Origin of the sequence: Flavobacterium cheonanense, from assembly GCF_039539185.1 — a bacterium.
Lineage (GTDB): Bacteria > Bacteroidota > Bacteroidia > Flavobacteriales > Flavobacteriaceae > Flavobacterium > Flavobacterium cheonanense.
On record NZ_BAABCT010000003.1, the window covers coordinates 57,672 to 115,342 of the forward strand.

60 protein-coding genes (2 of these 60 cut by a window edge) are annotated in these 57,671 nt (G+C 30.6%); 23 read left to right on the forward strand and 37 right to left on the reverse strand.

What is annotated here, in order from left to right:
• The 3 genes from ABD766_RS07140 to ABD766_RS07150 all read left to right on the forward strand — a co-directional run.
• On the forward strand, positions 1-129 hold the 3' portion of the coding sequence (locus ABD766_RS07140) for a type II toxin-antitoxin system RelE/ParE family toxin (RefSeq protein WP_344816031.1). 177 nt of this gene lie to the left of the window's left edge; the window shows 129 of its 306 coding nt (coding positions 178-306); its start codon lies off the left edge, out of view; it ends in the stop codon at positions 127-129.
• Between the two features lie 198 nt (positions 130-327).
• Entirely contained in the window at positions 328-1,764 is a 1,437-nt protein-coding gene (locus tag ABD766_RS07145; RefSeq protein WP_344816032.1) for a DUF4365 domain-containing protein, read from the forward strand.
• 296 nt (positions 1,765-2,060) lie between these two features.
• Positions 2,061-2,798, forward strand: a complete 738-nt coding sequence (locus tag ABD766_RS07150) for a LamG domain-containing protein (RefSeq protein ID WP_344816033.1) — start codon at positions 2,061-2,063, stop codon at positions 2,796-2,798.
• A 132-nt stretch (positions 2,799-2,930) separates the two neighbouring features.
• On the opposite strand, the gene ABD766_RS07155 is transcribed toward ABD766_RS07150, so the two are convergent.
• Together ABD766_RS07155 and ABD766_RS07160 are read right to left on the reverse strand one after the other, a co-directional pair.
• Positions 2,931-3,452 (reverse strand): CIA30 family protein, encoded by a 522-nt coding sequence (locus tag ABD766_RS07155; RefSeq protein WP_344816034.1) that lies wholly within the window; start codon positions 3,450-3,452, stop codon positions 2,931-2,933.
• 106 nt (positions 3,453-3,558) lie between these two features.
• The gene (locus ABD766_RS07160; RefSeq protein ID WP_344816035.1) at positions 3,559-5,451 is read right to left on the reverse strand and encodes an alpha-amylase family protein; all 1,893 of its coding nucleotides are present in this window, start codon (positions 5,449-5,451) and stop codon (positions 3,559-3,561) included.
• Positions 5,452-5,667: 216 nt separating this feature from the next.
• Between ABD766_RS07160 and ABD766_RS07165 the strand changes: the two genes are divergently transcribed.
• The 6 genes from ABD766_RS07165 (at position 5,668) to hemN (ending at position 13,778) form a co-directional block, all read left to right on the forward strand.
• A complete protein-coding gene (locus tag ABD766_RS07165) occupies positions 5,668-6,798 on the forward strand; it encodes an aspartate aminotransferase family protein (protein WP_425556574.1) in 1,131 nt (376 codons plus the stop codon).
• Between the two features lie 159 nt (positions 6,799-6,957).
• Positions 6,958-8,352 (forward strand): tetratricopeptide repeat protein, encoded by a 1,395-nt coding sequence (locus ABD766_RS07170; protein WP_344816037.1) that lies wholly within the window; start codon positions 6,958-6,960, stop codon positions 8,350-8,352.
• 2 nt (positions 8,353-8,354) lie between these two features.
• Positions 8,355-8,861: an energy transducer TonB gene (locus ABD766_RS07175; protein ID WP_344816038.1), complete on the forward strand. Its 507-nt coding sequence runs from the start codon at positions 8,355-8,357 to the stop codon at positions 8,859-8,861.
• Positions 8,845-9,591, forward strand: a complete 747-nt coding sequence (locus ABD766_RS07180) for a shikimate dehydrogenase family protein (RefSeq protein ID WP_344816039.1) — start codon at positions 8,845-8,847, stop codon at positions 9,589-9,591. Before ABD766_RS07175 ends, ABD766_RS07180 begins: the two co-directional genes overlap by 17 nt.
• A gap of 138 nt (positions 9,592-9,729) precedes the next feature.
• Positions 9,730-11,895, forward strand: a complete 2,166-nt coding sequence (locus ABD766_RS07185; RefSeq protein ID WP_344816040.1) for a DUF349 domain-containing protein — start codon at positions 9,730-9,732, stop codon at positions 11,893-11,895.
• 518 nt (positions 11,896-12,413) lie between these two features.
• Positions 12,414-13,778, forward strand: coding sequence for an oxygen-independent coproporphyrinogen III oxidase (gene hemN / locus ABD766_RS07190; RefSeq protein WP_344816041.1), 1,365 nt, complete (start codon positions 12,414-12,416; stop codon positions 13,776-13,778).
• Positions 13,779-13,890: 112 nt separating this feature from the next.
• On the opposite strand, the gene ABD766_RS07195 is transcribed toward hemN, so the two are convergent.
• The 9 genes from ABD766_RS07195 to ABD766_RS07235 form a co-directional block, all read right to left on the reverse strand.
• A complete protein-coding gene (locus tag ABD766_RS07195; protein ID WP_298302603.1) occupies positions 13,891-14,121 on the reverse strand; it encodes an HP1242/YdcH family protein in 231 nt (76 codons plus the stop codon).
• Between the two features lie 20 nt (positions 14,122-14,141).
• Positions 14,142-14,846 (reverse strand): sulfite exporter TauE/SafE family protein, encoded by a 705-nt coding sequence (locus ABD766_RS07200; RefSeq protein WP_344816042.1) that lies wholly within the window; start codon positions 14,844-14,846, stop codon positions 14,142-14,144.
• 8 nt (positions 14,847-14,854) lie between these two features.
• Positions 14,855-15,301 (reverse strand): FixH family protein, encoded by a 447-nt coding sequence (locus tag ABD766_RS07205; protein ID WP_344816043.1) that lies wholly within the window; start codon positions 15,299-15,301, stop codon positions 14,855-14,857.
• Between the two features lie 34 nt (positions 15,302-15,335).
• Positions 15,336-16,757 (reverse strand): cytochrome c oxidase accessory protein CcoG, encoded by a 1,422-nt coding sequence (gene ccoG, locus ABD766_RS07210; RefSeq protein ID WP_344816044.1) that lies wholly within the window; start codon positions 16,755-16,757, stop codon positions 15,336-15,338.
• An 80-nt stretch (positions 16,758-16,837) separates the two neighbouring features.
• The gene (locus ABD766_RS07215) at positions 16,838-17,785 is read right to left on the reverse strand and encodes a cbb3-type cytochrome c oxidase N-terminal domain-containing protein (RefSeq protein WP_344816045.1); all 948 of its coding nucleotides are present in this window, start codon (positions 17,783-17,785) and stop codon (positions 16,838-16,840) included.
• 28 nt (positions 17,786-17,813) lie between these two features.
• Positions 17,814-17,981 carry a CcoQ/FixQ family Cbb3-type cytochrome c oxidase assembly chaperone gene (locus tag ABD766_RS07220; protein ID WP_298302616.1) on the reverse strand — a complete coding sequence of 56 codons (168 nt, stop codon included), beginning with the start codon at positions 17,979-17,981 and terminating at the stop codon, positions 17,814-17,816.
• A gap of 2 nt (positions 17,982-17,983) precedes the next feature.
• The gene (ccoN, locus tag ABD766_RS07225) at positions 17,984-20,167 is read right to left on the reverse strand and encodes a cytochrome-c oxidase, cbb3-type subunit I (RefSeq protein WP_344816046.1); all 2,184 of its coding nucleotides are present in this window, start codon (positions 20,165-20,167) and stop codon (positions 17,984-17,986) included.
• 2 nt (positions 20,168-20,169) lie between these two features.
• Entirely contained in the window at positions 20,170-20,364 is a 195-nt protein-coding gene (ccoS, locus tag ABD766_RS07230) for a cbb3-type cytochrome oxidase assembly protein CcoS (protein ID WP_298302622.1), read from the reverse strand.
• A gap of 117 nt (positions 20,365-20,481) precedes the next feature.
• Positions 20,482-22,857, reverse strand: coding sequence for a heavy metal translocating P-type ATPase metal-binding domain-containing protein (locus ABD766_RS07235; RefSeq protein ID WP_344816047.1), 2,376 nt, complete (start codon positions 22,855-22,857; stop codon positions 20,482-20,484).
• A 106-nt stretch (positions 22,858-22,963) separates the two neighbouring features.
• Here ABD766_RS07235 and ABD766_RS07240 point away from each other — a divergent pair, with 106 nt between their 5' ends.
• Positions 22,964-23,647, forward strand: a complete 684-nt coding sequence (locus ABD766_RS07240) for a Crp/Fnr family transcriptional regulator (RefSeq protein WP_344816048.1) — start codon at positions 22,964-22,966, stop codon at positions 23,645-23,647.
• Between the two features lie 56 nt (positions 23,648-23,703).
• Here the strand turns inward: ABD766_RS07240 and ABD766_RS07245 are convergent, their stop codons facing one another.
• From ABD766_RS07245 to ABD766_RS07280, 8 genes are all read right to left on the reverse strand, one after another.
• A complete protein-coding gene (locus tag ABD766_RS07245; RefSeq protein WP_344816049.1) occupies positions 23,704-24,042 on the reverse strand; it encodes an antibiotic biosynthesis monooxygenase family protein in 339 nt (112 codons plus the stop codon).
• Between the two features lies 1 nt (position 24,043).
• On the reverse strand, positions 24,044-25,492 hold the full coding sequence (locus ABD766_RS07250; protein WP_344816050.1) for an APC family permease: 1,449 nt from the start codon (positions 25,490-25,492) through the stop codon (positions 24,044-24,046).
• 67 nt (positions 25,493-25,559) lie between these two features.
• Positions 25,560-26,333, reverse strand: a complete 774-nt coding sequence (gene mazG / locus ABD766_RS07255) for a nucleoside triphosphate pyrophosphohydrolase (protein WP_344816051.1) — start codon at positions 26,331-26,333, stop codon at positions 25,560-25,562.
• A 79-nt stretch (positions 26,334-26,412) separates the two neighbouring features.
• Positions 26,413-26,901 carry a DUF5606 family protein gene (locus tag ABD766_RS07260; protein WP_344816052.1) on the reverse strand — a complete coding sequence of 163 codons (489 nt, stop codon included), beginning with the start codon at positions 26,899-26,901 and terminating at the stop codon, positions 26,413-26,415.
• A 132-nt stretch (positions 26,902-27,033) separates the two neighbouring features.
• Positions 27,034-27,621 (reverse strand): peptide deformylase, encoded by a 588-nt coding sequence (def, locus tag ABD766_RS07265; protein WP_344816053.1) that lies wholly within the window; start codon positions 27,619-27,621, stop codon positions 27,034-27,036.
• A 73-nt stretch (positions 27,622-27,694) separates the two neighbouring features.
• Positions 27,695-29,206: a malate:quinone oxidoreductase gene (locus ABD766_RS07270; RefSeq protein WP_344816054.1), complete on the reverse strand. Its 1,512-nt coding sequence runs from the start codon at positions 29,204-29,206 to the stop codon at positions 27,695-27,697.
• Positions 29,207-29,280: 74 nt separating this feature from the next.
• Positions 29,281-29,700 (reverse strand): Holliday junction resolvase RuvX, encoded by a 420-nt coding sequence (ruvX, locus tag ABD766_RS07275; RefSeq protein WP_344816055.1) that lies wholly within the window; start codon positions 29,698-29,700, stop codon positions 29,281-29,283.
• Between the two features lie 119 nt (positions 29,701-29,819).
• Positions 29,820-30,398 carry an META domain-containing protein gene (locus ABD766_RS07280; RefSeq protein WP_344816056.1) on the reverse strand — a complete coding sequence of 193 codons (579 nt, stop codon included), beginning with the start codon at positions 30,396-30,398 and terminating at the stop codon, positions 29,820-29,822.
• Between the two features lie 123 nt (positions 30,399-30,521).
• On the opposite strand from ABD766_RS07280, the gene ABD766_RS07285 reads away from it, so the two are divergent.
• Both ABD766_RS07285 and ABD766_RS07290 read left to right on the forward strand, forming a co-directional pair.
• Positions 30,522-31,409: a hypothetical protein gene (locus tag ABD766_RS07285; RefSeq protein ID WP_344816057.1), complete on the forward strand. Its 888-nt coding sequence runs from the start codon at positions 30,522-30,524 to the stop codon at positions 31,407-31,409.
• 65 nt (positions 31,410-31,474) lie between these two features.
• Positions 31,475-32,290, forward strand: a complete 816-nt coding sequence (locus tag ABD766_RS07290; RefSeq protein WP_344816058.1) for a 2,3,4,5-tetrahydropyridine-2,6-dicarboxylate N-succinyltransferase — start codon at positions 31,475-31,477, stop codon at positions 32,288-32,290.
• A gap of 45 nt (positions 32,291-32,335) precedes the next feature.
• On the opposite strand, the gene ABD766_RS07295 is transcribed toward ABD766_RS07290, so the two are convergent.
• Positions 32,336-33,091 (reverse strand): lipopolysaccharide kinase InaA family protein, encoded by a 756-nt coding sequence (locus tag ABD766_RS07295; protein ID WP_344816061.1) that lies wholly within the window; start codon positions 33,089-33,091, stop codon positions 32,336-32,338.
• Positions 33,092-33,189: 98 nt separating this feature from the next.
• Between ABD766_RS07295 and ABD766_RS07300 the strand changes: the two genes are divergently transcribed.
• Positions 33,190-34,248: a glycosyltransferase family 9 protein gene (locus ABD766_RS07300; RefSeq protein WP_344816062.1), complete on the forward strand. Its 1,059-nt coding sequence runs from the start codon at positions 33,190-33,192 to the stop codon at positions 34,246-34,248.
• Here ABD766_RS07300 and ABD766_RS07305 read toward each other — a convergent pair whose 3' ends face one another.
• The 3 genes from ABD766_RS07305 to ABD766_RS07315 form a co-directional block, all read right to left on the reverse strand.
• Positions 34,249-35,193, reverse strand: coding sequence for an NAD-dependent epimerase/dehydratase family protein (locus ABD766_RS07305; RefSeq protein ID WP_344816063.1), 945 nt, complete (start codon positions 35,191-35,193; stop codon positions 34,249-34,251). It abuts the gene before it with no gap.
• Between the two features lie 12 nt (positions 35,194-35,205).
• Complete coding sequence (locus ABD766_RS07310) at positions 35,206-36,015, reverse strand: glycosyltransferase family 2 protein (RefSeq protein ID WP_344816064.1); 810 nt, start codon at positions 36,013-36,015, stop codon at positions 35,206-35,208.
• A 98-nt stretch (positions 36,016-36,113) separates the two neighbouring features.
• Complete coding sequence (locus ABD766_RS07315) at positions 36,114-36,791, reverse strand: glycosyltransferase (protein ID WP_344816065.1); 678 nt, start codon at positions 36,789-36,791, stop codon at positions 36,114-36,116.
• A 57-nt stretch (positions 36,792-36,848) separates the two neighbouring features.
• Here ABD766_RS07315 and ABD766_RS07320 point away from each other — a divergent pair, with 57 nt between their 5' ends.
• A complete protein-coding gene (locus ABD766_RS07320; RefSeq protein ID WP_344816066.1) occupies positions 36,849-37,586 on the forward strand; it encodes a glycosyltransferase family 2 protein in 738 nt (245 codons plus the stop codon).
• Between the two features lie 3 nt (positions 37,587-37,589).
• On the opposite strand, the gene ABD766_RS07325 is transcribed toward ABD766_RS07320, so the two are convergent.
• Complete coding sequence (locus ABD766_RS07325) at positions 37,590-38,303, reverse strand: polysaccharide deacetylase family protein (protein ID WP_344816067.1); 714 nt, start codon at positions 38,301-38,303, stop codon at positions 37,590-37,592.
• Positions 38,304-38,369: 66 nt separating this feature from the next.
• Between ABD766_RS07325 and ABD766_RS07330 the strand changes: the two genes are divergently transcribed.
• Genes ABD766_RS07330 through ABD766_RS07345 form a run of 4 tightly spaced genes read left to right on the forward strand, consistent with a single transcriptional unit; the run spans position 38,370 to position 42,226 of the window.
• Positions 38,370-39,137 carry a glycosyltransferase family 2 protein gene (locus ABD766_RS07330; RefSeq protein WP_344816068.1) on the forward strand — a complete coding sequence of 256 codons (768 nt, stop codon included), beginning with the start codon at positions 38,370-38,372 and terminating at the stop codon, positions 39,135-39,137.
• A gap of 14 nt (positions 39,138-39,151) precedes the next feature.
• Positions 39,152-40,072 (forward strand): glycosyltransferase family 2 protein, encoded by a 921-nt coding sequence (locus tag ABD766_RS07335; RefSeq protein WP_344816069.1) that lies wholly within the window; start codon positions 39,152-39,154, stop codon positions 40,070-40,072.
• Positions 40,069-41,019 (forward strand): WaaS/CpsH family glycosyltransferase, encoded by a 951-nt coding sequence (locus ABD766_RS07340; protein WP_344816070.1) that lies wholly within the window; start codon positions 40,069-40,071, stop codon positions 41,017-41,019. The genes ABD766_RS07335 and ABD766_RS07340 overlap by 4 nt, the downstream gene beginning before the upstream one ends.
• A 10-nt stretch (positions 41,020-41,029) precedes the next feature.
• Complete coding sequence (locus tag ABD766_RS07345; RefSeq protein WP_344816071.1) at positions 41,030-42,226, forward strand: glycosyltransferase family 4 protein; 1,197 nt, start codon at positions 41,030-41,032, stop codon at positions 42,224-42,226.
• Here the strand turns inward: ABD766_RS07345 and ABD766_RS07350 are convergent.
• The 6 genes from ABD766_RS07350 to ABD766_RS07375 are packed head-to-tail and all read right to left on the reverse strand — an operon-like array spanning position 42,223 to position 47,860.
• Positions 42,223-43,065: a glycosyltransferase family 2 protein gene (locus ABD766_RS07350; protein ID WP_344816072.1), complete on the reverse strand. Its 843-nt coding sequence runs from the start codon at positions 43,063-43,065 to the stop codon at positions 42,223-42,225. The two genes, ABD766_RS07345 and ABD766_RS07350, sit on opposite strands and share 4 nt — an antisense overlap.
• A 7-nt stretch (positions 43,066-43,072) precedes the next feature.
• On the reverse strand, positions 43,073-44,002 hold the full coding sequence (locus ABD766_RS07355) for a GDP-L-fucose synthase family protein (RefSeq protein ID WP_344816073.1): 930 nt from the start codon (positions 44,000-44,002) through the stop codon (positions 43,073-43,075).
• Positions 44,003-44,008: 6 nt separating this feature from the next.
• Positions 44,009-45,100, reverse strand: a complete 1,092-nt coding sequence (gene gmd / locus ABD766_RS07360; protein WP_344816074.1) for a GDP-mannose 4,6-dehydratase — start codon at positions 45,098-45,100, stop codon at positions 44,009-44,011.
• Positions 45,101-45,112: 12 nt separating this feature from the next.
• Entirely contained in the window at positions 45,113-46,276 is a 1,164-nt protein-coding gene (locus ABD766_RS07365) for a DegT/DnrJ/EryC1/StrS family aminotransferase (RefSeq protein WP_344816075.1), read from the reverse strand.
• Positions 46,277-46,278: 2 nt separating this feature from the next.
• Positions 46,279-47,079: a glycosyltransferase family 2 protein gene (locus ABD766_RS07370; protein ID WP_344816076.1), complete on the reverse strand. Its 801-nt coding sequence runs from the start codon at positions 47,077-47,079 to the stop codon at positions 46,279-46,281.
• Positions 47,072-47,860 carry an NAD-dependent epimerase/dehydratase family protein gene (locus tag ABD766_RS07375; RefSeq protein ID WP_344816077.1) on the reverse strand — a complete coding sequence of 263 codons (789 nt, stop codon included), beginning with the start codon at positions 47,858-47,860 and terminating at the stop codon, positions 47,072-47,074. Before ABD766_RS07375 ends, ABD766_RS07370 begins: the two co-directional genes overlap by 8 nt.
• 171 nt (positions 47,861-48,031) lie before the next feature.
• Here ABD766_RS07375 and ABD766_RS07380 point away from each other — a divergent pair, with 171 nt between their 5' ends.
• The 5 genes from ABD766_RS07380 (at position 48,032) to ABD766_RS07400 (ending at position 52,261) form a co-directional block, all read left to right on the forward strand.
• Complete coding sequence (locus ABD766_RS07380) at positions 48,032-48,601, forward strand: L-threonylcarbamoyladenylate synthase (protein WP_344816078.1); 570 nt, start codon at positions 48,032-48,034, stop codon at positions 48,599-48,601.
• 55 nt (positions 48,602-48,656) lie between these two features.
• Entirely contained in the window at positions 48,657-50,084 is a 1,428-nt protein-coding gene (locus ABD766_RS07385; protein WP_344816079.1) for a CCA tRNA nucleotidyltransferase, read from the forward strand.
• Between the two features lie 68 nt (positions 50,085-50,152).
• Complete coding sequence (locus ABD766_RS07390) at positions 50,153-51,172, forward strand: COX15/CtaA family protein (protein ID WP_344816080.1); 1,020 nt, start codon at positions 50,153-50,155, stop codon at positions 51,170-51,172.
• Between the two features lie 42 nt (positions 51,173-51,214).
• Positions 51,215-51,985: a CDP-alcohol phosphatidyltransferase family protein gene (locus ABD766_RS07395; protein ID WP_344816081.1), complete on the forward strand. Its 771-nt coding sequence runs from the start codon at positions 51,215-51,217 to the stop codon at positions 51,983-51,985.
• Positions 51,986-52,078: 93 nt separating this feature from the next.
• Positions 52,079-52,261 (forward strand): CsbD family protein, encoded by a 183-nt coding sequence (locus ABD766_RS07400; RefSeq protein ID WP_298302715.1) that lies wholly within the window; start codon positions 52,079-52,081, stop codon positions 52,259-52,261.
• Positions 52,262-52,312: 51 nt separating this feature from the next.
• On the opposite strand, the gene ABD766_RS07405 is transcribed toward ABD766_RS07400, so the two are convergent.
• The 7 genes from ABD766_RS07405 to ABD766_RS07435 all read right to left on the reverse strand — a co-directional run.
• Positions 52,313-53,068 (reverse strand): LytR/AlgR family response regulator transcription factor, encoded by a 756-nt coding sequence (locus ABD766_RS07405; protein ID WP_344816082.1) that lies wholly within the window; start codon positions 53,066-53,068, stop codon positions 52,313-52,315.
• Between the two features lie 4 nt (positions 53,069-53,072).
• Positions 53,073-53,729, reverse strand: coding sequence for a DUF2306 domain-containing protein (locus ABD766_RS07410; protein ID WP_344816083.1), 657 nt, complete (start codon positions 53,727-53,729; stop codon positions 53,073-53,075).
• On the reverse strand, positions 53,729-54,043 hold the full coding sequence (locus tag ABD766_RS07415; protein ID WP_344816084.1) for a 2TM domain-containing protein: 315 nt from the start codon (positions 54,041-54,043) through the stop codon (positions 53,729-53,731). Before ABD766_RS07415 ends, ABD766_RS07410 begins: the two co-directional genes overlap by 1 nt.
• A 2-nt stretch (positions 54,044-54,045) precedes the next feature.
• Positions 54,046-54,348, reverse strand: a complete 303-nt coding sequence (locus ABD766_RS07420) for a 2TM domain-containing protein (protein WP_344816085.1) — start codon at positions 54,346-54,348, stop codon at positions 54,046-54,048.
• Between the two features lie 2 nt (positions 54,349-54,350).
• Entirely contained in the window at positions 54,351-55,697 is a 1,347-nt protein-coding gene (locus ABD766_RS07425; RefSeq protein ID WP_344816086.1) for a 2TM domain-containing protein, read from the reverse strand.
• 24 nt (positions 55,698-55,721) lie between these two features.
• Positions 55,722-56,348, reverse strand: coding sequence for a hypothetical protein (locus tag ABD766_RS07430; protein ID WP_344816087.1), 627 nt, complete (start codon positions 56,346-56,348; stop codon positions 55,722-55,724).
• Positions 56,349-56,491: 143 nt separating this feature from the next.
• Positions 56,492-57,671: the 3' portion of a TonB-dependent receptor gene (locus ABD766_RS07435; protein WP_344816088.1), read on the reverse strand. The gene runs 965 nt beyond the window's last position; the window shows 1,180 of its 2,145 coding nt (coding positions 966-2,145); the start codon falls outside the window, past its right edge — the gene reads right to left on this strand; its stop codon occupies positions 56,492-56,494.

Consider the following 57,671-nt stretch of genomic DNA (forward strand, 5'->3'; position numbering starts at 1 on the left):
AAAAAAGATGTTCGAAGAGCTGTTATTTTGAAATTAAATACTTTATACTACAGAGTCAATGAAAATAATGTTGAAATTCTTTCATTTTTTTCAAATAGACAAAATCCTAAGAAAATAAAATTAAAATAAACCGTTGTATAACAGTCAGTTTTGCACTATTTCTGGGTTTGTTCCTGCTATTTAGCTCTTCGTGGAAAATAATCTGGTCACTTCAATTCTGTCTTTCAAAGAAATTCAGTAGATTTGTTTGGTCAGTGTTCGCAACAGCAACAGACGCAAAGCTGCCGGGATGTTAGGAGCAATTTTAAGGAAAATCATATAACCTACATGCATCATTTTCAGACAGAACGAAAAGCTATTTATGAGGTTGGATCAATCTTCACAAAATTTAATTGGATTTTCAAAGAACAGCAAACTGTTGATTTAGGTATTGATGCCTATGTGGAAACTCCTATTGATAATAATGGACAAGTTAAAATGTTTGCTTTGCAAATAAAGGGAGGACACAAAAACTTTCATAGAAAACAAAACTCTCTCACATTCTATTTTACGGAAAAACATTATACTTACTGGAAAGCAATATCTGAAACCTTTCCTGTGCTTATTGTTATCCAAGATGCTGAAAACAATGTTTTTTGGAATCACTTTTCAGAAGATAATATTAAGAAAACTTCTAAACATTGGAAAATTGACATTCCATTAGAAAATACTTTAGTTAAGGATAAAGATATAATACTTTCATTGGCAAAAAATACCATTTCTAAAACTAAAGTACCAGAAAAAAAGAAAACGCTAAAAAAAGAAACGAAAGTCAATATCCCTGATTTTCAAACTTGTTGTTATATAAAAGCAGAATCTAAAGACTTACACATTGATTTTAAATTTAAAAATCAAATTTTGTCTTATAATTTGTTATATAAACCGAGGTGCAAAAATTGGGACGCCACGAAGTCTTTCTTGAGTTGGAACGATCCATATTATTATACCTTATCTAAAATTATTGAACTTATTTCTTCAGAATATTTTAAAGCAAAAAGTATAAAAGCTCTTGAACAAATAATATTTAAAAATGTTCCCGAAATAAATAATGGTATTGAGTCGATAATGGAAGCGTTTTTCAATCGACATAATCAAACCCTCGGAATTCCTTTATATTTGGACTTTATAGAAGTTTTCAAAATGCATTCTGGACTCAAAAGAAACCAATTTAAAGTACAAGCAATTGATCATGTTGTGCGTTTTTGTGCTAAAGGAAAAAACTATGAAATTGATACTTATCCAGGATTAAAAGCTACATTAAATGATTATGTCGAAAACGATTCTTACGATGAAATTTACACAGAAACTGAGCAATACATTTGGAGCGAAATATACATAGATGCTGGAATTGAAAAACACGAATTCATACCAATTTTGCAAAGGAAATGGGAATCTTATTGGAGAGAACTATATTCTAGAATAAGAAAAGAAATTGGTAGGACAAATCATCTTGATAGTTTAAAAGAGCAATCTCTAAGAGAGCTAAATAGTTTTATAAATTTATACAATGAAACACCAGACATAATAAAATTAGCATATGATTTTGATGAAAACTGTCTTTATCCATTAGTAGTTTTAACTATGTTATGGATATATGATTCAGAAGTCTGTTTTGAAGAATATTGTGAATATACTTTTTTTAGTTCTCAAGAATGGGAAAGCTTACGTTTAGATGACGATGATGTTGACTCTGAAATATTTTTTATTAAAGAGTTGGAATATTAAAACTGCTCCTAACACATGTTTGCCGCTATTAATTACTATGATAATTCCAAAATAAAATTGATAATTTTTTCATTGTTTTTTTGATAATAATTCAATATTTTTATTTTGTTAAGACAATAGATTTCTTGAGGTAATTTTTGATTTACCTCTAACTTTATAAGAAAATTTGTAGGTTTGTTTGGTTTGTGATTGCAGCAGCAACAGAGAGAAAGCCGCATACGTTGAGCGTAATGCTAAAAAAAAAAGCAGAATTGACGCAACTAAATGATAATAAATGCATCCTAAAAGAAAAAAACATGAAAAGATTAAATCAAATTGGTATTGCTTTATTATTATCGATATCATTAAGTTGTGAGAAGTCAGAAGAAATACCTGCTGTTCAAAATTTGAACTGCCTATCAACTGGTTTACAAAATGGAGTTATTGCATTATATTCTTTTGGGAATGGCTCATTAAATGACTCGTCAGGAAACAATTATAATTTGACAAATCCAACAACTGCAAGTTCGGCAATGGATAGAGCTGGAAATCCAAATTGTGCATTTAAATTTGATGAAGCAAATAATGAGTTTTTAAAATATGCAAATCCAACTTTTTTAGACAATTTACCTACTAACAATTTTTCAGTATCATTTTGGTATAAATCAAACAACAAAGGAAGTGGCGCTTTTATAGGTCGAAATAATCAACCATATTGTAATTCGTCCTTTCGGGAATGGTCTATTGGTTATGTAAATAATGTTTTAGTTTTTGGAGCAACCAATGGCAGATTATCAAGTTATGGAGTTGAAACAACTAATTGTGAACATATAGTTATAACTTCAAATAATAATAGTAAACAATTATATAGAAATGGAGTTTTAATTCCAACTGGTAGCGGAATTAATGGTATTAGTTGCCCAATTTTAAATCAAGGAGATTTATTTATTGGACACTCTTATGATGGATTTATTGATGATGTTATAATTTATAACAGAGTAGTTACATCAACCGAAGTAACAGAATTGTTTAATCTAAATGCCTGTTGTAACTAAAGCACTACTCACAACAACCGTTTGCACAAGATAGCTCGGATATGTTCCTCAGTCGATAGCACGGATTTGCAATCAGTGCTTACAATGAAACTCTAATATTGCATTCAATATTTAATTATGTTTAAAACAAAATCATTCAACCTCAATTTTATCTATAAGTAATTCAAAATTTTCATTTCTCTTATTGCCTATTAGAAATGCTATTTCTTCTAAGCTTTGTCCATCATAATTAGGAAGTTGAAGTGTTCTACCTCTAAAAGAAGCATATAATTTATTTACAGGAATTTCAATCGTTTCCCACTCAGTTAAAGTTTGAAATTCGTAGATGTAAGAATAATAATCACTCTCACTTTTCTTAACTCTAAACTGGTATTTTTTTCCGTCACCTTTTAAACGGATTTTAAAAACACTTTTGTCTGTTAACTTTATTGGATTAAAAAAATGACGCACCGAACAAAATCCACCATTATTGTCGGTAGAAACTGTTCCTTTGAAGGTTCCATTTCCATTTGAATCAAGGAAGAAATCACTTGAGGAAACGCCACCCATAACGCCATCATCAACAACTTTCCAGCTAGATAAGTTGCTACCTTTTGAAAAATCAAATAATAAAATCGGATTTAATAATATTGAAAATAGTAAGATGATTTGCATTGATAGTCGTTTTAATAAACAAACTTAATCAACACATTCTATCTCAAATAAATTTTAACAATATTAATTAGATAAATAACAATTGTTTAAGAGAACGTAATATCAACTACAGCTTCAAAATAAAACTCTCGCTACCTTTCAAACTAATTTTTACAGTTCCAACTCCATTGGTTACTTTTAAAGTATGCGCAACACCATAAAGTTGTTCTGTTAACAAATACGTTCCATCTTTAAGTTTCCATTCCTTAATAACATCGGCTGGAATTTTTAAATCAAACATTTCGTTGGTGTTTGGCGATATATTAGAAACAATAATCAGTTTTTCATTCGCTGACCAGCGTACAAATGAATATACATTTTGTCCATAAGTAGAAGAATCTTGTCTATTCACAGACTGAATTTCTTGAAATTTACCCATCAACGCCTCACTTTTAATAGTGAAATTCAACAAACGTTTGTAAAAATCTCTCAGCTCTTTTTCGCTTTTAGACAATTGACCTCCATCAAATTTACCATTATTCATCCATCGTTGATGATTAGGAACGCCTACATAATCAAAAATTGAAGTTCTAGAACGTCTACCAAAACCAGCATCTTCGTTTCCTGCCTCACCTACTTCTTGTCCAAAATAAACCATCGTTGGAGAAGAACTCAATGTTGTAGAAATCACCATTAAAGGTTTTCCTTTTTCGCCACTTCCAGCAAATTCTGGACTTGCCAATCGTTGTTCGTCATGATTGTCAAGAAAGTGTAACATATGATGCTCAATATCTCTCATTCTGTTTTGAATATCAGTCAATCCATCTGGAGTTGTTTTTCCGTGAATAACAGCTTTTAAATGATCATAAGTTTCAACTTTGTCATACAAATAATCCATTTTTCCTAAGAAAATATAATTTCTATACTCATTCGGATTATAAACTTCTGCCAATAAAAAAGCATTCGGATTTTTCATTTTAATTGACGAATTCATATAACTCCAAAACTCATAAGGAACCATTTCTGCCATATCGTAACGGAAACCATCAACACCTTTTGCTGTCCAATACAAAGCAATATCTCTAAATTTTTTCCATGAACTTGGAACGTCTTTATCTTTCCAAAAATCAAAATGCTCTTTATAAGATTTCTTTTCAAAACCATTTGGAAGCTCTGGAAAATCTTTAGAACCATCAGGACGAATTCCGTAATTTACTTTTACCGTTTCATACCAATCGTTGATGTCTGGTTTAGCCAAACGAGAACCATTTCCAGTCCATTTCGCTGGATATTCTTCAAACTTACCATCAATCAACGGATTGCTTTCTCCATTCAAAGGACGATAATCGTCTGATGTTGGTACTTGAAATTGTTGTTCTGGAATGTAATAAAAGTTGTTATTTCTATCATATTCAACCGATATATTATCCTCAGCACCAAAGTCTTTCACACCTTTTGGATTATTTTTTCCTTCATATTTCCTAGCAATATGATTAGGTACAATATCAATCAATAATTTCAAACCGTTTTTATGCGTACGAGCAATTAAAGCTTCAAATTCCTGCAAACGATTCGCCGGATTAACAGCCAAATCTGGGTTTACATTATAATAATCTTTTACAGCATAAGGCGAACCAGCTCTACCTTTTACTACTTCTGGATCATCATTTGAAATTCCAATATTGGTGTAATCTCTCACCAAAGCATGATGCGGAACTCCTGTGTACCAAATGTGTGTAACTCCAAGATTTTTAATTTCTTGCAAAGCTTTGTCTGTAAAGTCGTTAAACTTCCCTACTCCATTTTCTTCAATTGTTCCCCAAGGTTTATTGGTAGTATTTGTATTTCCAAACAATCTTGTAAAAACCTGATATACAACTTTCTTCTTCTCTACAGGCGTCACTTTCTTCTTATCCACAATGGTAACTTTTTTATTTTTGGCGGTTGGTTTACTTTTTTTATTTTGAGCATTGACAGTTAGTGATAATCCAATCAAAGCGAGCAATAAGACTTTCTTCATAATGAGTACTATTTACGGTAACATGATTCAACAAATATAAAAAATTGAAAATCATTTCAAACTACTAATAAAAAAATCTTAATAAACATTTGTGCTGATTCTAATTTCATAAATTTGCCAAAGAAAAAATAGTCAATAAAAAATTGACTTTATACTAATATTAAATTGAACGATTTTTTAAAATACCAAGCGCAAACTTCACCTTATCCACTAGGAATGGAGGTTTCGCATGCAATTGGTTCTTATATTTACGATACTAACAATAAAAAATATTTAGATTTTGTTGCTGGAGTTTCGGCTTGCTCGCTTGGACATCAACATGCACGAGTGAATCAAGCCATCAAAGACCAATTGGATAAATATTCACATGTAATGGTTTATGGCGAATATTCTCAAAGTCCAGCGGTACAATATTGCAAATTATTAGTTGAGAATTTACCAAAAGAATTAAACAAAGTTTATTTGGTAAACTCAGGAACTGAAGCTTGTGAAGGTGCGTTAAAACTTGTTAGACGCGTAACAGGAAGAAGTCAGTTGATTTCATGTCATAATGCCTATCACGGAAATACGATGGGTTCGATGAGTGTAATGGGATTTGAAGAACGCAAACAAATTTTTAGACCTTTAATCCCTGACGTTGATTTCATCACCTTTAACAATGAAGACGATTTACAAAAAATAACGACCAAAACTGCTGGAATAATTCTCGAAAGTATTCAAGGTGGCGCTGGTTTTATTCAACCTCAAAATGATTTTTTAGCTAAAGTAAAAAAACGTTGCGAAGAAGTTGGAGCATTAATGATTGTAGACGAAATCCAACCAGGTTTTGGAAGAACAGGAAAATTATTTGGATTTGAAAATTATAATGTCGTTCCTGATGTAGTCATTATCGGAAAAGGAATGGCTGGCGGAATGCCTGTTGGAGGTTTCATAGCCAACGAAAAACACATGGATTTATTAAGTCACGATCCTAAATTAGGACATATTACTACTTTTGGCGGACATCCAGTGATTGCTGCCGCTTGTTTAGCAACACTTCAAGAAATTTTAGAAAAAGACTACGCCAAACAATCTTTAGAAAAAGAAAAATTGTTTAGATCACTTTTGGTACATCCTTTGATACAAGAAGTTAGAGGAAAAGGATTGATGTTAGCCGCAATGACTTCTGATGAAGAAATAACAAATCAGGTGATTTTGCGTTGTCAAGACAGAGGATTGATTCTATTTTGGTTATTGTTTGAAGGAAAAGCCATCCGAATTACGCCACCATTAACCATTTCTGAAGATGAAATTAGAGAAGGTTGCCAAATTATTTTGGAGGTTATGGATGAGTTGGTTGCGGGTTAAAAGTTACGAGTTGCAAGTCATACTGATTTCGCAAAAACTCGAAACCCGAAACTCGAAACTGTTCAATGTTAATTAAATTGTTCAAAACAAAAATCAATTTTCCTTAAATAACGACATTAGTTAACTACTTTTATTAAGGATAATTTTAAACAAAAAGCTATGCATTTGGATCACGACGAAGAAGACTACAATCTATCCTTATCGAAGTTTGAATCCATGTTGAAAACCAATAAAGTTTTCTTTTTTGATTCAGAAGAATTTGAAGAAATTATTCTTCATTATCTTGATATGGGCAAAGCTAATTTAGCTAAAAAAGCTTTAAAATTAGGACTTGAACAACATCCTAAATCAACTGGTTTAAAGCTAGTTCAAGTAGAAATGTTGGTTTATGATGACAAACTCGAAATAGCTGAAAAAATGCTTAACGAATTGTATGCTATAGAGCCAACGAACGAAGAGATTTTTATTCAAAAAGCTAATATTTATTCGAAAAGAGACAACCATGTAAAAGCGGTTGAACTCCTTCAAGAAGCTTTAAAATATACCGAAGATTTAGCCGATGTTTACAACCTAATTGGGATGGAATATCTGTTTATGGACAACCTTGAAAAAGCAAAAGAGAATTTCAAAAGTTGTTTAGAAGTAGATATTGAAGACCAATCGGCACTATATAATGTGGTTTATTGCTACGAATTTTTAGACCAAAATGCAGAAGCCATTGAATATCTTAAAACCTACATTGATAGAAATCCTTATTCAGAAATTGCTTGGCATCAACAAGGACGTTTGTATTACGGATTGAAAGATTATGTAAATGCAGTGCGTGCTTTTGAATATGCTACCTACATCGACGATGAATTCATGGGTGCTTTCATGGAAAATGGAAAAGCTTTAGAACGTCTAAAACGCTATGAAGACGCTATTGAAAATTACCAAAGAACCATCGATTTAGACGATCCAACTTCGTATGCTTTATTGCGCATTGGAAAATGCCACGAAAAATTAGGAAATAAAGCAGAAGCATTAAAGTATTTCAACAAAACAGTTCACGAAGATCCTTTATTAGACAAAGGTTGGATTGCGATAACTGATTTTTATGTGCGTCAGAAAAATTATCAAAAAGCATTGTTTTATGTAAACAAAGCTTTAGCAATTGATGACCAAAATCGTGCTTATTGGAAACGTTTTGCAACAATAAATAAAGCCATGAACTTCTATGAAGAAGCAGAGCTTGGTTTTAGAAAAGCGGTTGAATTTGGAGATGACCATTTAGACACTTGGTTGTTTTGGATTGATATTTTACAGTTTTTAGGTGAATTTGATTCTGCTGTTATTACATCGCTTCAAGCTACCGAATTATTCCCTGAAGAATATCAAATCGAATACCGTTTGGCAGGATTTTATTTTATGCTAAATGATACAGAAAAAGGAACATTTCATTTAAGTAATGCTTTGCGTTTGAACTTTAATAATCACACTTTATTAGAAGAATTATTTCCAACTGTTTGGACTATCAAAAAAGTGCAGAGTTTGATTAAGAAACATAATAAATAATTATGAAAAAGTTCTTTTGTATCATTTGTTTTTTAGCTATAAATACTTTTTTTGCTCAAAAAAAAGAAACAACAAATTCAGTTTCAAAAACTATCGTAACTGAAAAAAATATTGAAACAGTTACTATTGAACCCAATTCTGAACTGACTGAAGCACCTGGTGAAATTGTTTATGATGAAAACAGTATTTATCCGGTATTTGCAGTTGAAGAAAAACCTGAATTCCCTGGTGGAATTGAAAAATTTCATTTGTATATTTCTAAAAGATTCAATTATTCTAATGAAATGAAAGAAGCACAACTTAAAGGTAAAGTTTTAGCTAGTTTTGTTGTAGAAAAAAACGGAAATATAAGCGAAATCAAAATTCTTAGAGATATTGGTTATGATTCGGGAAAAGAACTACTTCGTATTTTAAAAGGAATGCCAAATTGGAGGCCTGCAGTTCAAAAAGGTAAAAATGTGAGATGCAATTTTCTAATCCCAATAGTTATCGATGCAACAAGACCATAAAAAATTTGGGTTAGTAGGTAAAAACATCACCTACTCCTTTTCTAAAAAATACTTTACAGAAAAATTTTCAAAAGAACTTTTTGATGATTGCACTTACGAGAATTTTGATATTCCAACGATAGAAGAATTTCCGAATGTATTGAAAGAAAATCCCGATTTGAAAGGTTTAAACGTAACTATTCCTTACAAAGAAGCTATTATTCCATTTCTTGATACCATGTCAGATAAAGCGTTCAGAATTGGTGCTGTGAATGTGATTCGTTTTACCAAAAAAGGAAATCTAAAAGGTTATAATTCTGATTGGTATGGTTTTAAAAAATCGTTAGAGCCACTACTCCAACCGCATCATAAAAAAGCATTAATTCTTGGAACTGGTGGTGCTTCAAAAGCAGTTGCCTTTGCTTTAGATAAATTAGGGATTTTTTACACTTTTGTGTCTAGAGAAGCTACAGAAAATGCCATTGATTACAACAGAGTCAACGTTACAACATTTGATAATTTTCAAATAATAATCAATTGCACACCACTTGGAACTAGTCCAAACACAAAGGAATTTCCTCCTATTCCGTACGAGTTTTTTACAGAAAAACACATTGCCTTTGACTTAATTTACAATCCAGAGGAAACACAATTTTTAAAGAAAGCCAAGAAAAAAGGTGCTGTAACAAAAAATGGCTACGAAATGTTGGTTTTTCAAGCAGAAAAAGCATGGACGATTTGGAATAAGTAATTTTCTTTTCTTTCTCTTCTTAAAATTTTCTTAATAAAAACAACAGAAACCATTGATTTTCTTTGATTTTTGATGCTACTTTACTACCTTTCGCCCTCCAAAAAGGAAAATATTGTATAACCTTACACATTTAAGCAAATGTTAGAAGAAAAGAATGATAACCTGTCAGTTAACGAAAACGAGACAGATGGAAACGTAAACAATGCCTCTCAAGAAGCGGTTCAAACTGAAAATCAAGAAGTTGAAGCAATCGCAGAAGCTGTTGAAACACAAGTTGAATTGGTTCCTGATACCGAAGTTGAAGCGCCATTGGTAGCTGAAGCTGAACAAGAATCGGCTCTAGAAGTTGAAGACCTTGTAGGTGAACAAATTACAGAAACACCTAAAGAAGTTCCAACTATCGAAAATACAACTGAAGAAGTTGTTGAAAATGTTATTGAATTAACAGACGAACAAGTTGCTGACGATACTATCGTTTTAGAAGATGAAAATGATTTTGCAATGAACGCAATTGCAAATGCTAATGCAGAAGAAAGCGAAGATGAAACGGTAAAAGGTCGTTATGACATTCCGTTGCAAGATTATGAAGCTTTGCCAATTGAAAAATTGGTTGAAGAGTTAGAAACACTTGTTGCTACTGACCAAGTAATGTCGGTTCGTGAACATGTTGAAGAAGTTAAAAAAGCATTTTTGTCTAAATTTCACCATTTTATGGATGAAAAAAGAGATGAATTTCATGCAGAAAATCCAGATACTACTGAAGATTTTCATTATAGTTTTCCGTTAAAAACAAAATTTGATTCGTTATATAATCAATATAGAGATAAGAAAAATGCACATTTTAAATCGCTTCAAAACAATTTGAAAGCGAATTTAGAAAACAGAATGGCGATTGTTGAAGAGTTGAAAAACTTGGTTAACAATTCGACAGGAAATATTGCCAATGCTCTAAAACAATTGAATGATATTAGAGAACGTTGGAAAAATGCTGGACCAATTCCAAAAGACAAGTACAACCACGTTTGGAATAACTATCATTTCCACATTGAGAATTTTTATGATTTCTTGCACTTAGATAGAGATGCACGTGATCAAGAATTCAAACACAATTTAGAGTTAAAAAACAAAATTATAGCTCGTGTTGGTGAATTAATTCATGAAACTGACATCAATAAATCGTTCCGTGAATTGCAAGATTTACACCGTATTTGGAAAGAAGATATCGGACCAGTTTCTAGAGAACACCGTGAAGAATTATGGAAACAATTCAGTGAATTGACCAAGCAAATGCACGACAAACGTGAAGCTTTTTACGAGAGTTTTAGAGCAAAAGAAACTGAAAATCTTGAAAAGAAAAACGAAATCATTGCGCAATTAGAAGTTTTAGCTCAAGAGAAAGTAGATTCGCACCAAGCATGGTTGAACCAAATTGTAAAAGTGGAAGCTTTGAGAAATCAATTCTTTGCTACAGGAAAAGTTCCTAGTGAAGTGAATGAAGCTACTTGGGCAAAATTTAAAAATGCAGTTCGTGATTTTAATGTTTTGAAAAACTCTTTCTACAAAGACATAAAGAAAGATCAAAACGATAATTTAAGCAAAAAACAAGCACTTGTAGATAGAGCAAATGAATTGAAAGACAGTGAAGATTTTGCTGCTACAACGCCTTTAATGAAGCAAATTCAAGAAGATTGGAAACAAGTTGGACACGTGCCAAGAAAGTTTTCTGACAAACTTTGGGATGAATTTAAAGCGGCTTGTAACCATTATTTTGAACGTTTAAAAGACAGTAAAAAAGAGGAAAATGCTGAAGAGGTTGCTGCTTTTGAAAAGAAAAAAGAATATTTAGAAACATTACGTTCATTTGAATTAGTTGGTGATCACAAAACTGATTTGGATGCTATTAAAGCACATATTGAAGCTTGGAAATCTATTGGAAGAGTTCCTTTCAACAGAAGACATGTAGAAGGAAAATTCAATAAAATTTTGGATGCCTTATTTGAAAAATTAAGTTCAAGCAAAAAAGAAAGCGAGCAATTGCGTTTTGCTAATCGTTTGGATAATATTGCAGGTTCTGAAGACAGTAGAAAGTTAGATAATGAAAAAATCTTCATCATGAGAAAAATTGATGAAGTTCAAAATGAAATTTTCCAATTAGAAAACAACATTCAGTTCTTCCAAAATACTAAGAATGCTAAAAAAGAAAATTCAATTGTAACTGAAGTTAGAAAAACAATTGAAAGACATAAAGAAGAATTAGTTTCTTGGAAAGACAAGTTAAAACAAATTAGAAATTTGAATAAATAAAACGAAAGCTCACTTTAAACGGTGAGCTTTTTTTATAGCTCAATTTTAATTTACAACAATCACAATTTATAATGTAAAATATGTTTTCAATTCTTAAATTAACTTTGATAATTGAAATTTAAAACTTCAATTATGATTTGCCAAGTTGGCGCAACAGCATTTAGAATATAGAGATTTTCCAACTTTCCGTCTATAACCAACGAAATGGTACACGAGCTGAATAACTGTTAATCATATCAATTTAAAAAAACCACTTATGTGTGGTTTTCTTTTATTTCTTTTTTTACACGAATTTCACCAATTTGCACGAATTAATTTTAATGAAAAATTTCACAAACTTTAAAGTGAAAACTAATATTGCAAAACAGTTTTTGTCATTTCGTCTCGTCTTTTTTGACGAGAGAAAAATACCATTATACATACACTCTATTCTCTCTTTTCTTTTCACTTCAATATGACAATTATCATTTTTTTATAACAGAACTCAGGTTACTTTTGAAACTTAAAAGTAGACCATCATGTCAATTTCCTTAATTCAAAAATATAATGTTCCTGGACCAAGATATACAAGTTATCCGACGGTTCCTTATTGGGAAGAAAATTTATTTTCATTGGAACAATGGAAAAATACTTTTATAAAATCATTCAACGAATCTAATGCTTCTGAAGGTATTAGTTTATATATTCATTTGCCTTTTTGCGAAAGCATGTGCACCTTTTGTGGATGCAACAAACGAATAACAAAGAATCACGAAGTTGAAAATCCGTATATTTTAGCGGTTTTAAAAGAATGGAATTTGTATTGCGATTTATTACCAAATAAACCCATCATCAAAGAAATTCACCTTGGTGGCGGAACACCTACTTTCTTCTCTCCAGAAAATTTAGAAACATTAATCAACGGAATTTTCACTCGTGCAATCAAAGCCAAAGAACACGAATTTAGTTTTGAAGGTCACCCAAATAACACTACACGACGCCATTTGCAATCACTTTATGATTTAGGATTTAGAAGAGTTAGCTTTGGTGTACAAGATTATTCTAGTAAAGTTCAAACAGCTATTCATAGAATTCAACCGTTTCACAATGTGGCGAAAGTTACTTTTTGGGCCAAAGAAATTGGCTACACTTCAATTGGTCACGATTTAATATTTGGACTACCATTTCAAACATTGAATGATGTAATTGATACGATTGATAAAACAAAATCGCTTTCACCAGATAGATTGGCATTTTATAGTTATGCTCATGTGCCTTGGATAAAAGGTAACGGACAACGCGGATTTAAAGGTGAAGATTTGCCTAAAGATGATGAAAAACGTCAACTTTATGAAGCAGGAAAAAATCGATTATCTCAAAATAATTATCATGAAATTGGGATGGATCATTTTGCTTTAGAAACCGATAGCATGTATGATTCATTTCAAAAAGGAAATTTACATCGTAATTTTATGGGATACACATCATCCAAAACGCAATTGATGATTGGACTTGGCGTTTCTTCAATAAGCGATAGTTGGTATAGTTTTGCTCAAAATGAAAAAACTATTGAAGACTATTACAAAAGATTAGATGCTAATGAATTGCCAGTTTTTCGTGGTCATATTCTAAATGATGAAGATTTAATTATCAGAAAACATATTCTAAATTTGATGTGTCAATTTGAAACATCTTGGAAAAATGATAGCGACTTTTTTCCTGAATTACCTGAAATCATCAATCAACTTCACGAAATGGAAACTGATGGTTTGGTGAAAATTTCAAGAAAATCTATACAAGTTACAGAAAAAGGAAAACCATTTGTGAGAAACATTTGCATGGCATTTGACTTGCGTCTAAAGCGAAATCTTCCACAGACAGAATTGTTTTCGATGACGGTTTAGTTTTTACACAAATTTCACGAATTTGCACTAATTATTATTAACACAGATTGCACTAATATTCAAAAAGCACGCCTTACAGCGTGCTTTTCTTTAAAACCCAAAATAAAAATTACTATCTATTAAGGTGAGAATAAATCTCGTCTTTAAGATGTAGTAACTTTGCTTTTAACTCATGAGCATATTCATCTATTACAATTTCTTCACCAGTATTGATATTGTGAATTCTATGTTCTAATTCGTGATATTCATCGAATATTTTTCTGAAATGAGTATCTTCAACTTTTAATTGGTGGATTTTATCCTGATATTCAGGAAACTCGTGGATTAAATCATGTCTTTCCATAATAGTTTGCATTTAGTTAATTAATTATGACAATTTGCGTTTGCTTGCACAAACAAATTCATGTTACTTGGAGATATATAGTCAATATCTAATCCTAATCCTCTTAAAATAAAGAGCGTTCCGATAATAACTGTAACAACAGGAATTAACTTTTGCATTTTACTTCGAATTGGAATAGATAAGAAATTAGATATATAAACTACAGCACTCATCATTGGTATGGTTCCCAATCCATAAAGTAACATATAAGTTACACCTAAAGTTACATTTTGCATGGCTATGGCTCCAAAGAGAGCAGCATAAACCAATCCGCATGGGAGAAATCCGTTTAATAATCCAATGGTAAAAAGAGCGTCCGGAGATTTTCTTTTAAATTGGTTTCCTAAACTTGTTTTTACATTAGATATTAACTTATAAACTGGTTTAGAAAAATTATATTTCATGAACACTCGCTCAGGAATTAATACAATTACAATCATTAAAATTCCAACAATTATTGATATGTGTTGTTGGATACCAGCCATATAAAATCCTTTACCCAATATTCCGAAAATAAGTCCTAATGATGCATAGGCAGACAATCTACCCAAATGATAAAGCATTATTTGAATTACTTTTTTTGTTGGATTGCTCCTATCTACAGGCAACATCATGGCAATTGGACCGCACATACCAATGCAATGCAAACTACTAATCAAACCGAATATAAGAGCTGAGTAAAGCATGACGCTTGTTAATATAAAATAGTTTCTTTACTTAAGAATTCTTTGCCTTCATAAGACCAATCTATAGAAATGTCCCAACGACCGCCAACCAAATTACTTTTAGGTATGAGCAAATGTGGACTAGATAGTGAGATAGGAACCTCAAAATCTAATTTTTTGTTTGACGGTCTGTATAAGGACACTTTTCCATTTATTTTAGAGATATCAAATCCATCAGGAAATGCTATCATTATTCCGTTTTCAGAAGATGTAATTTTTACTACTTCAGACATATCGTGAGCATTTTGCTCTTTTTCCAATTGTTTTTCAAATGTTTGTTCTTTCAAATAGTACTTTTCAACCACTAATTCGTTGTCATATTTACTATCGGATTGCACTTTGAAAACAAAGAATAAGATAAAACTCATAAAAAGTGCAAATGCAATTACTATTCCTGTTCCCCAATTGATTTTCATAATCTTTTTTATTTATATAATTATAATCCTATTTCTAATTAAAATTTCTTGGACCTGTAAAATTGGTTGTTGTTGTTTCTATTAGTTTATTGTTATCGTAAACTTCAATTTTAACATCAATTTTTTCTCCTTTTAAATCTTTTTCAGGTACTTTAACAAACATTGATCCCTCAGTGATTCCTTGTTTTGGTACTTTAATAAATGGGCTTCCAACCAATTTAATTTCACCTTTAGGCTCAATTAATTTGAAAGTCACATTACTAAATTCACCTTCTGTTTTATTTACAATCTTGTAATTATAAATGTTTGTGATGTTATCGCCTTCATGTTGAAATAATTGACCTGGCATGTGTAAAATTGTTGCTTCAACATCATTTCTTAAGAAAAGCATACCTATAAAAACTCCAATTAATATTGCTAAAACTGCAATATAACCTTTCATTCTTGTGGTAAGTTTGAACTTCTCTTTCTTTACGATTTCATCCTCGCTGGCATATCTTATGAGTCCTTTTGGCAAACCAACTTTCTCCATAATCGTGTCACATTCATCGATACATGCAGTACAATTGATACACTCTAATTGAGTACCATTTCTAATATCAATTCCTGTTGGGCAAACATGAACGCAAACTTTACAATCGATACAATCACCTTTTCCTGAAGCAGCTCTATCTTCATTTTTATTAAATTTAGCTCTTCCTATTTCACCTTCACCTCTTACGTGGTCATAAGCGACATTTATGGTTTTGTTATCCAATAAAACACCTTGCATTCTACCATAAGGACAAGCTATAATACAAACTTGCTCTCTAAACCAAGCAAAAATGAAATAGAAAACTCCTGTGAAGATTAATAAAGATATTAATGTGCTAACGTTTTTGGTTGGTCCATCTAAAATAAATGATATTAGTTTATCACTACCTATCAAATAAGCTAGAAAAACATTAGCAATTATAAAAGAAATTATAAAAAAGATGATCCATTTAGTAACTCTCTTTCTTATCTTTTCTCCATCCCAATCTTGCTTTGCTAATCTTATTTGTTGAGCTCTATCACCATCTATCCAAAACTCAATTCTACGGAAAACCATTTCCATAAAAATTGTTTGTGGACAAAACCAACCACAAAAAATTCTACCAAATGCAACAGTAAATAGTGCTAAACCAACTACTCCTATTATCATTGAAATCACAAAAAGGTGAAAATCTTGAGGCCAAAAAGGAAAACTAAAAATATTAAACCTTCTTTCCAAAACATTAAACATCAAAAACTGATTTCCATTAATTTTGATAAATGGAGCTGATAATAAAAACAGTAGTAAAAAATAACTTACTATTTTACGCTTATCATAAAAAGGTCCAGATGGCTTTTTAGGATGAATAAAAGCTCTTTTTCCTGTTTCATCAATAGTTGCAATAGTGTCTCTAAAACTATCATCAGGTAAATTGGTTGCCATTTTTTTTATTTTTTACGAATTTAAAGCTCGTTTAATTTTGAAAGGTTTTAAGCTTAACTTAAAACCTTTCATTAAATACATTATTTTGTTGTTGCAACATTAGTTGTATCTGTTGCAGCTGTTGCTGGTGCATCAGTTTTTGGAGCAGCTTCTTCAACCCATTTTTCTCCTTCAGCTGGTTTTGCACCTGCTGGTTTAGTTCCTTGTAAACTAATAACGTAGCTTGAAACTTTTTGAACTTCTTTGGTTCCAAGTGTTTTAGCCCAACCAACCATTGTTGGATTGTTTTTACTACCTTCTGCAATCAGTTTAAATACATTTTTAATACCGCCACCATTAATCCAGAATTCGTCAGTTAGGTTTGGACCAACTACTCCTCCTCCATCTGCTTTATGGCAAGCAGCACAAGCGTTAACAAAAATTTCTTTTCCTTTTGCTAAACTTTCTGCATCTGTTAATAAAGTAACTTTATCTACTGTAACTTCTTCAACTGGATTTGCGGCTTTATTTTTTTCTATTTCAATATTGGCTAATGCTACTTCTTGATCAAATTCTTCTGCCTGAGTATAATCATTAACCACATGGAATCTAACAATATAAACTAGTCCAAAAATTATGGTTGCATAAAATAAATTTACCCACCATGGTGGAAGCACGTTATCAAGTTCGCGAATTCCATCGTAATCATGATCTAACAATATATCAGATTCTTGCTCGATACCTTTAGAACGAGTAAATTTATTCATGATTCCTTGATAGAATTTACTTTCAGTAAATGGAATCGATTGAGCTTCTTCTAATTGTTTTTTCTGATCATCAGTCAACAAATGATAAGTAACTTTATCTACAGCACTAACCACAATTTCTATGGCTACTAACAAGAACAGGAATACAGCAAGAAATAAAGATAGCATAGGATACTTTATGAAAGCTGGCTGGTCTCCTGAGTCTATAAAATATTCCATTGCAATCATAACGATGGCAAAAATCACTGGAACTCTTACATATGATGGAAATAATTTTTTCATTTTTTTACTTTTTAAATGGGTAATTAAATTAGTCGTTTAACGGAAGATCACTAATTTCTTTTATAGTATCCTTGCTGTAAGTCATAGCCCAAACTGTGAACAATACAAAAGCAGTAAAGAATATAGTTAGTGATATTATTGGGTATATTGCTACACCATCAATAGTTTCTAAATTGTGTTTTACAAATTTCAACATAACTATTCTTTTTTATCTTTAACGTAAGTATCTGTACCTAATCTTTGTAGATAAGCTATAAGTGCTACAATCTCTCTATTTTTCAATGGAACAGCAGTTTCATTTCCAAAAGATTTTTTAATTTCATTATTAGTAAGCAATGTTGTTTCAATCTCAGTAGATTGTTTGTCAATACTCTTCAATGCATCAGCAATTTCTTGGTCAGTATAAGGAACACCTAATGTTACCATTGCTTTCATTTTACTTTGAATAAGTGAATTATCAAGTTTGTCATGAATTAACCATTGGTAACTTGGCATAATTGAACCAGATGAAATACTTTGTGGGTCATACATGTGATTGAAATGCCAAACATTATCTCTACCTCCTACAAATGGATTGTTACGTTTCACACCTTCTCTTGCTAAATCTGGTCCAGTACGTTTAGAACCCCATAAGAATGGATGATCATAAACAAATTCTCCTGATTTAGAATAGTCTCCATAACGTTCAACTTCTGAACGGAAAGGTCTAATTAATTGAGAGTGACAACTTACACATCCTTCTCTGATATATAAATCTCTTCCTTGTAATTCAAGAGGTGTATAAGGTTTAACTGCAGCAATTGTTGGTATATTTGATTTTACTAAAATTGTTGGCAAAATCTGAACAGCTCCACCAATTAAAATAGCAACTGTAGTATAAAGCATGAATTGAACTGGTTTTCTTTCTAACCAAGCGTGCCATTTTTCACCTTTTAATCTGTTAGGACTAATAGTTGTTAGCGCTACAGCTTCTGCAGCATCGTCTTCTACAGCAGAACCTTGTTTTACTGTTTTAATAATATTGTAAACTAATACAATTACTCCTGTAAGATATAAAGTTCCTCCAATGGCTCTCATCCAATACATTGGCATAATTTGAGTAACTGTTTCTAAGAAGTTACCATATTCTAATTTAGCCCCTTGTGCATCAAATTGTTTCCACATAGAAGCTTGAGTAAATCCTGCAACGTACATTGGAAGAGCATATAAAATAATACCTAAAGTACCAATCCAGAAATGGAAGTTTGCTAATTTTTCTGAGTATAATTTTGTTTTAGTAATACGAGGTATTAACCAATATATCATACCAAAAGATAAGAAACCGTTCCAAGCTAAAGCTCCTACGTGAACGTGAGCAATAATCCAATCTGTAAAGTGAGCAATAGCATTAACATTTTTAAGAGATAACATTGGCCCTTCAAAAGTTGCCATTCCGTATCCAGTAATTGCAACTACATAAAATTTCAACACAGAATCGGTTCTTACTTTATCCCAAACACCTCTTAAAGTTAATAAACCATTAATCATACCACCCCAAGATGGAGCAATTAACATTATAGAGAAAACAACTCCAAGATTTTGAGCCCAATCAGGTAATGCTGAGTAAAGTAAATGGTGAGGTCCAGCCCAAATGTAAATAAAGATTAATGACCAAAAGTGGATAATAGACAATCTGTATGAATATACAGGACGATTTGCCGCTTTAGGAACAAAATAATACATCATTCCTAAGAAAGGTGTCGTTAAGAAAAATGCAACTGCATTATGACCATACCACCATTGAACCAAAGCATCTTGAACACCAGCGTATACTGAGTAAGATTTTAATCCAGAAACAGGTAATTCTAAACTATTAAAGATATGAAGAACAGCAACCGTAACAAAAGTCGCAATGTAGAACCAAATCGCTACGTAAATATGTCTTTCTCTTCTTTTAATAATAGTTCCAATCATGTTGATACCAAATACAACCCAAATTAATGCTATGGCGATATCAATTGGCCATTCTAACTCAGCATATTCTTTTGAAGTTGTGTAACCTAATGGTAAAGTGATTGCAGCAGAAACAATGATTAATTGCCAACCCCAAAAATGAAGTTTACTCAAAAAATCACTAAACATTCTAGCTTTTAACAATCGTTGCATTGAGTAATAAACTCCTGCAAACATTGCATTACCCACAAAAGCAAAGATTACCGCATTAGTGTGTAATGGTCTAAGTCTACCAAAACTTAAAAAAGAAATCCCACTGGTTACGTTTGGAAATAAAAACATAAATGCTAATATTAATCCAACCAACATACCAACCACACCAAAAACGATGCTGGCATAAATGAAGTTTCTTACAATTTTGTTGTCGTAATAAAATTGTTGTTTGTCCATAATTATAATTGTTTTTCTTCTGTTATTTGTATTTGATTTTTGTTAGTTTCTTTGCGAAGTTCATCGTCAAAAAGCATTCTGACTGATGGTGTATAATCGTCATCGTATTGACCGCTTTTTACAGCTCTTATAAAAGCATATAAAAAGAAAATAGCTACGATTATACTAATTGTGATTAACATGTAAATGACACTCATACCTTAAATTTGTGTTAACAAAATTACTTTACCCTTTATTTATAAAATATGATATTTATCATACTTGAATTATTACATTAAAAATATTGACTTTCGATACTTAACAGTTATATATAATTATCTTTTTCTTGCATATATATTGGTCATTATCGTAACAAAACTCACAATAGTTATTGTGCTCAATGGCATTATAATAGCCGCAATAATTGGAGACAGATTTCCTGAAACCGCATAACTCAATCCTACAGCATTATATAATAAAGACAAAACAAAACTCATGTAAATTGTCTTCATAGCATTTTTAGAATAATTCATAAAAAAAGCTATTTTATCGAATTGGGATGCGTCTAAAATTCCGTCACAGGCTGGTGAAAAGACATTTACATTTTCTGAAATTGAGATTCCAACGTTACTTTGTGCTAAAGCTCCGGCATCGTTTAGTCCATCTCCTATCATCATTACGTTTTTACCTTCTTTTTGCAAACTTTCAATGTATTGTAATTTTTGTTCAGGCTTTTGATTGAAAACTAAAGAGGTATTAGATGGCAACATTTTTTCTAAAATTTTACGCTCACCATCATTATCTCCTGATAAAACTATTAGATTGTATTTTTTAGATAATTTTTCAAACAACAACTCTAACCCTTCTCTATATTGATTATTAAAGACATAACTTCCTTTATAAACTCCATTAAACTCAACATGCACTTTGGTTTTTTTATGTGTGTTTTCTGTCATGGTTTTTAAGAACTGAGATGATCCTAATTTTACTTTAACTCCTTCAATTTCGGCAAAAATTCCTTTTCCGATTATTTCCTCGAAACTTGTTGTATCTAACTTTTCTTGATTCGGAATAAAATCGTACAATCTTCTACTCAATGGATGATTAGAACCTCGCAAAACGTTTTTTAACAATCTCAATTCTGATGCATTCAATTCGGAACCTTCGTAAGTAATTGCTGTTTTTTCATTGGTTGTGATGGTTCCTGTTTTGTCAAAAACAATACTATCAACTTTAGCTAATTGTTCTACGACTAATGCATTTTTTAAGTAGAATTTTCTATTTCCGAGAATTCGTAAAACATTTCCCATTGTGAAAGGTGCTGTTAAAGCTAAAGCACATGGACAAGCTACAATTAGAATAGCTGTAAAGACATTAAAAGCTGTGGTAACATCGATAAATACCCAGTATAAAAAGGACACAATAGACAATCCTAATAAAGCAGGCGTGAAATAGCGACTAATTTTATCGGTAATGGTTTTATGTTGTTGCTCTACTCTTTTCTGAAAAACATCATTACTCCATAATTGAGTTAAATAACTATTGGACACAGAAAAAAGCACTTCCATTTCGATGACTTTTCCTAACTGCTTTCCTCCTGCAAAAACTTTATCGCCTGATTTTTTTTCAATGGCAACTGCTTCACCTGTCACAAAACTATAATCGATAGATGCTTTTGGTGAAATTAAAATTCCGTCAACTGGAAGTAATTCTTGATTTCTGATTAATAATCTGTCTCCTTTTACAATATCATAAACTTGAACCGATTCTTCGCTACCATCGGATGCAACTCTAGTAACTGCAATTGGAAAATAGGATTTATAATCACGTTCAAAAGAAAGAAAATCGTAAGTTTTTATCTGAAATAATTTTCCAAGTAGCATGAAGAAAATCAATCCGCACATACTATCGAAAAAACCTTGTCCGTAATCAAATACAATATCGACAGTACTTCTTATAAACATTACAACAATTCCCAAAGCAATAGGAATATCAATATTTAAAAGTCCTGACTTGATGCTTTTCCATGCCGAAACATAATATCCACTTGCAGAATATATAAAGGTAGGAAGTGAAAGTGCAAAAATTAACCATCGGAAAAATCCACGATACTGATTGATCCAAAATTCTTCCACTTCAAAATATTCGGGAAACGATAGCAGCATGATATTTCCGAAACAGAAAAATGCTACTCCTATTTTATAGATTAAGGTTCGATCTACTTTCTTTTTTCCTTCATCAAAATTTTCTAATGAAATATAGGGTTCATATCCAATAGAACACAACATTTCTACAATTTGTTTTAGCGAAGTTTTATCAGAATTGAAATTAATTCTAACTTTCTTTTCACCAAAATTAACTTGAGAAGTGCTTATTCCTGATTGAAGCTTTTGTAGATTTTCCAAAATCCAAATACACGAACTGCAGTGTATATGAGGAATGTAGAGTGAAACAATAGCGGTTGAATCCTCTTGAAACTCGAGAAGTTTAGTAACAATTTCTTCATTGTCTAAAAAATCATATTTACCTTTAATATCCAGTGGTGTCGCACCAGGAGATGCTTGAAAATCATAATAACAAGACATGTCGTTCTGACTAAAAATCTCATAAACAGTCTTACAACCATTACAACAGAAACTTTTTTCATCAAATAGAACTTCGTCTTTTTTTATAATTTCATTACCACAATGGAAACAATTCTTTGTGTCCATAAATTTGCTCATTTTACCTGAGACAAAATTCACACATAAAAGAGAAGTAAAATATGATAATTGTCATACAAATTTGTAATTTTGTAAATCATCTAAAAGATCTCCTATGAGTAGTAAATGTGAACAATGTATCGTTAGACAATTTAGCTCGCTTAAGGCATTAAATAAAGAAGAACTTCTTAAAATGGCAGAATGTAAAACTTCTTACACCATAAAAAAAGGAGAACCAATTTTTGAAGAAGGAGAATCTACAAATGGAATTTTTTGTATCAAAGATGGTGTTTGCAAGCTTACAAAGCTTAGTGCGAATGGTAAAGACCAAATTGTAAAATTGGTAAAACCAGGCGAATTGTTAGGTCAACGTTCCTTAATAAGTGAAGAACCTACTAATTTAAGTGCTGTTGCACTTGAAGATATGGAAGTATGCTTTATACCAAAAAAGGAAATTATGGAATTCTTCAATGAGAACAATCAGTTTTCTATGAACGTTATGAAAACCATTTGTGGTGACTTGAAAGATGCCGATGATCACATGGTTTCTTTAGCACAAAAAAGTGTAAAAGAACGCTTAGCGGAAACTTTACTTCATCTTGAAGATACTTTTGGGAAAAATGAAGATGGTACACTTCACATTCAATTATCAAGAGAAGAACTTGCAGGAATGATTGGAACTGCAACAGAAAGTTGCATCAGATTACTTTCTGAATTTAACAAAACTGGATTGATTGAATTAGTCGGCAAAAAAATCGCAATTGTTGACAGAAATAAATTGAAAAGAATGTCTGAATAAGTTTATTTTTCATATGTAAAAATTATTTGTTTTTTGGTGCATATGAATCGCTATTTTCATTTGTGTTTGTTTGCAACAAACTTGTTTTTAGTGGCGATTTCAAAACTATATTCTTTTTCAACCAAAGCTATTCTTACAGTATAATTTTCATACCATTTTGAAACACCTAATTTTTGGGCATCAAGATGATCTAAATTTTGTTTCCAATTTTTAATATCTTCGAGTGTTTTCCAATAAGAAACTGTAATGCCAATCTCATTTCTAGCAGATTCAATACCAAGAAATCCTTCTTGAAATTGAGCTAATTCAACCAATTTGGTAGCCATTTCAGAATAATTTTCATCAATTTCTGTTCTTTTTGAAGTAAAAATCACAGCATAATAAGGTAATTCCATTTTACTCTTTTTTATTCAAAAATAAATAATATACTGGTATTCCTAATGCCACGATAAAAAGTCCTAAACCAGTGCTTTTTTTATCATAAACTAGTAAACAGATACAAATCAAAGTAGTCACAACAATATACAAAATTGGAATAACAGGATAACCAAATGCTTTATAGGGACGCTCAGCATTAGGTTCTTTTTTTCTTAAAATAAAAATTCCGTAAATAGTTAAAATATAAAACAAAAGTGATGCAAATGTGGCATAAGTAAGTAAATCACCATATTTACCAGAAATACAAAGTATACAAGCCCATAAACATTGCAACCAAAGTGCTCTTGCTGGAACATCTTTATCGTTTAAATCACCTGCTGCTTTAAAAAACAAGTTGTCTTTTGCCATAGCATAAAATAATCTTCCGCCAGATAAAATTAAACCTGAATTACATCCAAAAGTTGAAATCATAATTAATCCAGCCATCACAAAAACACCAATATTTCCCATAATCATATTGGCTGCCGCAGTTCCTACTCTATCTTCGCTGGCAAACATGATTCCGTTTCCTAAAACACTACCTGAATCTGGAGTTCCATTTATTGGAAGTAAAGCCAAATAAGCTACATTCGCTAAAATATAAATGATAATTACAATTAAAGTTCCTAAAAATAAACTTCGTGGAATATTCTTCTTGGGATCTTTAATTTCGCCAGCAATAAAAGTAACATTGTTCCAGGCATCACTTGAAAAAAGTGAGTTTATAATTGTAGCACCCATTGCTCCTATTAAACCAATTCCGATTAATTTTGTAACAGTAATACTTCCGTCTGGATTTACTACGGTTTTTGATGCATCCCACATATTGGCAAAATTGTTGGATAAAATATCAGTTTTTAAACCAACATACAATCCTAAAATAATTAATGCGAAAAGCGCAATCAATTTGGTTGAAGTAAAAAATAATTGAATCGATTTACCTGTTTTAACTCCTCTAGTATTGATGTAAGTTAATAATAATATACTAGCCATGGCTAAAATTTGCTTATTGGTAAAAACGAAACTATCTCCAATTTTTATAAGTTCGGTATCTAAAACCGGAAAAAATACTGCAGAATACTTGGCAAAAGCAACAGCAACAGCTGCGATTACGCCAGTTTGAATAACCGTAAAAACGGTCCAGCCATATAGAAATGAGGCTAGTTTTCCATAAGCACGTTGGATGTATACAAATTGTCCGCCAGCATTTGGCATCATTCCTGCTAATTCACCATAACTCAATGCAGCACTCATTGTAAGCAAACCAGTAACTAACCAAATCACCAAAATCCATGCAGCCGAACCTACATCTTTTGCCATTTGTGTTGTTACAATAAATATTCCAGATCCAATCATGGAACCTGCAACAATACTTGTGGCATCAATTAATCCTAAGGAACGTTTTAATTCGTGTTTTACTTCTGACATTGGTTAGTTTTTGGTTGGTTAGTTTTCAAATATAAGTATTTTTAAAGAATTATAAAGTTTATCATAGTTACAACTTCTTCGCCTCGTTCCAAAAAACATCCATCTCAGCTAATGTCATATCCATCAAAGGTTTTCCGAGTTCTCCAGCTTTGCTTTCTAAATATTGAAAACGCTTTATAAATTTTTTATTGGTACGTTCCAAAGCATCTTCGGGATTGACTTTCAAGAATCTTGCATAGTTTATCATGGAAAATAAAACGTCTCCAAATTCAGCTTCAATTTTGTCTTGATTTCCGGAAGCTATTTCTACTTGAAGTTCTTGCAATTCTTCTTGTACTTTATCCCAAACTTGATGTGGTTCTTCCCAGTCAAATCCAACTCCTTTCACTTTATCCTGAATTCTAGAAGCTTTTACTAATGCTGGTAAACCTTTTGGAACACCTTCCAAAACCGATTTTTTTCCTTCTTTAAGTTTGAGTTTTTCCCAATTTTGTTTTACTTCTTCCTCATCAGCAACTTCAACATCACTGTAAATATGAGGATGACGATGGATTAACTTATCGCAAATTTCGTTGCAAACATCAGCCATGTCAAAATCATTAGTTTCACTACCTATTTTGGCATAGAACACAATATGCAATAACAAATCACCAAGCTCTTTTTTAACTTCTTGTAAGTCATTATTTAGAATAGCATCACCCAATTCATAAGTTTCTTCAATGGTTAAATGACGAAGACTTTCTATAGTCTGTTTTTTATCCCAAGGACATTTGGCACGCAAATCGTCCATAATATCTAATAATCTATTGAAAGCATCGAGTTGCTGTTGTCTTGAATTCATGATTTTGATTTTTGTAAAAATAAAAAATCCTATTACACAATTTGAGCAATAGGATTTGTATTTATAAAAAAGTAATTAACTATTTTTTTGCTTTAGCTTTTGGTTTTTCAGCAGTTTCTTTTTTTGCTTTAACTTCTTCTACAACTTGTTCTTTTATAGATTCAGCGTTTTCAACTTTTGGTTCTTCTTTTGAAACCATTCCTTTAGCTTGAAGCATGTTATACCAATTCAACACTTTTTTAATATCTGATGGATAAACTCTATCTTCGTCATAATCTGGCACAATTTGAGAAAAATACTCAATCAATTTTGCATTGTCTTCTTTGTGAGAAATTGCTGGTCCTTCATTTTCTTTTACTGCAATGGCACGTAAAATTTCAACTAAAGGTTTTTCTTCACTATGAGTGTACATTGAAATTTCAGAAAGTAAACTTACGTTACTTTTCATTCCAACTGTAATCTTTTTTCCATCTAATAATGACTCAGCAACAAAACCTGAACGCGTTTGAATTTTCAATTCGAATAAACCTGGTTTTCCTGAAATGGCTAATATTTTTTCTACATTCATTTTCTAAAAATTATTTTAAGCGGTGGCAAATATAACTAAATAAAATTCCAAATATCAAATCCCAAATACCAATTTTGTAACTTCATGAAAATTTTGGAATTTGGAATTTCTCGCTTGGAATTTAAAAAAAAACTATCTTCCTTTTTTATTACAAAATCTCATTTTATAATCTGGTCTTGCTTTACCATCCATGATATTTTGTAATTTCTTTTTAATTAACGTACGTTTTAGTGTAGATATTTTATCCGTAAATAAAATTCCTTCAATATGATCGTATTCGTGCTGTATTACTCTGGCAATCAAGCCATCATAAACTTCTATTTTTTTGTTAAAACTTTCATCAAAATATTCAATTGTGATGGTTTCGTTTCGGTAAACATCTTCACGAACATCTGGAATACTTAAACAACCTTCATTGAAACCCCATTCTTCACCTTCTTCTTTCAACATTTTGGCGTTGATGAATGTCTGCTTGAATCCTTTTAATTGTTCTTGTTCTTCTTTTGTTAAATCTTCACTATCACTAAAAGGTTCGGTGTCAATTACAAATAATCGAATTGGCAAACCTACTTGTGGCGCAGCTAAACCAACACCATAGGCATTATACATAGTATCATACATATTTGCGATGATTTCTTGCAAATTTGGATGTTCTGAAGTGATATCATCACATACTTTTCTTAAAACTGGATCGCCGTAGCCAACTATTGGTAATATCATTCTTATATTAGATTTCTGATTTTAGATTTTAGATTTTTTGAATCCAAAGTGCAAAAGTAATTAAAAAAATAAATTAGTGTTGTAATTTCAAGGTTTTGCTTGTTTTTTCTCTAATTGCTTTACATAATTTAGGGTTTTCATTCAAAGGTTTTCCAAATGAAGGAATCATTTTTTTTAATTTTTCTTGCCAATCAGCAGAATTCATTTCTTCTTTAAAACATCGATTTAAAACATCAATCATTGCCGATACAGCTGTTGAAGCTCCTGGTGAAGCGCCAAGTAAACACGCCAAAGTTCCGTCAGAGCAAGTTATAATTTCTGTACCAAATTCTAAGGTTCCGCCTTCTTTTTCGTCTTTTTTGATGACTTGAACACGTTGACCAGCATCGAGTAATTCCCAATCTTCCATTGTGGCATTTGGAAAATATTCGCGTAAAGCTTCCATTCGATTTTCGTCTGATTGCATTACTTGTTCTATCAAATATTTAGTCAAAGGCATGTTATTCCATCCTGCATAAAGCATAGGTTTTATGTTATCCAATTCGATAGAATCCAATAAATCTAAATAGGAACCATTCTTCAAAAACTTGGTTGAAAAACCTGCAAATGGTCCGAAAAGAAGTTCTTTTTTACCATTAATAATTCGTGTATCTAAATGTGGAACTGACATTGGTGGTGCACCAACAGATGCTTTACCATAAACTTTTGAATGATGTTTTTGTATTACATCTTCATTGTTACATTTCAACCATTGTCCGCCAACAGGAAATCCGCCATAACCTTCAGCTTCTTGTATATCGGCTTCTTGCAAAAGCAATAATGATGCTCCGCCTGCTCCAATAAAAACAAATTTGGCTTTCGATTTTATTTTTTCATCTGAATTTAAATCCTTGATTTTCAAACGCCAAGTTTTATCTTCTTTTTTCTTTATTCTTTTTACTTCATGATTATAATGAATTGAAACGCCATCTTGTTTTGACAAATAGTCAAGCATTCTTTTTGTTAATTCGCCAAAGTCAACATCAGTTCCAAAATCCATTTTTGTAGCTGCTACAGCTTCAGCTTCGCTCCTATCTTGCATTACTAAAGGCATCCACGATTTTAGTTGTTCCAAATCGGCACTAAATTTCATTTCTGAAAAAAGTGGATTTTTAATTAACGCTTGGTGACGCTTATGTAAAAATTCAACATTTTCTTTTCCCCAAACAAAACTTAAATGCGGAATAGAATGGATAAAATTTTCAGGATTTGACAATTTATTATTCTCAACCAAATAACTCCAAAACTGACGAGTTACTTCAAATTGTTCGGCAATTTTAATCGCCTTTTTTACATCAACACTTCCATCCTCTTTTTGAGGCGTATAATTTAGTTCGCAAAAAGCAGAATGACCTGTTCCAGCATTATTCCAAGCCGAAGAACTTTCTTGAGCTGGTTTATCCAATCTTTCGTAAATTTCTATAGTGATATCAGGTTGCAATTCTTTTAGAAGAACACCTAAAGTGGCACTCATGATTCCAGTTCCGATAAGGATTACATCAGGATTGAGTTGGAAGTTAGAAGCTGGAAGTTGGGAGTTTAGCATTTTTTAAATGAAATTTATAGTAAAAAGTAATTTATATTATAAATCAATACAATTTTACATTATACAATTTTACATTAAACAATTTTATATCGTAATAAATAATCTTGAAGTATTATTGTTGCAGCAATCTCGTCTACTAAACCTTTGTTTTGGCGTTGTTTCTTTTTTAATCCGCTATCAATCATGGTTTGAAAAGCCATTTTTGAAGTAAATCGTTCGTCTACACATTCCATTTTCATTTGAGGAAACTCTGATTTGAATTTGATAACAAATTTTTCAATAATTTCGGCACTTTCAGATGGTTGACCATTCATTTGTTTGGGTTCACCAATAATTACTTTCTCAACTTTTTCTTTATTGAAATATTCCTTTAAAAAAGCAATCGCTGTTTCAGACGGAATTGTTGTTAATCCTGAAGCAATTATTTGAAAATCGTCGGTAACAGCAATTCCTGTTCGCTTAATTCCGTAATCTATGGCTAGAATTCTTGGCATTTTAAAAATTTTATGCAAATATAGGATATTGAATTAGTCAAAATAATTTTTCTAAATTAAATAAAACAAAAAAGGCACTCTTTACAGAATACCTTTTGATAAATTGTAATTTAAATAAACTATTTAACCGCTTCAAATTTTGCTAAAGCTGCTCCTTTTGACTTATGAAAATGCAACATTTTACCTTCAATCATATAATTGTCAGTTTTTTCAATTGTTTTGATGAAGTTACTTTCAAACTCCATATTTGGACAAGCCATTCTGGTAGCAATTACTTTCGAAAAAGCCAATTTTCCTGTGGCTTTCATTACAAAAGTTCCAGCTATATTGTTACAACCTGCATAAGCTGCAAACTTTCCAGATTTAGAATCTAAATTGATGAAATAGTCTTTGTTAGTAGTGCTTTTTACTGCTTTACCATTTAATTCTACCAACTTCCATTTAGTTTCTGCTAAAGCAAACTTACCTTTAGAAGGATCTGTCGTTTTTATTGTTGTTTTTGTAGACATTTTGTTCAATAATTCAACATCAGATGAATCAACTTTAGTTGTGTCTACAACTACAGTATCCTTAACTACCATAGTAGTATCTTGATTTACAATTGTGTCGTTTTCGGTTGCAGTTTCTGTCTTTTCTTTATTTTGACAACTTGTAACACTCAAAAAAAACAATGAAATAATAATAAAAATTTTTCTCATAAAAAATGTTATAGCTATTAGCGCTATATTTTATAAAGATACTCTATAAAAGTAACTTATCCTATTTAATTGGCTTTTTAATCTAATTTAGTTCTTAAATTTGAACCTTCTTATTTAAGATTTATGAATTATATCGTTTATTTTGCCTTTGGAGGAATTGCTTATCAAAATGAACTTTTGTTCTCTATATTATCCTACTTTAAATTTCATAAAGCAGATGAAAATCAAATAATTATTTATTCAGATTCTACAGATTTTTTTAAAAACAAATTACCACAATCCATTATATATATTCAACTTTCTGATGATGAAATAACAAATTGGAAAGGAAAACATAATTTTGTTCACCGAGTAAAAGTTAAAGTAATCGAAGATGTGGTATCAAAATATGAAGGTAATTTTCTTTATTTAGATTCTGATACTTACTTCACAAAAAACAGTTCTGAAATCTTTAGCAACATTAATTCTAATGCTATTTATTTTGATAAATGCGAAGGCAAATTAATTGATAACAAAGGTGGAATTGCTAGGAAAATGAAAGCTTTTTTGAAAAATGAAAGTGAATTTAAGATTCCATCATTAAATGAAACTATAAAAATTGATTCCGATTTTACTGTTTGGAATGCTGGTGTTATTGGATTTAACTCTAGTTATTCTAACCAACTTAGAATGGTCGAAGAATTGGTTGATGTACTATATTCTAAAAATCAACTTTTTGTGATGGAACAAATTGCATTCAATTATTTTTTTCAGAGGAAAACGAAACCTATTGAGTCCAAGAATCATATTCACCACTATTGGTACTTTAAAGAATTTAGAGGTGTTTTAAGTCATTTTTTTGAACACAACAAATCAAAATCATTTGAAGAAATGATTGTAGAAATTGACAAAATAAATCCAGAATATTTATCTTCTGAAAAAAGAGCCTATAAAAAAATGTCGTTTTGGAAGAAACAATTTCACAAAATTAAAAAAGGAAGAAAATGGAAAATTTTAGACTATAAATTATAATTTTTCAATCATTTTAATTAGAAAATTTATCGATATTGAACTATATTTGTGACAAATTAATCACTATGCAAAACATACAATCTACAATAGAAAAAGCTTGGGATAACCGAGAATTATTAAAAGAAGAAACTACTATAAACACTATCAAAGAAGTAATTTTTCTTCTTGATAGCGGCAAACTAAGAGTTGCAGAACCAACAGAAAACGGTTGGCAAGTAAACGAATGGGTAAAAAAAGCTGTAGTTATGTATTTTCCAATTCAAAAAATGGAAACACATGAAGTTGGCATCTTCGAATATCATGATAAAATGTTATTAAAAACAGGTTATGCTGAAAAAGGTATTCGTGTAGTTCCACCAGCAGTTGCAAGATATGGTGCTTACATTTCAAAAGGAGTAATTTTAATGCCAAGTTACGTAAACATTGGTGCTTATGTAGATGAAGGAACAATGGTTGACACATGGGCAACAGTGGGAAGTTGTGCACAAATTGGTAAAGACGTTCATTTATCTGGTGGTGTTGGAATTGGTGGTGTTTTAGAACCATTACAAGCAGCTCCAGTAATTATTGAGGATGGAGCATTTATTGGTTCAAGATGCATTGTTGTTGAAGGTGTCCGAGTAGAAAAAGAAGCTGTTCTTGGAGCCAATGTTTGTTTGACGGCTTCAACCAAAATAATTGACGTTACAGGAAATGAACCTGTTGAATATAAAGGATTTGTTCCTGCTCGTTCTGTGGTAATTCCTGGTAGTTACACTAAGAAATTTGCTGCTGGAGATTTTCAAGTTCCATGCGCACTAATTATCGGAAAAAGAAAACCATCAACCGACTTAAAAACATCGCTTAATGATGCTTTAAGAGAATATGATGTAGCGGTTTAAAATCAAATACTCACAAAAAAATCCGAATTTACGTTCGGATTTTTTTTATTTTTTTAGTTTTCTTTTTAGGTATTTTTTCTTTGTAATTCTTCTTTTGAATTGAAGTGTTTTTTCTAGCAAAATAGCATGAATTTTCTCTTCTGGCTGACCAATTAATTCGGCGTATTTCTTGGCTACTACTTTAATCATTGTTCTTGACAACCACATTTTCTTGAAATTATCCATTCGTTTTTTGATAGATAGTTTTTCAAATTTCATTCGGTTTAAATCAATTAGATAAAACTCGAATTGATTATTTCCCTTATCTATAATTAAAGTGTTTCCAGGTGAGTGATCTAAAAAATTCACATTTGCTTCGTGCATTTTGAAAGTGAATTCGGCAAACTGTTCTAAAATACTATTTCGATTAGGAAACAACGGATTATGAATTAATTCTCTAATAGTAAAATCGTAATCAATTTGCTGGCTGATGTAAAAACTATCTCCTAATAAACCAAACGTATTTCGCTCTTCTATGTAAGCAATTGGCTCTGGAGTTAAAATTGAATGCTCCTTTAAATAATTGGCATAATCAAACGATCTCTTTGCTTTTGTACTTCTAAAAAAAGAATAAATAATCGATTTAAATATACCTGGTTTTTTAAAAAACTTGATATTTACCTTTTCTGAACCTAAAAAATTTGATTTGATTGTATTTCGAGAACCTTTTACTATAAGATTTCCTTCTTCAAAAAAGCTTGTAACTAATTGAATTATAGCTTTTTCTTGTTCTTTATATTTTGGATTAAGGATAATCTTCACGGTTGGAGTTAATATTTTGGTTTAAAAGTATAAAAAATAGTACTTTGCACCAAGAAATAGTTTTTCTATTAAATCGATATTTATTTTAACACTTTGGGATGAAAATATTAATTATACAAAATAAGCGAATTGGAGATGTGCTAATTGCCTCGGTTATTGCCAATAATTTTAAAAGAAAATATCCTGATAGTGAAGTCCATTTTATGGCTTATGATTTTACAACCGGTGTTTTAGAGCAAAATCCGAACATTGATAAAATCATTGCTATTAAAGAAAAAGAACTTAAGAAAATAAAGAACTTATTTAAGTTCGTTCTTGAAATTAGAAAAGAGAAATACGATATTATTTTTGATCCTTATTCGAAAACGCAAAGCCGATTAATTTGTAAATTTAGTGGTGCCAAACAAACTATAGGTCACAAAAGCCGCAAACGATTTGGAAATTGGAACTACTATACTCATCCAACAGAAGGTTTAAAATCATCAACAAAATTCTGTGGAAAAGCTATTGAAGATCGTGTTCATCTTATTGAATATGCTGGCGATTTTGAACCCATAGATTACGAACCAAAATTATTTCTTTCTGAAAGTGAAAAAAATGAAAATTGGTTGAAAAATTATCGTGATAAAAAAGTAATCATGTTAGGGGTTTTAGGCAGTACACCACAAAAATCAATGCCTTTTGAATATGTAGCAACAATTATAGATTACATAGCAAAAAATTATGATGCTTACCTCCTTTTCAACTATTCGCCACATCAGAAAAAAGATGCTTTAGCGATTTATGAAATGTGTCAATACAAACAAAATATCATTTTGGATATTTATGCGCCAAGTATTAGAGATTTCATCAAATTAATGAATCAATGCGATGTATTGGTTGCCAACGAAGGTGGAACGGTTCATATTGCAAAAGCACTTCAAAAGCCAACTTTTACCATATTTTCACCTTATGTAAACAAAGCACATTGGGCAAGTTTTGAAGATGGAATAAAACATCATTCCATTCATTTGTTAGATAAAAAACCTGAAATATATGATGGTTTTACTTATGAAAAGCGCAAACAAATAGAACAAAATCCAAGAGAATTTTATCTTCAATTGACGCCCGAAATTATCATTCCCGATTTGGAAGTTTTTCTAAAAAATAATCTGTAATTACTTTACAAATTTTTCAAAATACCAATCTACTTGCTTTTGAAGTCCTTCTTTTAGCGTAGATTTTGGTTTGTAGTTTAATAACTTTATAGCTTTATTTATTACAGCTGATGTCTTTTGTTGATCGCCTTTACGTGCTGGTTGATGATCAATTACCAGTTTTTTATTCATTATCTCTTCAACAATGGTAATACCCTCTTGAGTTGTATTAACTAAATCGGTTCCAAGATTAATAATCTCACCATTTACAATAGATTCTTTACCAATAATTGAAGCTAATCCATCAACAATATCTCCAACAAAGGTAAAACTTCTTTCGTGTTTCACACTTCCTTCAAATAATGGAAATGGTTGGTTATTGTGCAGATTATCAATTAATTTAGTATATAATTTCTCTGGACGCTCTCTCGGTCCATAAACAGAATACAAACGAATTGAGCATGCCTTTAACTTGTTTGTTCTTTCCAAACCTAAAACTAGTTGTTCTGCAGCCAGTTTTGTAGTTCCATAAAATGAAATTGGTTTTGGAGTTACTTCTTCATCAACTGTAGCGACTGAACCATAAACAGATGACGTAGAAATATTTACAAATAACTTTAAATCAGCATTATATTTTAAAACACTTTCAAGTAAATTTTGTGTAGCAAAAATATTATTTGTTACATAATCATTTAATGAAGTATCAGAAGAGATTCCTGGTTGAGCAGCCAAATGATAGATGTAATCAAAAGGAGTTTCGAAAACCGATTTTAAATCATCGTTCAAATCTAATCTAAAAATTTTTACACCAACTTTTTCCAAATCGGATGCGTTTAATTCTTTTAGTTTTACATCGTAGTAGTTATTGAAATTATCTATTCCAACTACTTCATGATGCAACGAAGCTAACTTTTCACATAAGTGTGACCCAATAAAACCTGCTGCTCCGGTAACTAATATTCGCATAGTGTAAAACTGTTATTTTTTTATTCCAAAGTTAGTCCAAACAATCTTTTTATCTCTAACTTCTTTTCTTATAGCTAAATTTGCTGCTAAAGATTCTGGTGTTTTGTAACCTCTAGCATGATCTAAATGCAAAACTATAGCTTTATGTCTAATCTGTTTACCTTTTATACCATAATTTTCTAAACGTTCACCAAATTCTCTATCTGGACCACCATATTTCATTCGTTCATCGTATCCATTAATGGCAATCATATCGGCTTTAAAACCTGATGAATTACAATTATTAAAAGAAGGATTAGTTGGTGAAATAATATCTAAAAATTTACCTATCAAACTATTAGCTCCTAATTTTAATGTATTTGAAAAACCTAATTTATCAATAGATTTTAACCAACTTACATTAAAACATCTTCCAGAAACTATATCATCTTTAGAAATTGCCTTACTAGTTGTCATTGGTAATTTGCAATAACCTCCAGATAAGAATTTACCTTTCTCAGCTAATTTTGCATGAACTTCAACAAAATCTTGTCTAGGAATACAATCGCCATCAGTCATTAAAATATAATCATGATTGGCTTCTACAATGGCAACATTTAGAATTTCTTGTCTTCTGTATCCTAAATCTTCATGCCATAAATGTCTAATTGGCACTGGATAATCTTTAGCATAAGAATCAATCAATTCTTTTGTAGAAGGTCTCGAACCATCATCAGCAATAATGATGTCAAAATCTTTATATGTTTGAACGCTATATCCAATTAGTACTTTTTCAAGCCATTCTTCTGCGTTGTAGGTACTTATTATAACTGTTATTTTCATATTGTTATCCAAAATATTTTTGAATTGAAATTCTTTTTATTTATCAAAGATAGAGAATATTATATTCAAAATTACCTCTATCAAAAATGCTGCTTTTATTAATTTTGCAATTTTAAAAGTATTGCTCTACTCTTAATATTTTTTTGCTTTAAATCAATTTCCTTCAAATTATTAATTTTCAAATTAGTAAAACTATTAATTTGGATAAAATCTGATTTCCAACCAGATAGATTGTCACTTGAAATATCATTTTTAGAAAAAATAGCATCCAAAAATGTACTTAACAAACCGCTATAAGAAATCATAAAACTTCTAAAAAAACCAATTCTCTTTGATTTTAACCAAGAGATCTCAAAACACTTGGAAGAATAGATTGTTTCTTGCGATATTTTATTAGAAACCAACGCATTTATTGAGTAAGAAACACCATTTAGAAAATAACCTTCTACTCTATTTTTAATATGTTGTTCAACAAAATCTGGTCTTGCTAAACAATCAGAATTAGTAATTAAAATATAATTTGTAGACGCTATTTCGATAGCTTTTTTCACACAATCATCACCATTATTTTCTTTGTCAAAGTTCAATAAAACAATTGGAAAAAAAACTTCTTTTTGAATGGATGTGATTGATTTTGAAATAGTTTCATCAGAATTTTGATTTACTATTATCATTTCGAAATTTCTAAAAGCTTGAGTATTGTAACTCCAAATTACTTTTTCAAGTGACTCGAAATTATCGTTAGCTACTACTATTACTGAAATATTCTTTTGCATAATTCGGCAAAGGTAACCTAATTTTATTAAATTTGTACTTACAAAAAAGCAAAATTAATGCCCACTCTTTCGGTTATTATTCCTACATACAATGAAATTGACTACATAGACGATGCGCTAAAGTCAGTGGAATTTGCTAGTGAAATTATAGTGATTGATTCCTTTAGTGAAGATGGAACCAAAGAAAGAGCGCTTGAATATGGTTGTAAGGTTTTGGAACGTAAATTTGATAATTTTTCCAATCAAAAAAATCATGCCATATCCTATGCTACAGGAGATTGGATACTTTTTATTGATGCCGACGAACGTGTTTCACAAAAACTTAAAAATGAAATTGTTTCCGCTATTGAAAAGAACCAACATTCTGGATATAAATTGAGCTTTCCTCATTTTTACATGAATCGTTTTCTTTATCATAAAGTAGATAAAGTAGTTAGATTAGTTAAAAATAAAAATGTAAAATTCACTGGTGATGTTCATGAAAAATTACATGTTGATGGAAGCATTGGCAGCTTAAAAAACTTCATGATTCACTATACCTACAAAGGTTTATTTCATTTAATAAAAAAGAAAGATTCTTATTCTTGGTTTCAAGCCAATACTTCGCTAAAAAAAGGCAAAAAAGTAACTATTTTTCATTTGTTTTTCAAACCTCTATACCGATTTTTCTCCTCCTATATTTTGAAAAGAGGATTTCTTGATGGCGTTCCTGGTCTTGCTTTGGCAAGTATCAATGCTTATGGGGTTTTCTCGAGATATGTTAAAATGATGCTTATTGAGAAAGACATCAAATAAAGATTAAAACAAACTTAGTTTTCCAATTTTTAGTTTCCATTTAAATTTTAACGAAGTGTCTTGACCTTTAATGTCAATTCGTTGTATTTCAAATTTACTTTGTAAAGGAAAAGAATTAACTCTATTACCTATTCTGAAAGCGTATTTTATACCTTTTTTTTCTAAAATCGTAAAAAACACATCTTTTTTAAGTCCTTTTTTAGGATAATTACCATAAGGATAAGCTAATGATGGATAAACATTTAAGTTGTTTTTAGCAATTAAATCAAAACTTTTATCAAAATCGATCTCAATTTCTTGCTCAGATAAATCTGAATATTTTCTGTGATAAAAAGAATGATGTCCTAACTCTATAATTGATGAATCCAATGATTTTAATTGGTCAATTGACATTATTTTCTCCGAACCATTATTCCATAAATCTGTTTTACCTATATAAGAAAATGGAATGAAAAAAGTTGCTTTTACATTGTATTTTCTCAACAATGGCAAGGCATACAACAATTGATTCTCGGTCACATCATCAAAAGTTATAACTACAGATTTTGATGAAATTGACTTCATTTGTTCCAATTCCGACACAAATAATGAAGTGTAATTATTTTTATTTAAATAGTCTAATTGTTTTTCAAACTTACTTGTAGACAGCGTCAAACCCAAACTTAAATCGTCATTTGGGGTAATATTATGATACATTAAAATGGGTAATTTTGACACAAATATAATTTTGAAAATACTATTGGTGTAAAAATATTATATTTGTGTCATATTTCATCTATTTATATGTCTGAAAATAACGCTATACCCAAAATAACTGCCTTAGCCATTACTTTTAATGAAGAAGTTAACGTAAAAAGATATGTTGAAAGCTTGTCTTTTGCAGATGAAATCATTTTTGTAGATTCTATAAGTAGCGATGCCACTATAGAAATTGCAAAAAATATGGGTGTAAAAGTTATTGAGCGTAAATTTACTAACTTTTCTGAACAAAGAAATTACGCCATCAATCAAGCGAAGAACGATTGGATTGTATTTTTTGATTTAGATGAAATTATTACAAAAGAATTAGAAAATGAAATTCAAGAAATTGTTGCAAATCCTGGAGAAGATGTAGCCTTTTTTGTGAAAAGAAATTTCTTTTTCATGGGAAGACATATCCATTTTGGTGGATGGCAAAGCGATAAAGCGGTGCGTCTTTTTAATAAAAATTTCTGTCAATATAATGGCTTGGTTCATGAAGAAGTTAAAGCGAATGGTACAATTGGTATTCTAAAAAATAAACTGAATCACTTTAGTTATAAAAATTTTGACAACTACAACGATAAGCTAAATTTATATAGTAAACTGCAAGCAGAAAATCTCTATAACAAAAAAAGAAAACCAAATGCTTATCATTTTATTTTCAGACCATTATACCGATTTTTATGGCAATATTTTTTCCGCTTAGGAATTGTTGATGGTAAGGAAGGTTTTATTTTAGCTTATGTTCATGCCTTTTCGGTATTCAAAAGATATTTGCAACTTTGGATGTTATACAGAAAAATTGAATAATAAAACGTAACTAAATGTTTGATATAGCAGCAATAATAATAAATTACAATTCGAGCAAACTTACACAAGAATGCATTGATAGTATTGTGGAAAAAACAGCTACAAATTTGAATTATCAAATTATAGTTGTTGATAATTGCTCTCAAATTGCTGACTATAAACTATTAGAAGAATTTTGCAAATCACATTCTTTCAAAAACTTACAACTTGTTAGAAGCAAAATCAATACTGGTTTTGGATCCGGAAATATGGCTGGTTACCAATATGCAAATGCCAAATATGTTGCTTTTGTAAACAATGATACTTTGTTTTTGAACGACTGCTTTTCAATATTAAAAACTGCTATTGAAAAAGACAATGCTATTGCAATGGTTGGAGGTCAATCGTTTACAGAAACTGGAAAAAGAATGGTTGCTTTTGATCATTTTGCCTCCATTTCTAAAGAACTTTTTGGCAGAGATTTTCTAGAAAAAGTAAATCCTAAAAAATATCCTAAAAGAAAATTTGAATATACTAATCCTCAGAAAGTAAACTACGTTCAAGGAAGTTTTATGTTTACTAGAACCTCTGATTTCAATGAAGTTGGCGGATTTGACACTAACCTATTTCTTTACTATGAAGAAACTGATTTGTGTATGCGATTAGAAAAAATAGGAAAATCGTGTTATTTAATTCCAGAAGCGCAATATGTTCACTATCACGGTGCAAGTACTCCACAAAGTATCACAATTAAAACCGAACTAAAAATTTCACTGCTTTATATTATTAGAAAGCATTATGGCTATTTAAGTTATTGTTTTTTATTGAATTACTTACGAATAAATTACATTTTCAGTACGCTATTCAAGCCTAAATACTCGTATTTACTGAAAGTTCTTTTGGCTGGTGCGCCACTTTCTAAATCATTGAAAACTAAACAAAAAATTGTTGAATGAAAGTACTTTTTTTGTGTCCCGATTATTTCGGAATTTATAAAGTTATACAGAAAGAAATTCTGAATCAAACCTCATGTGAACTAAAGTCAATAATTTTTGAAGATTATAAGTACAAAAATTCATTTCAAAAAATTCAGAACTTCTTAGCAAAAACTTTTTTAAAGAAAAATTTGAAAAAAATATGGGCTAGTAAAGAACGAATTAGCACAATTACAGAAGATGATTATTTTGATTTTTTGTTTGTGATTTGTCCCGATTTTTTGCTTAATGATGAGTTGAAATACGTAACTGAGCGCGCCAAAAAAAGAATCGTTTATTTTTGGGATAGCTTTGATAATATTCCGAGATACGAAAGAACACTGCCTTTTTTTGATGTAAAATACAGTTTTGAACCTAAAGATGTTGAAAAATATCAGTTAAAGCAATTAACAAATTTTTATTTTAATACTGAAAGAAATCCTTCTCCCAAAAACGATGTTTTCTTTATTGGAACTCTTGATGAACGTATTCATTTAATCAAAAAAATATTAAATTCTGTTGAGAAACTTGGTAAAACTTCTAAAATATTCTTACAAACTAAAAATGAAAATGCTCCGAAAATTCATCCATCAAATAGTATTGAATTCATTAGAAATGCGATTCCATTTGAAGAAAGCGAAAAAATTTATGACGATTCTAAAATCATCTTAGATGTACAGAAGACGATTCAAAAAGGACTTACTTTTAGGGTATTTGACGCTATGGGAAAAGGGAAAAAATTGATAACTACTAACGAAGATATTATAAACTACGATTTTTATAATGCCAATAACATTTTTATTTGGAAAAATGATACCGAATATATTCCTGAATCATTTTTTGATTCACCTTATGAAGAACTATCAACTGAAATCTTTGAAAAATACAGTCTAAAAAATTGGGTGAAAACAATTTTTGAAATTAAATAACCAGAAAAAAATGACCATTTTACTTTTAACTAGAGAATACAAGCACGATAAATTACCTACTTGTGGAGGAACTGGAAGTTTTATGGCTAATTTAGCACGAGAATTGGTTAAAAAACAACATCAAGTTTATGTGCTTGGTGTAAATAAATCTTCGGTTAGTTTTATAGATAATGGTGTTACTGTATGTTTCAAAAAAAACATTTTTAGAAGAAATCCAATTGTTAATTTTTTTAGATCCTTATCAAAAAAAAGTCTTCTTTTGCAATGGTTGCATTTCAAAATTCATGAATATGAAAAAAAAGATGTTTCTAAAATAGTTTCCCATTTCATTAAAAAAAATAATTTAAATATTGACATTCTCGAAACTCACGATTTCGAAGGACTTTATCTATACTTAGAAACTTCTTTCCCTATCGTAGTTAGATGTCATGGTTCTTTTTCGATATTAGAACATTATTTTAACTACAAAGGAATTGAAGTTGGCAAAAAACATTGTGAGGAATTAGCTTTTAAGAAAGCCAAAAACATTATTTCTATTTCGGAGTTTTCTGAACAAATGAATAGGCAATTATTTGGTATCAAAAGTTTCAAACGTATCTATAATGGTATTGACACAACTGTTTATAAAACAGTTGAAAACCAAGTAATAATTCCGAAATCAATATTTTATTTTGGAACTGTTGCCTATGAAAAAGGAGCTGATATTGCGGTACAAATTTTGATTAAAACCATTCAATCAGAACCAAATACAAGTCTGAATTTTATTGGACCCGAGAATCAAAATCATAAAATAGCACTTCAAAAAATAATTGAGGAACACCATCTTGAAAATAAAGTTACATTTTATGGTTTTCAAAAAACGCAAAATCTTATTTCCCAATTAGCTCAAGCTGAAGTCGTGATTTTTCCTTCGACAGGTGAAACCTTTGGATTGGCTTTGTGCGAGGCAATGGCGCTAAACAAAGTAGTAATTGCTTCAAATATTCCTTCTTTCAATGAAATAATTACATCTGGTGAAAATGGCTATATCGTAGATACTGTTGAGGAATATTGTAATGTTATACTAAAAACATTTTCTGATACAAATGAAGCAAATAGAATAAAATCAAATGCCAGAAAGTCAATTATGGAACGTTTTAGTCAAGAAAAAATGATTGAAGAAACCATCAACTATTATGAAAAAGTCATTACAGAATTTAAAAATTAGATTTTAGTGATGTACCTTTTCATTTTTACTTTAGGTTGAAACAAAAGCAACAAACTCATCAATCCTTTTAGTAAGGTAAATTTAAATTTATTACTTTTTATAGCTTGATATTGCTTAAATCGTTGCGAATTTCCATCTTTTAAAACCTTTATATCTTCTAAAAACAGAGGAAAATGTTTTTCAAAAACTTGTTGTTTTTCTGTGTCAATTTTAATTAAATTTTCTTTAACACTCGACATTCCGCTATTATCAAAATTTGAAATAACATAATCTAAATGTTTATAAGATGCATTCATTTTACAAATGCAGTAAATGAAAAATTCCCAATCGGATACAATTTTAAAATGTTCAGAATAATAAAAGTGTGTATCAAACAATTCTCGTTTGATAAAACTTGACGGATGTGGCAATGAATCACTTAAAAAATAGGTAAAAGATAAAGTATCTGGAGGTGACCACAATTGTGTATTCACTCCATTTAAGCTATAAATAAGATTTCCGTAATAAATGGCTGTAGAACCATCTAAATCCTTTCCTACTTTATCGATTATGGTAGTATCTATTAAGAAATCTCTGCTGTTTAGGAACATAATATAATCACCTTTGGCAGCTTTAATTCCTTTGTTCATAGCGTTATAAACCCCAGAATCTTTCTCTGAAATCCAATAAGCTAATTTATCTGAATTTTGCTCAAGAAATTCTTTACTTCCATCAGTACTTCCGCCATCAATAACTATGTATTCAAAGTCTGTATTTGACTGACCAACAACACTATTAAAAGTTTTTTCTAAACCAACTAAGTCGTTGTAATTAATAGTAATAATAGATATCTTAGTCATTGATTTTTTATTTTACAGCCAAAAACTTCTCGTTATATACTTTGGTGATTCCGTCTCTTAATTCAATAGAATATTTCCAACCTAGATTGGTAAGTTTAGTAATATCGGTTAGTTTTCTTGGAGTTCCATTAGGCTTCGATTCATCAAAAACTATATTTCCTTCAAAACCTACAATGTCTTTAATTAAATAAGCTAAATCTTTAATTGAAATCTCAACGCCAGTTCCAATGTTAACAAAGCCTTTTTCATTGTAATGTTGCATTAAATAAACACATGCATTAGCCATATCTGTTGCATGAAGAAACTCCCTTAAAGGTGTTCCGGTACCCCATACAACAACATTATCAGAATTGTTGATTTTAGCTTCGTGGAATTTTCTAATCAAAGCAGGCAAAACGTGAGAATTCTCTAAATCATAATTATCATTAAATCCATACAGATTGGTTGGCATTACAGATATAAAATTACAACCGTATTGATATCTGTATGCATCACACATTTTTATACCTGAGATTTTTGCAATAGCGTATGGTTCATTAGTTTCTTCAAGAAGTCCTGTCAAAAGATATTCTTCTTTTAAAGGTTGTGGTGCAAGTTTAGGATAGATACAAGTTGATCCTAAAAACAAAAGTTTTTTAACACCAGATTTGTAGCTTTGATGAATCACATTGCTTTGAATAAGTATATTTTCATAGATAAAATCAGCTCTGTAAGTATTATTAGCAATAATTCCGCCGACTTTAGCTGCCGCTAAAAAAACATATTCCGGTTTTTCAGTTTCAAAAAACTCAGCAACTTTATCTTGATTAATTAAATTTAGTTCGCTTGAAGTTCGGGTTATAATATTAGTATAACCTTTACTTTTTAAGTCATTGACGATGGCGCTTCCAACCATTCCGCGATGACCAGCAACAAATATTTTTGAATTATGATTCATTAAATATTACGATTTGTAATTCATTAAATATTTTTCTTTTTTAAAAATCTGTATATCAGCTTGAACCATCTCCTTAACCAACATATCAAGAGTGTATTTTGGAGTCCAACCTAATTTAGTTTTTGCTTTAGTATTATCGCCAATAAGCAAATCTACTTCTGTTGGTCTGAAATATGTTGGATCAATTTGCAAAACTACTTGCCCAATTTTAAACTGATAATCAGGATTAGAAGTCGAGATCACAATTCCTTTTTCATCAACACCTTCGCCTTTAAATTCAAGCTCTACTCCAACTTCTCTAAAAGCCATTCTGATAAACTCTCTCACTGGAGTTGTAACACCTGTTGAAATTACAAAATCTTCCGGTTTATCTTGTTGTAACATCAACCACATTGCCTCAACATAGTCTTTAGCGTGACCCCAATCTCTTTGTGAGTCAATATTTCCCATATAGAGAGTTTCTTGCATTCCCAATGCCATTTGAGCAACACCTCTAGTGATTTTTCTAGTAACAAATGTTTCTCCTCTTAACGGACTTTCGTGATTAAAAAGAATACCGTTACAAGCATACATATCATAAGCTTCTCTATAGTTTACTGTAATCCAATAAGCATACATTTTAGCTACAGCATAAGGAGAACGCGGATAAAATGGTGTTGTTTCCTTTTGTGGAACTTCTTGTACTAAACCATACAGTTCAGATGTTGAAGCTTGATAAATTCTTGTTTTTTTGGTCAATCCAAGTAATCTTACTGCATCTAGAATTCTCAATGTTCCAATTCCATCAGTATTTGCGGTATATTCTGGTACATCAAAACTTACTTTTACATGACTCATCGCACCTAAATTATAAATTTCATCAGGCTGAATTTCTTGAATGATTCTAATCAAGTTAGTAGAATCACTTAAATCACCATAATGTAACTTAAATTTTTGATTATCAATATGCGGATCTTCATAAAGGTGGTCAATTCTTTGTGTATTAAACAAAGAACTTCTTCTTTTTACTCCGTGTACCATATAACCTTTTGACAATAATAATTCGGCTAAATAAGCTCCATCTTGTCCTGTAATTCCTGTAATTAATGCTACTTTCATTTTGCATATATTTTAGAAAAACTTTGGAATTGCAACTTCCATAAATTTTTCTGTTATAAATTTAATTTTTTCTTCGTTGATGTAAAGGTGATTTGGAAGATAAAGTCCATAATCGTGAACGATATCTGCTACTTCTAAAGGTGTGTAGCCATATCGTTTTATCCAAAATGGTTGTTTTCCCATTGAGCCACAAATTAATGGTCTAACTTCAATATCATTCTTTTTTAAATGATTAAATACCTCAACTCTATTTTCTACAATCGTACCAAAAGCAAAACTCGATAACTGATTGTATTGGCTTTCTTGACTCCAATATTTATCACCGAGATATTTTTTATATAAATTAAAATTTTCTTCTCTAACTTTAGTGATTTCTTCCATTTTAGTAAGTTGACTTATTCCTAAAAAGGCATTTAAATCTGTCGAACGCAAATTAAATCCAGGATAATAGAAAGTATAGAATTCTCTAACCTCATCAATATTGAAGGTTTCTTTCCATTCATTTTTGAAATTACTATCAACATCTCTTGACCAACCATGTGAACGAATAGACAACATTAAATTATAAAGTTTGGTATCGTTGGTAGTCACAGCACCACCTTCAATAGTAGAAATGTGGTGACCATAATAAAATGAAAATGATCCTGCTAAAGATAAGTTTCCAGCTTTTCTTCCGTCTGTATTAGAGGTACCAAGTGCTTCACAAGCATCTTCAATTAACAAAACATCATATTTTTGACACAATTTTGTAATAGCGTCCATATCGTTAAGATGTGCAAGTACGTGCACGATTATTAACAAAGCTGGTTTTTCTTTGATGAAAAGTTCTTCAAGCATAGCAACATCTAAACCTAAACTCTTTTTATCACTATCACATAACAAAACATCAAATCCGAATTGTAAAAAAGGAGAAAGTGTTGTAATCCAACTGATTGCTGGCACAACAACTTTTTTGTTTTTAAGATAATTCCCTTCTAATAAGGAATAAGCCATTAATAAATTGGCTGATGAACCACTATTTACCATTACACAATGCTTAGTACCAGTGTAAGCAGCAAATTGTTTTTCAAATTCAACAACAAGTGGACCTTTAGTTAATTGTGGAGCACTCGGAATCCATTGGCTTAAAGCTACTAATTCTTCTTGAGTTATGGTATTTTCTGCTAATCTTATCATCTCTATTTTTTAATTTTAATTTTTTTTAACAATGAAAACAAATTGTAACTTTTAATTATTTTAGATAAATAAAAATATACTCTAGCATCATTGTATGCGTTCTTAATTTTTATCTGTTTTGATGAATCCGACAATGCATCAATAGTGATTGATTTATCGTGGGCTCTAAATATTGCTAATGGTTCGTTAATAAAACCATAGGATGGATACTCAATACAACTCATTATTGAAAATAAAATATCGGGACCAACGCCATGATATTCATTTTGAGTAAAAGGAACTTTTCCAACGAACAAGTTATCCAAAAGCTGTTTTTTTCTAAAAATAGCAGCGCCTGGTGAAACCATATTACTAGTGCTAAATTTTAAAAATTTCTTGACGGGAAAAACTCCAGAAGTATCATTTAATTTGAACAAATTATCACTGTATTCTTTTTGATTTTCATAATAAACTGTAGCATTCGAGAATACAAAACCTACATTTTCGTCAAATAATTTAACACAATCTTCTATAAAATTAGGTTTTATCCAATCATCATCATAGTTTATATGGATTAAATCATTAGAACAATGCAAAATTCCATCCATCCAACAAAAATGTACACCAGAATCTAATGTTCTTCTAACATATTTTATTTTGTCACCATATTTTTTAACAACTTCAGGTGTATTGTCAGTACTACCATGATCGCAAACAATTATTTCACACGCTTGTGTTTGAGCTAGGCACGAATCAATACATTCAACTAAATAATCAGCCCTATTGAATGTTGGTATTACTATTGAAACTTCTTTGTTAGTCATTTTTTAATATAGAATTTAATAAGGAAATATCGGCATTTAAATGGTTCACATTTTCAGTAGCATCAAAATCAAAATTTATCTTTTGAGGAGCTATTTTTTGTGCAAAATCAATAATTTTTATAGATTGACCAGAAGCTATATTGATAGTCCCTTCACAATTACCAAGAACTAATTTTATAATGATATCGCAAACTTCTTCGGCATTTAAAAAATCTCTCGTTGAATTAGCTCCAAATAATTTGAATGGCATTGATAAATCTTCCTCTTCAAATCGTTTTATTAAATTAGGATACAGAAATGGCGGTTTTTGTGACGGATGATAAAAACTAAAAATCCTTCCGATACACAAATTAATATTTGAATATTTCTTTTTGAAATCATTAAGAATTAATTCTGACATCCACTTTGTAAGTCCATATGAATTAATTGGGCTAATAGCATCGGTTTCCTTAATTGCTAATGAGGAACTCGCATAAACGTGGCTTGTGCTTGCATAAAAAAAACCAATAGGTTGGTTATACTTTTTTATAGCTTTAACAAGATTTATTGTTCCAGAAATATTAATATCATAAGCTTCATCAATATTATTTTCAACATCAGAAACGGCAACTTTAGAAGCCAAATGAATAATATAATTTAACTCATTATCGCGAACCCAATTCAAAACAGCGATGTCGTCTCGGATATCTGCGGTAAATCGAGAAAAAGCTATATTTTGTTTTTCTAGTTTATCACAAATGATGCTGCCTAAAACACCTGTAGAGCCCGTAATACCTATCATTAAGATGCGAATTTTAAAATATCAATAAGAAAAATACACCTTTACAATGATATTTTTTCCAAGAACAAAGATAATTTATTTACCAAAAAAAACTAACGATTCGAGAAAATAAAGCAGTTTCGAAAATTAAATAGTAAAGTTATATCTTTGCGATAAAGAAAACAAAGGTTTATGAGTGATATTAACACTGAAGTTCACAACGCATACGAAGTCATTAAAAATGGTGGCATTATACTTTATCCAACAGATACTGTATGGGGAATTGGTTGTGATGCTACCAATGAAGAAGCTGTTAAGAAAATTTATGATTTAAAACAACGAGATGATTCAAAAAGTATGATTGTACTCATGAATGGTGAAAAAATGATGTATAACGTATTTCATCAAATTCCTGATGTTGCATGGGAAATTTTAGATTTATCTGAAAGACCTACAACATTAATTCTTGACAATCCTAGAAATGTAGCCGCAAATATTATTGCAGAAGATAAAACGCTAGGTGTGAGATTAGTGAAAGAACCATTTTGTTTCAAATTAATGGAACGCATGAAAAGACCTTTAGTTTCAACATCAGCGAACGTATCCGGAAATGTAACTCCAAAAACTTTTAAAGAAATTAGTCCAGAAATTATTAAAGGTGTTGACTATGTAGTAAATTTGCACCGCGATAAAGTTTGCAAAAATCCATCAACGATAATAAAACTTTCTCTTGATAATCAGGTAAAAATCATACGTAAATAGTTTGCAGTCGCAATCACAGTTTTCAGTTTATTAAACTGAAATTGAAATCAATACAATGAATTATACAAAAGCACTTAATAATCCTATTTTTAAAATAATTGCACAGGCAAGCCAAGAACTTAATGTTGATAGTTATGTTATTGGCGGTTTTGTTCGTGATTTTTTACTTCAAAGGGATTTTAAAAAAGATATTGATGTTGTTGCTGTTGGTTCGGGAATTGACTTGGCTTTGAAAGTTTCTGAATTATTGCCCAACAAACCTAAAGTTCAAGTTTTTAAAAATTACGGAACAGCAATGCTTCGTTACAAAGAAATTGATATTGAATTTGTTGGTGCAAGAAAAGAAAGCTACAATCAAAACAGCAGAAATCCTATTGTAGAAAATGGAACATTGGAAGACGACCAAAACCGTCGTGATTTTACCATAAATGCATTAGCTTTTTCTTTGAATGAAAGAAATTATGGTGAATTGGTTGATCCATTTGATGGATTAGCTGATTTACAAAATAAAATCATCAAAACACCCTTAAATCCAGATATAACTTATTCTGATGATCCGTTGCGAATGCTACGCGGTATTCGTTTTGCAACACAATTAAAATTTGAAATTGAAGCTGAATCCTTAGAAGCTATTTCTAGAAATAAAGATAGAATCAATATTATTTCAGGCGAACGCATTGTGGATGAGTTAAACAAAATTCTTTCTACAGATAAACCATCAATAGGTTTTTTACATTTATATAAAACAGGTCTTTTAGACATTATTTTACCCGAATTAACGGCATTGAATAATGTAGAAGAAATTGAAGGTCATACTCATAAAAACAACTTTTATCACACCTTAGAAGTTGTTGATAATATTTGCCCGAATACCGATGATGTTTGGTTAAGATGGGCAGCTTTATTGCACGATATTGGAAAAGCCCCAACAAAAAAATTCAACAAAAAACAAGGTTGGACGTTTCACGGACACGAATTTCTTGGTGGAAAAATGGTGAAAAAAATCTTTGAAAGATTGCACATGCCATTGAATCAAAAAATGAAATTTGTTCAGAAAATGGTTATGCTGAGTTCTCGACCAATTGTTTTGGCTGAAGATATTGTAACTGATTCTGCTGTAAGACGTTTGGTTTTTGATGCAGGTGAAGATGTAGATCATTTAATGACACTTTGTGAAGCTGATATCACAACTAAAAATCCAACGAAATTCAAAAAATACCACAATAATTTTGATATCGTTCGAAAGAAAATTATTGAAGTTGAAGAACGCGATCATGTGCGTCAATTTCAACCGCCAATTTCTGGTGAAGAAATCATGGAACTGTTTAATTTGAAACCATCGAGAGAAATAGGAATGTTGAAAGAATCGGTAAAAGAAGCTATTTTGGATGGAAAAATTCCGAATGAATATCAAGCAGCTTATGATTTTGTGATGAAAAGAGCAGAAAAATTAGGATTAAAAAAAGTAGAAAATAATAAGTAAAGATTAACTTTTGTTAAATGAGTTAATCAAAGGATTAAAAATAATTTTGCATAAAAATTACTTCACAAATGAAGAATAACAAATCAGTCATTTATTGGCTACTTTCAGGTTGTATTTTACTCTTTATCATGGTTACTGTTGGTGGAATTACGCGTTTGACTAATTCTGGACTTTCAATGACAGATTGGCATTTGGTAACAGACACTTTTCCTCCTTTATCAGAAGAAAAATGGCAAGCAGCATTTGATGAATACAAGAAATTCCCTGAGTATCAAAAAATCAATATTCATAACGATTTTCAACTTTCTGATTATAAATTTATTTATTTCTGGGAATGGTTTCACCGCTTTATTGGAAGAATAATTGGATTGGTTTTCATCATTCCATTTGTTTACTTTTTAATCAAAAAGAAATTAGATTCTGAAACCATCAAAAAATGTATCATCCTTTTAGGAATGGGTGCATTTCAAGGATTTTTAGGTTGGTTTATGGTGAAAAGTGGTTTGATTGATAATCCAGATGTGAGTCATTTTAGATTAGCTTTACACTTAACTTTTGCATTTATAACCTTTGCCTACACACTTTGGGTTGCGTTAGATTTAATCTATCCTGATAAAAAAGAAGTCAACACAACTTTAAGAAAATATGCTCGAATTGCAATTGTTTTTCTTGTAATCCAAATCATTTATGGTGGATTTGTAGCAGGATTGAATGCCGGATTAATTCACAACCATTGGCCATTGATGAGTGATGGGAAATTTTTTCACGAAAGTATTATTCTAGAAAAAGATTCTTGGCTATTGCGATTAACCGAAGGTAAAAGCGGTGTACAGTTTGTTCATAGAACTATGGCTTATGTTGTTGTTGGATTAATTTTATTTTTATACTTTCAGAGTAAGAAATTTGCGGTTTCAACGCAACAGAAAAATGGATTAAACCTATTGGTTTTTATAGTGTTTTTGCAATTTACATTAGGGGTTTTAACCTTATTATTAGGTGTGCCATTGTGGTTGGGATTAACACATCAAATAATGGCTTTTATTTTGTTGGCGACCATGACGTATACGTTACATCGCCTTTCAAAATAAATTTTCAGACTATATTGTCGCAGTTCTATTTAGAAACTTTAAATGTCAAAACTTACAGCTCAAGATAAATTTCTTGACTTATCAGATTACGGAAGACCTTTTGGAAAATTCCTTGCTAATCAACTTAAAAATACACGCTTCACTCCTATTCACGTTACCATTTTATTTGGAATATCGGGTTTAATTGCGATTTATTGTATCCTAACGCATCAGTATTATTGGGCTGCATTTTTTATTGTTCTAAAATCTGGAATTGATGCTGCCGATGGCGAATTGGCAAGATTGAAAAACACACCATCATATGTAGGAAGATATTTGGATAGTGTATTTGATATCATCTTGAACTTTCTTTTTCTGATGACCATTTGTTATGTATCAAAAACAACTATTTGGTTTAGTTTATTAGCATTTATTGGAATCCAATTACAAGGAACTTTGTATAACTATTACTATGTAATTCTTCGAAATAAATCAGTTGGTGGCGATACTACTAGCAAAGTATTTGAATACAAATCACCGAAAGCTTTACCTGGAGAAAAACAAAAATCGGTTGATATTTTATTTGGAATTTATACTATAGTCTATGGCGCTTTTGATAAAATAATTCATGCCTTAGATAAAGATGCTTACAAAGTAAAAACGTTTCCTAATTGGTTCATGACCTTGCTATCGCTTTATGGATTGGGATTTCAATTGCTAATTATTGCCGTTATGTTGCCTCTGGGTTGGATTGAATTTATTGTACCATTTTTTATTATTTATACTTTATTAGTGTTTTTTTTAATTGCAATTCGCAAAGTCGTAATAAAGTAATTATGTAACTTTTATCTAGAAATGTAAAACATTTTTGAAATTTAATTTCTGAAATTTGAATAGATAAAAATTATTAATTTTAAAAAAATCATTATGCCGAATTCAAAAGAAATTAAAGGTAATTGGGAACAATTAAAAGGAAAAATGAAACAAAAATTTGCAGAATTAACTGATGATGATTTGTTGTATGAAGAAGGAAAAGAACAAGAAATGTGGGGAAAACTAAAAGAAAAATTAGGTAAAACCGAAAAAGAAATCAAATCATTATTTGAATAAATTATTCTCAAAAAAAAGCCATCAATAATTAATTATTTGATGGCTTTTTTTTTATCCTAACCAAGTTTTAAAATCACTAACTTTTTCTCTAGCAACAATTACTTCATCGTCTTTGTAAGTTGGTAAAATTACTTTTAATCGTGAGTTGCTGTGCATTTGAATTTCCTTAATTCCTTTTAACGGAATGATGAATTTTCTTGAAATACGATAGAAATCCTTTGGATCTAATTCGTTTTCAAGTTGTTCTAAAGTAGTATCTAATAAGTAGTCACGCCCATCAAAAGTATGAAGATACGTTCCTTTGTTTTCACTGTAAAAACATTCTACTTCGTCAATGGTTATCATTTTGAGTTGTTGTCCCATTTTAATAGTAAATCGCTTTTTATATTCTCTATCAATTGGGTTTACCAACATTTTTTTTATCATTTCAAAATCCAATGATAAATTGGGAGTTGCTACATTTCTTGATTTAAATTTGTTTACAGCAGTTTCCAAATCTTCTTCATCAATTGGTTTTAGAAGATAATCAATACTGTTCAATTTAAAAGCTCGCAGAGCATATTCATCATAAGCAGTTGTGAAAATCACAGCGCTTTTAATGTCAATATTTTCGAATATTTCAAACGATAAACCATCAGACAATTGAATATCCAAAAATATCAAATCTGGATGTGGATTATTGTTAAACCAATTAATTGATTCCTCAACAGAATGAAGCATTTGATTGACTTGCAATCCTAATTTTTCAACCTTGCGTTGCAACAATCTTGCAGCAGGTTTTTCGTCTTCTATAATAATTATGTTCATATTCTTATTTTGAAACGATTTTATATTTATTTGACCATTTTATAATTAATGGAACTAGTATTACAGTTGGTAAAAGCCAAGCAACAACTGCTGGTAAAAAAGTATTATTGACTACCAAAAAAGCTGTTGCAGCAGCAATATAGCTACCTATCATTCGCTGAATGTGAACTAACAACCAAAAGTTTTTTATTGAATTTTGACCTTTATAATTTTTAAAATCTTGATAAACCATTGAAATACTGATGAATCCGAAGACTAATAATACGATTCCGAAATTATTACTTGAAAACAATATTAAGATTCCATATATCACAAATCCAATTCCGAAAAGTAACATTATTGAACTTAAAATCCAATCTATATTTTTGGCTTTTTCACCTTTCAACAATCCTTTTAAAGAAAGATATCGTTGTCCTGTGACTGCCATGTATATTGAAAAAATTCCAACAATAAACAGAAAAGGATTACTGTGAATTAAGGTCATTAATAAACCTGCAAAACCGTTGATCAACATCCCATAAAGAAAAAATAAACCAACATTTTTATGCAATTTATCACCTTTTTTTCTAGTAATATTGATAGTTCCGGTAATCAAACCAATGCTTCCTGCAATGATATGAATTACAAGTAAAATTTTAAAAATAAGTTCCGAATTTATCATTAGTCCCATTTTTGTTGTTCACTCTTCTCCTTCTCCATCAACTCTTTAATTTTCTTGTCTTCCCAATCGCTTCCAAAGAAAATTTCACCACCAAAAGTTGATAATCCGTGAGCAACTAAACCAATTCCCCAAAAGAAAGCCGTGAAAAAATTCTCCAATTTAAAATAACTTTCACCGGTTTTGAGATTTTGGATATTAATTATTACAATCATCAGGTTTATAACCACATAAACTAATAAATGGCTATAAAAACCTTTTATTCTTTTGACACGTTTAAGTGCTCTTTCGTATTGCATTTGCTCTTCAGGTGTCATAATTATTCGTATTTATTTTGTTTGTTCTTTTCTTCTTCTATAAACTGTTGCATCTTTTTTTCTTCCCAACTTTTTCCAAAAAAAGGAAACCAATTAAAAACTTTTAACGCATGAAAAAATAATCCAATTCCCCAACTGAAAGTCGTCCAAAAAAACCAAAGATGATTGGGTGAATATTTTAAATTGATAAAAATTATTATTGCATTAAAAATTATAAAAAATGTTAAATGCGAATAAAATCCTTTGATTTCTTCAACTTGCTTTTTTGCTTTTTGATAGTTCTCAAAATCTTGATTAGTATTCATAATTACTTCCATTTGTTGTTAGTATTATTTTGTTTATTCAATATTTCTTGAATCTTTTTCTCTTCCCAAGATTTTCCGTATCCAAAAGTTTCAAAAGCATGAAATAGTACTCCTAAACCCCAACCCAACATTGGAAACCAAAACCATTGAAATCCTCTGCTATTTGTGGTTAAATTGATGATGATTAATATTGGAATTACTACACAATAGGATGCAAGATTTCCATAAAATCCTTTTATTTTTTCTACTCGTTCTTTAGCTCTCAAGTAAGAAGTGTTTTCGTTAAATGTATTTGTTGTTTCCATGATACTTATTTGTTTTGTTAAAATAGGTAGATATACTGCAAACGTTTCTTTAGTCTCGTCAATTAAGACTTTTCGCTCTGAAAGAATAGCATAACGACTTACTATATTTTGAAGTCCGACACCTTTTCTATCTTGTAAAACTTCTTTCTTTTGCAGGTTATTTTCTACTACTAAAAAATTATCTTTTATATAAATTTTGATATGAAGTGGCTTGTTTTCACTAACCACATTATGTTTAATGGTGTTTTCTAATAATAATTGCAATGACAACGGAACCACTTTGGCATCAGGATTTTCAAAATCAGCTGGAAGTTCAAAAGTGATGCTGTTTTCGAAACGCATTTTTAATAACTTCATATACGTTTTTGCGAAAGCTAATTCTTCTGAAACTGTAACTAATTCTTTATCCTTTTGTTCTAAAACGTAGCGATAAATCTTTGATAATGAAGTGGTGAACTGTTGCGCATTTTCAGGATTTTCTTCAATCAATGAGCTTAAAACATTTAAACTATTGAAAAGAAAATGAGGATCAATTTGATTCTTTAAGCTTTCGAATTTAGCATTGGCAGTTCCGGCAATTATCTTTTGTTCTTTTAAACGGGTTTCTTGGTAGGCTTTGTAAAGGTAAAATGCGTGAAAAGCAAGTGTAACTACAAATGTTATTATAATGGTAACTAGATAATTACTAAACTTTTCTTTTTCAAAAAATAAAGCAAATGAACTTCCTTCAATTATTACATCTTCAAAAATTCGCAACAAAAAGATTACTCCAACTGAAATACTAAATGAACCTATAAAACCAATTAGAATTCTTTTTCTATTGAACCTTTCTTTGCTAAAAATCTCATCAAGTTTCATGAATAAAATAGCATTCGCATAGTACAACATGAAACCGTATAAAGTTGTATAACCAAAATTGATTAATAAACTTGAGTTGAATTCAATTCGAACTCCTGATAAGAATCTTATGATTAATAGAACTAAAAAGATGCTTATCGAAATAAAAATTGCTCTTGGTAATTCTTTGATTAATTTGGTTATCATCTTCTTAAGATTTTATTTTTGACATTACTTTCCGCAGTTTTTCAATGTTTCTTGTGCTCTATCTAAACCCCAAGTTGGATGAAATTCTGTTTCTGGTTTAAATTTAGCAAATAATTCGATAGATTTTGCAACTTGCTCACACATTGGTTTGGTATCTGTTCCCCAATATTGAGCTCCACCGATTTCAAAATCTGCCTTTCCGAAAACAGCTCTTGGATTTTCTGGTGCTAATTTTAATGCTCTTTCATATAGTTCAATAGTTGGCGCTGAAAGTTTCATTCCGTTTGTCATTGGATCTTGAACAATCCATGCGGTGTTTATCATAGCTTGCATAATTAATATTTCAGCATTGTTTGGCGAAATTAATTCTGCTGCATCCAAAGCTGCTTGTGCTTTGTTTATTAAAGCTGTAGCGTTTTTAGCATTTGCTGGATTGAAAGCTTCTGTTGTGTTTACTAAAGCTACATAATAATTTGGTAACCAATTTGTTTTTTCAACCGATGCAATTCTTTCAAATAAAGCTGATGCTTCTGTTGCGTTTCCTGTTCTCCAAGTTGTGAATGCTTTTCCCATTCCTTGCTCATACTGTTGAGCATTTAAAGATAAAACTGATACTAAAAATACTACTAATGTTGTGATAACTTTTGTCATGATTTCTAAATTTTAAAATTGTTATTGATTTTTTATTGATGATTAAAACTCTTGTTCTTAATTCTGATGTAAAAGTATTCTGTTTGTATGTGCTGTGAAATTTATACTTACTGAAATGTTGATTTTTTGGGATGAATTGTAAACTATAAATTATCCAATTGATTGTCCTTTTTATTATCACTTATCGTCCAAAAGAATCCAACGAAGAAAAATCTATCTGCAGTTGGAATTATTTCATTTCTTTGAAAAACGCCATTTGAATCAGGTGAGTTAGCATAATCGTAACCAAAGACATTTTGAGTTCCTAAAACATTGCTAATTGAAATAAATAATATCTTTTGCTGACTTAACAAATAAGCCCAACTCATACTCACATTATTATAACTTTTAGTTTTTCCGTTCATGAAACTCATTTCATTTGGATTGTCATAAGGTCGTCCCGAATTAAAACTATAAGACAAACCAACACTTGACTTCCAATCGTTTATCCAATACTTAGTTACAATCGAAAAATTGTTTTTAGCTACAAAACTTGGAGTAACTTCGGCTTCATAATTTCTATAATCTCTTTTCGTATCGATGTAGGAGTACGAAACCCAATATTCTAAATTTTTAATTGATTTGTTGTCTCTCCAAAAAACATCTAATCCTTTTGCAAATCCAAATCCGTTATTGTTGTAATTAGAATTGTATTGTGCTATTTGAGTGTCATATTTTACCAAATTATTGTAATCTTTAAAGTAAATTTCACTTCTAAAAGTGCGCTTATCTTTATTGTATTGATAATTCAAAATGTAATGAGAAGCTCTTTCGTTTTTAAAATCAGAAGTGAATTTCAAATAATCTTGTCTTGGAGCTTGTTCGAATTCGCCATAAGCAACAGAAAACTGACTTGATTTACTAACTTTATAAGCCAATGATGTTCGAGGAGAAATGGAAGTTTCATTCAATAAATCATTATTTACAGCTCTCACACCAACTTTCATTGCCAGTTTTTTAGAAAAGAAAATATCAGCTTCAGTATATCCAGCGAAAATATTAGAATCGTAGCCAGTTTTATTTGTTATAAATGAATACGCTTCATCAAATTTTGTTATAAAATAATCCGCACCAAAAGACAATTTGATTCTATCTGAAATTGGTTTTTTGATTTTTAATTTCAAATGTGATGCGTGTTCGGTATTTTCTATTCTTTGGTTATCCAAACCTATTTTATTGTTTCCTAAACCATAACTCAAACCAGTTGTAAGTTGCCAATTTGAACCAAAATTTCCTTTGTAAGATGCGTTTACATAAAGGTTATTGTTTTTCAAATCAACTCTA

What these genes read in the sequence shown, in the direction of transcription:
- ABD766_RS07145 (WP_344816032.1), top strand. Translation starts at nt 328, where the DNA reads ATGCATCATTTTCAGACAGAACGAAAAGCTATTTATGAGGTTGGATCA.
- ABD766_RS07150 (WP_344816033.1), top strand. Translation starts at nt 2,061, where the DNA reads ATGAAAAGATTAAATCAAATTGGTATTGCTTTATTATTATCGATATCA.
- ABD766_RS07155 (WP_344816034.1), bottom strand. Translation starts at nt 3,452, where the DNA reads ATGCAAATCATCTTACTATTTTCAATATTATTAAATCCGATTTTATTA.
- ABD766_RS07160 (WP_344816035.1), bottom strand. Translation starts at nt 5,451, where the DNA reads ATGAAGAAAGTCTTATTGCTCGCTTTGATTGGATTATCACTAACTGTC.
- ABD766_RS07165 (WP_425556574.1), top strand. Translation starts at nt 5,668, where the DNA reads ATGGAGGTTTCGCATGCAATTGGTTCTTATATTTACGATACTAACAAT.
- ABD766_RS07170 (WP_344816037.1), top strand. Translation starts at nt 6,958, where the DNA reads ATGCATTTGGATCACGACGAAGAAGACTACAATCTATCCTTATCGAAG.
- ABD766_RS07175 (WP_344816038.1), top strand. Translation starts at nt 8,355, where the DNA reads ATGAAAAAGTTCTTTTGTATCATTTGTTTTTTAGCTATAAATACTTTT.
- ABD766_RS07180 (WP_344816039.1), top strand. Translation starts at nt 8,845, where the DNA reads ATGCAACAAGACCATAAAAAATTTGGGTTAGTAGGTAAAAACATCACC.
- ABD766_RS07185 (WP_344816040.1), top strand. Translation starts at nt 9,730, where the DNA reads ATGTTAGAAGAAAAGAATGATAACCTGTCAGTTAACGAAAACGAGACA.
- hemN (WP_344816041.1), top strand. Translation starts at nt 12,414, where the DNA reads ATGTCAATTTCCTTAATTCAAAAATATAATGTTCCTGGACCAAGATAT.
- ABD766_RS07195 (WP_298302603.1), bottom strand. Translation starts at nt 14,121, where the DNA reads ATGGAAAGACATGATTTAATCCACGAGTTTCCTGAATATCAGGATAAA.
- ABD766_RS07200 (WP_344816042.1), bottom strand. Translation starts at nt 14,846, where the DNA reads ATGCTTTACTCAGCTCTTATATTCGGTTTGATTAGTAGTTTGCATTGC.
- ABD766_RS07205 (WP_344816043.1), bottom strand. Translation starts at nt 15,301, where the DNA reads ATGAAAATCAATTGGGGAACAGGAATAGTAATTGCATTTGCACTTTTT.
- ccoG (WP_344816044.1), bottom strand. Translation starts at nt 16,757, where the DNA reads ATGGCAACCAATTTACCTGATGATAGTTTTAGAGACACTATTGCAACT.
- ABD766_RS07215 (WP_344816045.1), bottom strand. Translation starts at nt 17,785, where the DNA reads ATGAAAAAATTATTTCCATCATATGTAAGAGTTCCAGTGATTTTTGCC.
- ABD766_RS07220 (WP_298302616.1), bottom strand. Translation starts at nt 17,981, where the DNA reads ATGTTGAAATTTGTAAAACACAATTTAGAAACTATTGATGGTGTAGCA.
- ccoN (WP_344816046.1), bottom strand. Translation starts at nt 20,167, where the DNA reads ATGGACAAACAACAATTTTATTACGACAACAAAATTGTAAGAAACTTC.
- ccoS (WP_298302622.1), bottom strand. Translation starts at nt 20,364, where the DNA reads ATGAGTGTCATTTACATGTTAATCACAATTAGTATAATCGTAGCTATT.
- ABD766_RS07235 (WP_344816047.1), bottom strand. Translation starts at nt 22,857, where the DNA reads ATGGACACAAAGAATTGTTTCCATTGTGGTAATGAAATTATAAAAAAA.
- ABD766_RS07240 (WP_344816048.1), top strand. Translation starts at nt 22,964, where the DNA reads ATGAGTAGTAAATGTGAACAATGTATCGTTAGACAATTTAGCTCGCTT.
- ABD766_RS07245 (WP_344816049.1), bottom strand. Translation starts at nt 24,042, where the DNA reads ATGGAATTACCTTATTATGCTGTGATTTTTACTTCAAAAAGAACAGAA.
- ABD766_RS07250 (WP_344816050.1), bottom strand. Translation starts at nt 25,492, where the DNA reads ATGTCAGAAGTAAAACACGAATTAAAACGTTCCTTAGGATTAATTGAT.
- mazG (WP_344816051.1), bottom strand. Translation starts at nt 26,333, where the DNA reads ATGAATTCAAGACAACAGCAACTCGATGCTTTCAATAGATTATTAGAT.
- ABD766_RS07260 (WP_344816052.1), bottom strand. Translation starts at nt 26,901, where the DNA reads ATGAATGTAGAAAAAATATTAGCCATTTCAGGAAAACCAGGTTTATTC.
- def (WP_344816053.1), bottom strand. Translation starts at nt 27,621, where the DNA reads ATGATATTACCAATAGTTGGCTACGGCGATCCAGTTTTAAGAAAAGTA.
- ABD766_RS07270 (WP_344816054.1), bottom strand. Translation starts at nt 29,206, where the DNA reads ATGCTAAACTCCCAACTTCCAGCTTCTAACTTCCAACTCAATCCTGAT.
- ruvX (WP_344816055.1), bottom strand. Translation starts at nt 29,700, where the DNA reads ATGCCAAGAATTCTAGCCATAGATTACGGAATTAAGCGAACAGGAATT.
- ABD766_RS07280 (WP_344816056.1), bottom strand. Translation starts at nt 30,398, where the DNA reads ATGAGAAAAATTTTTATTATTATTTCATTGTTTTTTTTGAGTGTTACA.
- ABD766_RS07285 (WP_344816057.1), top strand. Translation starts at nt 30,522, where the DNA reads ATGAATTATATCGTTTATTTTGCCTTTGGAGGAATTGCTTATCAAAAT.
- ABD766_RS07290 (WP_344816058.1), top strand. Translation starts at nt 31,475, where the DNA reads ATGCAAAACATACAATCTACAATAGAAAAAGCTTGGGATAACCGAGAA.
- ABD766_RS07300 (WP_344816062.1), top strand. Translation starts at nt 33,190, where the DNA reads ATGAAAATATTAATTATACAAAATAAGCGAATTGGAGATGTGCTAATT.
- ABD766_RS07305 (WP_344816063.1), bottom strand. Translation starts at nt 35,193, where the DNA reads ATGCGAATATTAGTTACCGGAGCAGCAGGTTTTATTGGGTCACACTTA.
- ABD766_RS07310 (WP_344816064.1), bottom strand. Translation starts at nt 36,015, where the DNA reads ATGAAAATAACAGTTATAATAAGTACCTACAACGCAGAAGAATGGCTT.
- ABD766_RS07315 (WP_344816065.1), bottom strand. Translation starts at nt 36,791, where the DNA reads ATGCAAAAGAATATTTCAGTAATAGTAGTAGCTAACGATAATTTCGAG.
- ABD766_RS07320 (WP_344816066.1), top strand. Translation starts at nt 36,849, where the DNA reads ATGCCCACTCTTTCGGTTATTATTCCTACATACAATGAAATTGACTAC.
- ABD766_RS07330 (WP_344816068.1), top strand. Translation starts at nt 38,370, where the DNA reads ATGTCTGAAAATAACGCTATACCCAAAATAACTGCCTTAGCCATTACT.
- ABD766_RS07335 (WP_344816069.1), top strand. Translation starts at nt 39,152, where the DNA reads ATGTTTGATATAGCAGCAATAATAATAAATTACAATTCGAGCAAACTT.
- ABD766_RS07340 (WP_344816070.1), top strand. Translation starts at nt 40,069, where the DNA reads ATGAAAGTACTTTTTTTGTGTCCCGATTATTTCGGAATTTATAAAGTT.
- ABD766_RS07345 (WP_344816071.1), top strand. Translation starts at nt 41,030, where the DNA reads ATGACCATTTTACTTTTAACTAGAGAATACAAGCACGATAAATTACCT.
- ABD766_RS07350 (WP_344816072.1), bottom strand. Translation starts at nt 43,065, where the DNA reads ATGACTAAGATATCTATTATTACTATTAATTACAACGACTTAGTTGGT.
- ABD766_RS07355 (WP_344816073.1), bottom strand. Translation starts at nt 44,002, where the DNA reads ATGAATCATAATTCAAAAATATTTGTTGCTGGTCATCGCGGAATGGTT.
- gmd (WP_344816074.1), bottom strand. Translation starts at nt 45,100, where the DNA reads ATGAAAGTAGCATTAATTACAGGAATTACAGGACAAGATGGAGCTTAT.
- ABD766_RS07365 (WP_344816075.1), bottom strand. Translation starts at nt 46,276, where the DNA reads ATGATAAGATTAGCAGAAAATACCATAACTCAAGAAGAATTAGTAGCT.
- ABD766_RS07370 (WP_344816076.1), bottom strand. Translation starts at nt 47,079, where the DNA reads ATGACTAACAAAGAAGTTTCAATAGTAATACCAACATTCAATAGGGCT.
- ABD766_RS07375 (WP_344816077.1), bottom strand. Translation starts at nt 47,860, where the DNA reads ATGATAGGTATTACGGGCTCTACAGGTGTTTTAGGCAGCATCATTTGT.
- ABD766_RS07380 (WP_344816078.1), top strand. Translation starts at nt 48,032, where the DNA reads ATGAGTGATATTAACACTGAAGTTCACAACGCATACGAAGTCATTAAA.
- ABD766_RS07385 (WP_344816079.1), top strand. Translation starts at nt 48,657, where the DNA reads ATGAATTATACAAAAGCACTTAATAATCCTATTTTTAAAATAATTGCA.
- ABD766_RS07390 (WP_344816080.1), top strand. Translation starts at nt 50,153, where the DNA reads ATGAAGAATAACAAATCAGTCATTTATTGGCTACTTTCAGGTTGTATT.
- ABD766_RS07395 (WP_344816081.1), top strand. Translation starts at nt 51,215, where the DNA reads ATGTCAAAACTTACAGCTCAAGATAAATTTCTTGACTTATCAGATTAC.
- ABD766_RS07400 (WP_298302715.1), top strand. Translation starts at nt 52,079, where the DNA reads ATGCCGAATTCAAAAGAAATTAAAGGTAATTGGGAACAATTAAAAGGA.
- ABD766_RS07405 (WP_344816082.1), bottom strand. Translation starts at nt 53,068, where the DNA reads ATGAACATAATTATTATAGAAGACGAAAAACCTGCTGCAAGATTGTTG.
- ABD766_RS07410 (WP_344816083.1), bottom strand. Translation starts at nt 53,729, where the DNA reads ATGATAAATTCGGAACTTATTTTTAAAATTTTACTTGTAATTCATATC.
- ABD766_RS07415 (WP_344816084.1), bottom strand. Translation starts at nt 54,043, where the DNA reads ATGACACCTGAAGAGCAAATGCAATACGAAAGAGCACTTAAACGTGTC.
- ABD766_RS07420 (WP_344816085.1), bottom strand. Translation starts at nt 54,348, where the DNA reads ATGAATACTAATCAAGATTTTGAGAACTATCAAAAAGCAAAAAAGCAA.
- ABD766_RS07425 (WP_344816086.1), bottom strand. Translation starts at nt 55,697, where the DNA reads ATGATAACCAAATTAATCAAAGAATTACCAAGAGCAATTTTTATTTCG.
- ABD766_RS07430 (WP_344816087.1), bottom strand. Translation starts at nt 56,348, where the DNA reads ATGACAAAAGTTATCACAACATTAGTAGTATTTTTAGTATCAGTTTTA.